The 56732-nt window shown below is 55.8% G+C and carries 55 protein-coding genes, 1 pseudogene and 1 riboswitch (2 of these 57 cut by a window edge); of the genes and pseudogenes, 24 read left to right on the plus strand and 32 right to left on the minus strand.

The annotated features are described in order from the left end of the window. The 5 genes from rnd to ACOTXI_RS04640 all read right to left on the minus strand — a co-directional run. Positions 1-407: the 5' end (the start) of a ribonuclease D gene (gene rnd / locus ACOTXI_RS04620; protein ID WP_123260982.1), read on the minus strand. 709 nt of this gene lie to the left of the window's left edge; only the first 407 of its 1116 coding nucleotides appear in the window; the start codon lies at positions 405-407; its stop codon lies off the left edge, out of view. 83 nt (positions 408-490) lie between these two features. Then, complete coding sequence (fadD, locus tag ACOTXI_RS04625; protein ID WP_014884268.1) at positions 491-2176, minus strand: long-chain-fatty-acid--CoA ligase FadD; 1686 nt, start codon at positions 2174-2176, stop codon at positions 491-493. A 203-nt stretch (positions 2177-2379) separates the two neighbouring features. Then, positions 2380-2961, minus strand: a complete 582-nt coding sequence (locus tag ACOTXI_RS04630; RefSeq protein ID WP_023344403.1) for a Slp family lipoprotein — start codon at positions 2959-2961, stop codon at positions 2380-2382. Between the two features lie 37 nt (positions 2962-2998). Continuing rightward, positions 2999-3694 (minus strand): tRNA (adenosine(37)-N6)-threonylcarbamoyltransferase complex dimerization subunit type 1 TsaB, encoded by a 696-nt coding sequence (tsaB, locus tag ACOTXI_RS04635; protein ID WP_008500500.1) that lies wholly within the window; start codon positions 3692-3694, stop codon positions 2999-3001. A 66-nt stretch (positions 3695-3760) separates the two neighbouring features. Continuing rightward, complete coding sequence (locus ACOTXI_RS04640) at positions 3761-5671, minus strand: ATP-dependent DNA helicase (RefSeq protein WP_008500499.1); 1911 nt, start codon at positions 5669-5671, stop codon at positions 3761-3763. A 133-nt stretch (positions 5672-5804) separates the two neighbouring features. Here ACOTXI_RS04640 and ACOTXI_RS04645 point away from each other — a divergent pair, with 133 nt between their 5' ends. Continuing rightward, positions 5805-6149, plus strand: coding sequence for a RidA family protein (locus ACOTXI_RS04645; protein ID WP_008500498.1), 345 nt, complete (start codon positions 5805-5807; stop codon positions 6147-6149). A 6-nt stretch (positions 6150-6155) separates the two neighbouring features. On the opposite strand, the gene ACOTXI_RS04650 is transcribed toward ACOTXI_RS04645, so the two are convergent. Further along, positions 6156-6338: a YoaH family protein gene (locus ACOTXI_RS04650; protein WP_008500497.1), complete on the minus strand. Its 183-nt coding sequence runs from the start codon at positions 6336-6338 to the stop codon at positions 6156-6158. A gap of 61 nt (positions 6339-6399) precedes the next feature. Between ACOTXI_RS04650 and pabB the strand changes: the two genes are divergently transcribed. The 4 genes from pabB to ACOTXI_RS04670 all read left to right on the plus strand — a co-directional run bounded on the left by pabB (position 6400) and on the right by ACOTXI_RS04670 (position 11589). Beyond that, entirely contained in the window at positions 6400-7725 is a 1326-nt protein-coding gene (gene pabB, locus ACOTXI_RS04655; protein WP_032622792.1) for an aminodeoxychorismate synthase component 1, read from the plus strand. Positions 7726-7731: 6 nt separating this feature from the next. Next, complete coding sequence (locus ACOTXI_RS04660; protein WP_008500495.1) at positions 7732-8310, plus strand: CoA pyrophosphatase; 579 nt, start codon at positions 7732-7734, stop codon at positions 8308-8310. 185 nt (positions 8311-8495) lie between these two features. Continuing rightward, positions 8496-9860, plus strand: coding sequence for an L-serine ammonia-lyase (gene sdaA / locus ACOTXI_RS04665; RefSeq protein WP_008500494.1), 1365 nt, complete (start codon positions 8496-8498; stop codon positions 9858-9860). A gap of 130 nt (positions 9861-9990) precedes the next feature. Continuing rightward, positions 9991-11589 (plus strand): EAL domain-containing protein, encoded by a 1599-nt coding sequence (locus tag ACOTXI_RS04670; protein ID WP_047748794.1) that lies wholly within the window; start codon positions 9991-9993, stop codon positions 11587-11589. Positions 11590-11595: 6 nt separating this feature from the next. Here ACOTXI_RS04670 and yoaE read toward each other — a convergent pair whose 3' ends face one another. Then, positions 11596-13155, minus strand: a complete 1560-nt coding sequence (gene yoaE, locus ACOTXI_RS04675) for a CNNM family cation transport protein YoaE (protein WP_008500492.1) — start codon at positions 13153-13155, stop codon at positions 11596-11598. Next, positions 13143-13352 (minus strand): protein YoaL, encoded by a 210-nt coding sequence (locus ACOTXI_RS04680; RefSeq protein ID WP_071530947.1) that lies wholly within the window; start codon positions 13350-13352, stop codon positions 13143-13145. Before ACOTXI_RS04680 ends, yoaE begins: the two co-directional genes overlap by 13 nt. 264 nt (positions 13353-13616) lie before the next feature. Between ACOTXI_RS04680 and manX the strand changes: the two genes are divergently transcribed. The 5 genes from manX (at position 13617) to mntP (ending at position 17778) form a co-directional block, all read left to right on the plus strand. Next, positions 13617-14582, plus strand: coding sequence for a PTS mannose transporter subunit IIAB (manX, locus tag ACOTXI_RS04685; RefSeq protein ID WP_058653380.1), 966 nt, complete (start codon positions 13617-13619; stop codon positions 14580-14582). A gap of 46 nt (positions 14583-14628) precedes the next feature. Next, entirely contained in the window at positions 14629-15429 is an 801-nt protein-coding gene (gene manY / locus ACOTXI_RS04690) for a PTS mannose transporter subunit IIC (protein WP_008500490.1), read from the plus strand. 12 nt (positions 15430-15441) lie between these two features. Further along, the gene (locus ACOTXI_RS04695) at positions 15442-16293 is read left to right on the plus strand and encodes a PTS mannose transporter subunit IID (protein ID WP_058653382.1); all 852 of its coding nucleotides are present in this window, start codon (positions 15442-15444) and stop codon (positions 16291-16293) included. Between the two features lie 61 nt (positions 16294-16354). Next, on the plus strand, positions 16355-16813 hold the full coding sequence (locus ACOTXI_RS04700) for a DUF986 family protein (protein ID WP_421633921.1): 459 nt from the start codon (positions 16355-16357) through the stop codon (positions 16811-16813). Between the two features lie 198 nt (positions 16814-17011). Then, a riboswitch (yybP-ykoY riboswitch) is annotated at positions 17012-17202 on the plus strand. 9 nt (positions 17203-17211) lie between these two features. Next, entirely contained in the window at positions 17212-17778 is a 567-nt protein-coding gene (gene mntP, locus ACOTXI_RS04705) for a manganese efflux pump MntP (RefSeq protein ID WP_008500488.1), read from the plus strand. On the opposite strand, the gene rlmA is transcribed toward mntP, so the two are convergent. The 7 genes and pseudogenes from rlmA to mgrB all read right to left on the minus strand — a co-directional run bounded on the left by rlmA (position 17775) and on the right by mgrB (position 23009). Continuing rightward, positions 17775-18590, minus strand: coding sequence for a 23S rRNA (guanine(745)-N(1))-methyltransferase (rlmA, locus tag ACOTXI_RS04710; RefSeq protein ID WP_008500487.1), 816 nt, complete (start codon positions 18588-18590; stop codon positions 17775-17777). The genes mntP and rlmA overlap by 4 nt on opposite strands. A gap of 65 nt (positions 18591-18655) precedes the next feature. After that, on the minus strand, positions 18656-20374 hold the full coding sequence (gene ftsI, locus ACOTXI_RS04715; protein WP_023293943.1) for a peptidoglycan glycosyltransferase FtsI: 1719 nt from the start codon (positions 20372-20374) through the stop codon (positions 18656-18658). A gap of 219 nt (positions 20375-20593) precedes the next feature. Beyond that, complete coding sequence (gene cspE / locus ACOTXI_RS04720) at positions 20594-20803, minus strand: transcription antiterminator/RNA stability regulator CspE (RefSeq protein WP_001062678.1); 210 nt, start codon at positions 20801-20803, stop codon at positions 20594-20596. A gap of 13 nt (positions 20804-20816) precedes the next feature. Further along, positions 20817-20961, minus strand: a pseudogene (locus ACOTXI_RS04725) (DUF2627 domain-containing protein). A gap of 525 nt (positions 20962-21486) precedes the next feature. After that, a complete protein-coding gene (locus ACOTXI_RS04730) occupies positions 21487-22476 on the minus strand; it encodes an MBL fold metallo-hydrolase (RefSeq protein ID WP_023325504.1) in 990 nt (329 codons plus the stop codon). 24 nt (positions 22477-22500) lie between these two features. Then, complete coding sequence (locus ACOTXI_RS04735; protein WP_008500484.1) at positions 22501-22791, minus strand: YebO family protein; 291 nt, start codon at positions 22789-22791, stop codon at positions 22501-22503. Positions 22792-22865: 74 nt separating this feature from the next. Further along, the gene (gene mgrB / locus ACOTXI_RS04740) at positions 22866-23009 is read right to left on the minus strand and encodes a PhoP/PhoQ regulator MgrB (RefSeq protein WP_006175995.1); all 144 of its coding nucleotides are present in this window, start codon (positions 23007-23009) and stop codon (positions 22866-22868) included. 159 nt (positions 23010-23168) lie between these two features. Between mgrB and ACOTXI_RS04745 the strand changes: the two genes are divergently transcribed. Then, positions 23169-23408 (plus strand): YobH family protein, encoded by a 240-nt coding sequence (locus ACOTXI_RS04745; protein ID WP_008500483.1) that lies wholly within the window; start codon positions 23169-23171, stop codon positions 23406-23408. Between the two features lie 66 nt (positions 23409-23474). Here the strand turns inward: ACOTXI_RS04745 and kdgR are convergent, their stop codons facing one another. Beyond that, positions 23475-24266: a DNA-binding transcriptional regulator KdgR gene (kdgR, locus tag ACOTXI_RS04750; protein WP_025910101.1), complete on the minus strand. Its 792-nt coding sequence runs from the start codon at positions 24264-24266 to the stop codon at positions 23475-23477. Positions 24267-24444: 178 nt separating this feature from the next. Between kdgR and ACOTXI_RS04755 the strand changes: the two genes are divergently transcribed. After that, positions 24445-25818: an MFS transporter gene (locus tag ACOTXI_RS04755; protein ID WP_058653383.1), complete on the plus strand. Its 1374-nt coding sequence runs from the start codon at positions 24445-24447 to the stop codon at positions 25816-25818. A 50-nt stretch (positions 25819-25868) separates the two neighbouring features. Here ACOTXI_RS04755 and htpX read toward each other — a convergent pair whose 3' ends face one another. The 4 genes from htpX to ACOTXI_RS04775 all read right to left on the minus strand — a co-directional run bounded on the left by htpX (position 25869) and on the right by ACOTXI_RS04775 (position 30292). Next, positions 25869-26750 (minus strand): protease HtpX, encoded by an 882-nt coding sequence (gene htpX / locus ACOTXI_RS04760; RefSeq protein WP_014884290.1) that lies wholly within the window; start codon positions 26748-26750, stop codon positions 25869-25871. Positions 26751-26943: 193 nt separating this feature from the next. Continuing rightward, the gene (gene prc / locus ACOTXI_RS04765; RefSeq protein ID WP_008500478.1) at positions 26944-28992 is read right to left on the minus strand and encodes a carboxy terminal-processing peptidase; all 2049 of its coding nucleotides are present in this window, start codon (positions 28990-28992) and stop codon (positions 26944-26946) included. 19 nt (positions 28993-29011) lie between these two features. Then, a complete protein-coding gene (gene proQ, locus ACOTXI_RS04770; protein WP_008500477.1) occupies positions 29012-29698 on the minus strand; it encodes an RNA chaperone ProQ in 687 nt (228 codons plus the stop codon). Between the two features lie 96 nt (positions 29699-29794). Beyond that, positions 29795-30292, minus strand: a complete 498-nt coding sequence (locus tag ACOTXI_RS04775) for a GAF domain-containing protein (protein WP_008500476.1) — start codon at positions 30290-30292, stop codon at positions 29795-29797. A 132-nt stretch (positions 30293-30424) separates the two neighbouring features. On the opposite strand from ACOTXI_RS04775, the gene yebS reads away from it, so the two are divergent. The 4 genes from yebS (at position 30425) to ACOTXI_RS04795 (ending at position 36176) form a co-directional block, all read left to right on the plus strand. Continuing rightward, on the plus strand, positions 30425-31708 hold the full coding sequence (yebS, locus tag ACOTXI_RS04780; protein ID WP_008500475.1) for a membrane integrity lipid transport subunit YebS: 1284 nt from the start codon (positions 30425-30427) through the stop codon (positions 31706-31708). Beyond that, the gene (locus ACOTXI_RS04785; RefSeq protein WP_008500474.1) at positions 31677-34310 is read left to right on the plus strand and encodes a PqiB family protein; all 2634 of its coding nucleotides are present in this window, start codon (positions 31677-31679) and stop codon (positions 34308-34310) included. The genes yebS and ACOTXI_RS04785 overlap by 32 nt, the downstream gene beginning before the upstream one ends. Positions 34311-34387: 77 nt before the next feature. After that, the gene (gene rsmF / locus ACOTXI_RS04790) at positions 34388-35830 is read left to right on the plus strand and encodes a 16S rRNA (cytosine(1407)-C(5))-methyltransferase RsmF (protein ID WP_046092768.1); all 1443 of its coding nucleotides are present in this window, start codon (positions 34388-34390) and stop codon (positions 35828-35830) included. A gap of 106 nt (positions 35831-35936) precedes the next feature. Continuing rightward, a complete protein-coding gene (locus ACOTXI_RS04795; RefSeq protein WP_008500472.1) occupies positions 35937-36176 on the plus strand; it encodes a YebV family protein in 240 nt (79 codons plus the stop codon). A gap of 34 nt (positions 36177-36210) precedes the next feature. Here ACOTXI_RS04795 and pphA read toward each other — a convergent pair whose 3' ends face one another. Next, positions 36211-36855 carry a protein-serine/threonine phosphatase gene (pphA, locus tag ACOTXI_RS04800; RefSeq protein WP_045372529.1) on the minus strand — a complete coding sequence of 215 codons (645 nt, stop codon included), beginning with the start codon at positions 36853-36855 and terminating at the stop codon, positions 36211-36213. Positions 36856-37021: 166 nt separating this feature from the next. Between pphA and ACOTXI_RS04805 the strand changes: the two genes are divergently transcribed. After that, positions 37022-37963 carry a VirK/YbjX family protein gene (locus tag ACOTXI_RS04805; RefSeq protein WP_058653385.1) on the plus strand — a complete coding sequence of 314 codons (942 nt, stop codon included), beginning with the start codon at positions 37022-37024 and terminating at the stop codon, positions 37961-37963. Positions 37964-38368: 405 nt separating this feature from the next. Here ACOTXI_RS04805 and ACOTXI_RS04810 read toward each other — a convergent pair whose 3' ends face one another. The 3 genes from ACOTXI_RS04810 to yobA are packed head-to-tail and all read right to left on the minus strand — an operon-like array spanning position 38369 to position 39966. Next, on the minus strand, positions 38369-38707 hold the full coding sequence (locus ACOTXI_RS04810) for a YebY family protein (RefSeq protein WP_008500468.1): 339 nt from the start codon (positions 38705-38707) through the stop codon (positions 38369-38371). Between the two features lie 16 nt (positions 38708-38723). Next, entirely contained in the window at positions 38724-39593 is an 870-nt protein-coding gene (gene copD / locus ACOTXI_RS04815; protein WP_058653387.1) for a copper homeostasis membrane protein CopD, read from the minus strand. Between the two features lies 1 nt (position 39594). Further along, positions 39595-39966: a CopC domain-containing protein YobA gene (yobA, locus tag ACOTXI_RS04820; RefSeq protein WP_058653388.1), complete on the minus strand. Its 372-nt coding sequence runs from the start codon at positions 39964-39966 to the stop codon at positions 39595-39597. Positions 39967-40103: 137 nt separating this feature from the next. Here yobA and ACOTXI_RS04825 point away from each other — a divergent pair, with 137 nt between their 5' ends. The 3 genes from ACOTXI_RS04825 to exoX all read left to right on the plus strand — a co-directional run bounded on the left by ACOTXI_RS04825 (position 40104) and on the right by exoX (position 41782). Further along, on the plus strand, positions 40104-40334 hold the full coding sequence (locus tag ACOTXI_RS04825; protein ID WP_008500465.1) for a DNA polymerase III subunit theta: 231 nt from the start codon (positions 40104-40106) through the stop codon (positions 40332-40334). A 110-nt stretch (positions 40335-40444) separates the two neighbouring features. Continuing rightward, complete coding sequence (locus ACOTXI_RS04830) at positions 40445-41095, plus strand: carbon-nitrogen hydrolase family protein (protein WP_008500464.1); 651 nt, start codon at positions 40445-40447, stop codon at positions 41093-41095. Between the two features lie 24 nt (positions 41096-41119). Continuing rightward, positions 41120-41782 (plus strand): exodeoxyribonuclease X, encoded by a 663-nt coding sequence (gene exoX / locus ACOTXI_RS04835; RefSeq protein WP_008500463.1) that lies wholly within the window; start codon positions 41120-41122, stop codon positions 41780-41782. Here the strand turns inward: exoX and ptrB are convergent. Continuing rightward, on the minus strand, positions 41779-43839 hold the full coding sequence (ptrB, locus tag ACOTXI_RS04840; protein WP_058653390.1) for an oligopeptidase B: 2061 nt from the start codon (positions 43837-43839) through the stop codon (positions 41779-41781). The genes exoX and ptrB overlap by 4 nt on opposite strands. An 85-nt stretch (positions 43840-43924) precedes the next feature. Beyond that, a complete protein-coding gene (locus ACOTXI_RS04845; protein WP_058653392.1) occupies positions 43925-44575 on the minus strand; it encodes a tellurite resistance TerB family protein in 651 nt (216 codons plus the stop codon). Between the two features lie 171 nt (positions 44576-44746). On the opposite strand from ACOTXI_RS04845, the gene purT reads away from it, so the two are divergent. Next, positions 44747-45925: a formate-dependent phosphoribosylglycinamide formyltransferase gene (gene purT, locus ACOTXI_RS04850; RefSeq protein ID WP_058653394.1), complete on the plus strand. Its 1179-nt coding sequence runs from the start codon at positions 44747-44749 to the stop codon at positions 45923-45925. Positions 45926-45966: 41 nt separating this feature from the next. Here the strand turns inward: purT and kdgA are convergent, their stop codons facing one another. From kdgA to zwf, 3 genes are all read right to left on the minus strand, one after another. Beyond that, the gene (gene kdgA / locus ACOTXI_RS04855) at positions 45967-46608 is read right to left on the minus strand and encodes a bifunctional 4-hydroxy-2-oxoglutarate aldolase/2-dehydro-3-deoxy-phosphogluconate aldolase (RefSeq protein WP_008500459.1); all 642 of its coding nucleotides are present in this window, start codon (positions 46606-46608) and stop codon (positions 45967-45969) included. A 39-nt stretch (positions 46609-46647) separates the two neighbouring features. Then, positions 46648-48459, minus strand: a complete 1812-nt coding sequence (gene edd, locus ACOTXI_RS04860; protein ID WP_023325516.1) for a phosphogluconate dehydratase — start codon at positions 48457-48459, stop codon at positions 46648-46650. Between the two features lie 233 nt (positions 48460-48692). Then, complete coding sequence (gene zwf, locus ACOTXI_RS04865; RefSeq protein ID WP_008500457.1) at positions 48693-50168, minus strand: glucose-6-phosphate dehydrogenase; 1476 nt, start codon at positions 50166-50168, stop codon at positions 48693-48695. Positions 50169-50524: 356 nt separating this feature from the next. Here zwf and ACOTXI_RS04870 point away from each other — a divergent pair, with 356 nt between their 5' ends. Together ACOTXI_RS04870 and pyk are read left to right on the plus strand one after the other, a co-directional pair. Further along, a complete protein-coding gene (locus ACOTXI_RS04870) occupies positions 50525-51394 on the plus strand; it encodes a MurR/RpiR family transcriptional regulator (protein WP_008500456.1) in 870 nt (289 codons plus the stop codon). A gap of 137 nt (positions 51395-51531) precedes the next feature. Further along, positions 51532-52974 (plus strand): pyruvate kinase, encoded by a 1443-nt coding sequence (pyk, locus tag ACOTXI_RS04875; RefSeq protein WP_008500455.1) that lies wholly within the window; start codon positions 51532-51534, stop codon positions 52972-52974. 46 nt (positions 52975-53020) lie between these two features. Here pyk and lpxM read toward each other — a convergent pair whose 3' ends face one another. The 3 genes from lpxM to znuA all read right to left on the minus strand — a co-directional run bounded on the left by lpxM (position 53021) and on the right by znuA (position 56392). Beyond that, positions 53021-53992, minus strand: a complete 972-nt coding sequence (lpxM, locus tag ACOTXI_RS04880; protein ID WP_008500454.1) for a lauroyl-Kdo(2)-lipid IV(A) myristoyltransferase — start codon at positions 53990-53992, stop codon at positions 53021-53023. Positions 53993-54112: 120 nt separating this feature from the next. Continuing rightward, the gene (gene mepM / locus ACOTXI_RS04885; protein WP_008500453.1) at positions 54113-55432 is read right to left on the minus strand and encodes a murein DD-endopeptidase MepM; all 1320 of its coding nucleotides are present in this window, start codon (positions 55430-55432) and stop codon (positions 54113-54115) included. Between the two features lie 15 nt (positions 55433-55447). Continuing rightward, a complete protein-coding gene (znuA, locus tag ACOTXI_RS04890) occupies positions 55448-56392 on the minus strand; it encodes a zinc ABC transporter substrate-binding protein ZnuA (RefSeq protein WP_058653437.1) in 945 nt (314 codons plus the stop codon). 77 nt (positions 56393-56469) lie between these two features. On the opposite strand from znuA, the gene znuC reads away from it, so the two are divergent. Continuing rightward, positions 56470-56732, plus strand: the 5' portion of a protein-coding gene (gene znuC, locus ACOTXI_RS04895; RefSeq protein WP_023293956.1) for a zinc ABC transporter ATP-binding protein ZnuC. The gene runs 493 nt beyond the window's last position; 263 of the gene's 756 nt are visible here — the first part of the coding sequence; the start codon lies at positions 56470-56472; its stop codon lies off the right edge, out of view.

Below are 56732 nucleotides of genomic sequence, written 5' to 3' on the forward strand. Positions count from 1 at the left end.
AGCCAGTCGGTACGGGATTCGCTTTTATCCAGCGTCAGGCCCGTATACTCCTCCACCATGGCGGCAAAGCCCCAGGAGAGCGGTCGCCCGCTGAACGCCGCAAGGATCTGCGTATCAATCAGCGGCTGAGGCATGATGCCAAAGGTGTTCAGAAAGACTTCCAGATCTTCACTGCCTGCGTGCAGGTATTTCGTGACGGCGGTATCGAGCAGCAGATCGCGCATCGGCGTCCAGTCGGTAATGCCGAGAGGGTCGATCAGCGACACGTGTTTACCGTCGTACATCTGAATCAACCCCAGCTGCGGATAGTACGTCCGGGTACGGACAAACTCGGTATCCAGGGCAATGGCAGGAAAGTCGCGCGTCACTTCGCACAGCGAAGCCAGCTCGTCGTTGGTCGTGATCATCTGGTAATTCAAATCGGATTCTCTTTTGTTTGCGCCCATAAAAAACGCCGGCTTAACCGGCGTCTGGACGATTAACGTGAAGCTCAGGCCTTATTGTCTACTTTGGCACGGGCTTCGTCACGTAATTCTCGTCGTAATATCTTCCCGACGTTGGATTTCGGCAGCTCGTCGCGGAATTCCACCAGCTTCGGCACTTTATAGCCCGTCAGCTGACGACGACAAAACGTTATCAGCGCTTCCTCGGTGAGAGAAGGATCCTTCTTGACCACAAATATCTTCACTGCTTCACCGCTGCTGCCGGAAGGCACGCCGACCGCTGCCACTTCGAGTACGCCGCTGTGCTGCATGACCACGTCTTCGATCTCATTCGGATAGACGTTGAAGCCGGAGACCAGGATCATATCTTTCTTGCGATCGACAATGCGCAGGAAGCCCTCGTCATCCATCACCGCGATGTCACCGGTATGCAGCCAGCCGTCTTTGATGATTTCGTCGGTCGCATCGGGACGCTGCCAGTAACCCAGCATGACCTGTGGACCTTTGACGCACAGCTCCCCCGGCTCACCCGGCGCAACTTCGTTATCGTTATCATCGACCAGTTTCGCTTCAGTGGAAGGAACGGGCAGTCCAATGCTTCCGCTGTGGTAGTCGATGTCATGCGGGTTAACGCTGACCAGCGGCGCGCACTCCGTCAGGCCATAGCCCTCCAGCAGATACTGGCCGGTAAGCTTCACCCACCGCTCGGCCACCGCCTGCTGAACCGGCATGCCGCCGCCCGCAGAGAGATGGAGCGTGGAGAAGTCCAGCTGCTGGAACTCTTTGTTATTAAGCAGCGCGTTAAACAGGGTATTTACCCCGGTCATAGCGGTGAACGGGTATTTTGCCAGCTCTTTCACCAGCCCCGGTATATCACGCGGGTTAGTAATCAGCACGTTTTGACCGCCGAGCTCAATAAACAGCAGGCAGTTCATGGTCAGTGCGAAAATGTGGTACAGCGGCAGCGCCGTAATGACCAGCTCTTTGCCGGGATGCAGCAGCGGCCCGTAGGTTGCATTGACCTGCTCAAGGTTCGCCAGCATGTTGCGGTGGGTCAGCATTGCGCCTTTCGCCACGCCGGTGGTACCGCCGGTATACTGCAGGAACGCGAGATCTTCTGAGACCACTTCCGGCTTAACATACTGCATACGATAGCCCGCATGCAGCGCGCGGCGGAAGGAGATAGCGTCCGGCAGATGGTATTTTGGCACCAGACGTTTGACGTATTTGACGACAAAGTTAACCAGCGTGCCTTTGGCGGTGGAGAGCTGGTCCCCCATGCGCGTCAGGATGACGTGTTTCACCTGGGTTTTGTCGACCACTTTTTCCAGCGTATGGGCAAAGTTGGACACAATGACAATCGCAACCGCGCCGCTGTCGTTAAGCTGATGCTCCAGCTCGCGCGGGGTGTACAGCGGGTTGACGTTAACGACGATCATCCCGGCACGCAGGATACCGAACAGCGCCACCGGGTATTGCAGCAGGTTCGGCATCATTAGCGCGACGCGATCCCCTTTTTGCAGCCCCAGCCCTTCCTGCAGGTACGCCGCAAACGCCCGGCTGCGCTCCTCCAGCTTACGGAACGTCATCACCTCGCCCATATTCACAAATGCGGGCTGGTCCGCGTAGCGCCTTACCGAGTGTTCAAATAATTCCACCAGGGATTGATAACGGTCAGGATTGATCTCAGCAGGAACGTCTGCGGGATAACGGTTAAGCCAAACCTTCTTCAATGCATCACCTCTGAAATGAGTGTTCGTCGTCATCACAACCCCGATAATAAACAGTTTGTTAACATTATATTAACTCAGCGTACCAGTTTATTAATTGTTCAGATTTAAGGTTGCGAAGCGCGTCACTCTTTTTTTTCGTTTTATCCGTAAAAAAACAGAGACAGCGGCTGAGCCGCTGTCTCTTTTCTAACAATAACAGTAAGTTACTCAGTTACGATCGTTTGCACCTGTGCAGGCCCCGGGTTATACCAGCCCCAGCCCGGGTAGCCGTAACGATAAGGATGTGGACCCCACATCCACGGATCGATCGGCTGAGGCGGCATGATCACCTGCTGTGCCAGCCGCCAGCGCTTATAGCCGTTGACCTGCATGGTCATAAATTTATACGGCGTGCTGCCGATTTTGCCCTGTACGGCGCCGGTAATCGGCCCGACAACGGTCACCAGCTGTCCGCGGAAATCGACCGGATCGAGGAAACCATTGACGTCCGCATAGATACGTCCCCGGGAGGCCTCGCCCAGTACAGGCCGCGCGCCGCTGTCCAGCGGAACGGTGGCGATCTCCAGGCGGGTTTTGCCCTGCTGGTTTTGTACGTCGATGACCTTACCGCCGAAGCGCGCTTCCTGGCCGACGTACAGCTCAGGTGCATTCATCACCCGAACCAGATCCTGCTGTGGCGTCGGGCTGCTGCCCTTAATCGCATCAGGAACGGAAACGCATCCGCTCAGTGCTATGGCAACCGCGCCTGCCATAATAAGGCGTACTACTTTAGTCTGAACCGCCATGATGCGACTCCTTTTTCTCAGTTCCTGTTACTGAGATTCACTCGCGGCCCGGAAGTTTCTTCCACGCGACGGTGTTTCGCAAATAAACCGGTTCCGCGTGTTCAACGGCCACGGTTTTGCCTGCTGCGAGCAGCTGGCTGGCAATCGGAAGCATATCTTCCGCAGCCGGCAGAAGCATGTTGCCGTCCACCAGCGTCAGCCCGGTGCCGTTCGCCATCTCAGGCCACGCCTGCCAGCCCGTACCGACGGTCGCCCACTCGCCGGACAGCTGCTTCAGCCGTTCCGTCACCGCTTCCGGCTTAAGCACGGCTTCCGTCTCTTCACCGTGCCACACGCCCTGCTCGTCGCGGGTGTATTCGGCCCAGTAGACTTCGCCCATGCGGGCATCAATCGCTGCCAGGACGCGCGTTGCCCCGGTCATGCGCCATGCGCCCTGTGCCATGGTGGCGAGGGTAGAGACGCCGATCATCGGCAGTTCGGCGCCCAGCGCCAGCCCCTGCGCAATGCCAATCCCGATGCGTACGCCCGTAAAGCTGCCGGGGCCGCGGCCAAAGGCCAGCGCGTCGAGGTCGGTTAAGGAGGTGTTGCCCTGGGTTAAAATGGCTTTTACCAGGGGCAGAATGCGTTGGGTGTGTTCCCGTGGGCACTCTTCGAAATGGGCAGAAACAGCACCGTCGTTCAACAGAGCAACAGAGCAAGCCTCTGTCGCGGTATCAATAGCCAGAATTCGCATCAGTCGTCGCGCTCTCGCAAGGGTCAGTCACAAAATGGCGCGCATCTTAGCACACTCCGGGGTAAATTACTCCGCCGTTGGGTTTGCCAGGAAACGCACCGCGCGTTTTATGTCCCGCGTCCGCGGTGCGGGCGGCAGGCTTGCAAGGAAGGTTGCCCCGTAAGGACGCATCACCAGCCGGTTATCGCAGATGACCAGCACGCCGCGATCGGTGACGTCACGGATTAAGCGCCCTACCCCTTGCTTAAGCGTAATGACCGCATCCGGCAGCTGAACCTCGTCAAACGGATCGCCGCCGCGCAGGCGGCAGTCTTCCATCCGCGCCTTCAGCAGCGGATCGTCCGGGGAGGTAAACGGCAGCTTATCAATGATCACCAGTGAAAGCGTGTCGCCGCGCACGTCCACCCCTTCCCAGAAGCTGCTGGTTGCGACCAGCAGGGCGTTACCGGCGCTAACGAACTGCTGCAGCAGCTGGCCTTTGCTGGTTTCGCCCTGCAGCAGCACCGGTAGCGTCATGGTGGCGCGAAACTGCTCGGCGAGGTCGCGCATCATGGCGTGGGAGGTGCAGAGCATAAAGCAGCGGCCGTTATTGGCCTCGATCATCGGCTTCAGCATCGCCGCGAGATGCCGCGCCGCCCCCGGCTGGTTCGGCAGCGGCAGATTGCGCGGCACGCAGAGCAGCGCCTGCTTTTCGTAATCGAACGGGCTGGGCAGAAGCAGCGATTCCGCCTGCTCGATGCCGAGGCGCTCGGTGAAGTGGTGCAGGTCGGCATTCACCGACAGGGTTGCCGACGTGAAGATCCAGCTTCCCGGCTTTTGCGCCATCACCTCTTTAAATTTATCCGCCACCGTCAGCGGCGTGAGCGCCAGGGTAAAGTGGCGCGAGGTGCATTCGTACCAGTAGCTGTAACCCGGCTGGTTAATCTCTTTCAGCCGTTTCAGCCGCCCGCGATAGAGCGTGGCGCGTTCGAAGGCCGCGTCGAGCAGCGCGGAACGGCCGAGCGACAGTTTCGCCACGTCGTAGCAGAGCTCAAGCGCATCATCGAGCAGCAGCAGCGCGCGCTGGATGTTTTTGTCCGCCAGCAGCTCGCGCAGGTTACCGCGATAGCCAGGCTCGCCAAGCTGTAAACGAAAATCCTGCGCGCTCTGCGCCAGACGATCGGCGCACTTCTGCAGCTGCTGGGTATCTTTGAGTTCGGTCCGGTACGCAATGGTGAAATCTTTCGCCAGATCCTGCAGCTGGCGGCTGGAGAGCGACTGGCCGAAATACTGGCTGGCGATATCCGGCAGCTGGTGGGCTTCGTCGAAGATCATCACGTCCGCCTCCGGGATCAGCTCACCAAAGCCGCTGTCCTTAACCACCATATCCGCGAGGAACAGATGGTGGTTCACCACCACCACATCCGCATCCATCGCCGTTTTGCGCGCTTTCACCACGAAGCAGTCTTTATACAGCGGGCAGTCGCTGCCGAGGCAGTTGTCGTTAGTGCTGGTCACCAGCGGCCAGGCGGGAGAGTCTTCCGGCACGCTCGCGCAGGTGCTGATATCGCCCTCTTCGGTCTGGTTCGCCCAGGCGCGAAGGATAATGACGTCGCTCAGGGTTTGCACCGGCAGGTCGCCGCCCGCCAGCGCCTGCTGCTCAAGGCGTTCCAGGCAGAGATAGTTGGAGCGCCCCTTCAGCAGGGCCAGACGGCCTTTGTATTTCAGCGCCTTTGCCACCGTGGGCAAATCGCGGCTGTAGAGCTGGTCCTGCAGCGCTTTCGAACCGGTCGAGATAATCACCTTTTTTTTCGCCCGCAGCGCTGGCGCAAGGTAAGCATAGGTTTTACCCGTGCCGGTACCCGCTTCGACCACCAGCGGCTGAGCCTTATCGATGGCGCGTGCAACGGCATGCGCCATCTGTCGCTGTGGCTCACGGGGTTTGAAGCCGGGGATAGCCTGCGCTAATTGACCTTCAGGGGAAAAATCGTCTGCCACGGTGCTCTCTCACTGTATTTTTGCACAGGGATTATGTCAGCCCATCCTCTCCTGTGCCACCCCAAATAGTGACGACACGAGAACAATATGGCAGTCTTGCCGCCTGACGACGAAAAATAACGAGGAAACGTTTATGACAATTGTGCGCATTGATGCCGAAGCCCGCTGGTCTGATGTGGTGATCCACAACCAGACGCTCTACTACACCGGCGTCCCGGCGAACCTTGACGCGGATGCGTTCGAGCAGACGGCCAATACCCTGGCGCAGATTGACGCGGTGCTGGAAAAACAGGGCAGCGACAAATCCCGCATTCTGGATGCGACGATTTTCCTGGCGAACAAAGATGACTTCGCGGCAATGAACAAAGCCTGGGATGCGTGGGTGGTGGCGGGTCACGCGCCTGTACGCTGCACCGTACAGGCCACGCTGATGAAGCCGGAATACAAGGTTGAGATTAAGATTATCGCGGCGGTTTAAGCCCGATCACTCTTCATCTTCATCCTCGAAACGCGCCACGATCCGCTCGCCGGTATGCGTGGCGCGCAGTTCTTCCGCCACCTGGGAAATCGCCTGTCCGCTGCTCATCCCCTGGGACATCAGTTCCTGAATTCGCTCAACCGCTTTCTGCTGCTGTTCATGGCTCAGAGAAGGTAAACCTGCAAACATCGTCAACTCCTGCTAAATTATTCGCGCTAATTATTTCACGCTGCCCGGTAGTATGCCACACATGAACATGCGCTTCCCCACTGTTATTACCCTGCCCTGGCGGACAGACGCCGCTGAATACTGGTTTGCCCGCCTGAGCCATCTTCCGTTTGCGATGCTGCTGCACTCCGGCCATGCGGACCATCCCTACAGCCGCTTTGATATTCTGGTCGCCGATCCGCTGAAGACGCTGACAACCGATGACCTGTCGCTGACGGACGATCCGCTGGCGCAGCTTCAGCACGATATTAACGCGCTGGGCTTATCCGCTACGCCAAACCCGGACCTTCCCTTTCAGGGAGGCGCGCTGGGCCTGTTTGGCTATGATTTGGGCCGCCGTTTTGAAACGCTGCCCGAGCGTGCGCAGGCTGATATTTCCCTGCCAGATATGGCCGTGGGGCTGTATGACTGGGCGTTAATCGTCGATCACCTCAAAAAAACGGTTTCCCTGCTGAGCCATCGTGACGTCCAGGCGCGTCTGGACTGGCTTGAGGCGCAACAGGCTGCACCCGCAGAGACGTTCACGCTGACCTCCGGCTGGCGCTCCAACATGAGCGCTGCGGAATATGCCGAAAAATTCGCGCGCGTTCAGGCGTATCTGCAAAGCGGCGACTGCTACCAGGTTAACCTCGCTCAGCGCTTCCAGGCGACCTATCGGGGAGATGAATGGCAGGCGTTTACCCGCCTAAATGCCAGCAACAAGGCACCGTTTAGCGCGTTTGTTCGTCTGGACCAGGGGGCGATCCTCAGCCTGTCGCCCGAACGCTTTATTCATCTGGCGGAGGGGACCATTCAAACCCGCCCGATTAAAGGCACCTTGCCGCGTCTTGCCGATCCCGACGCCGACCGTCAGCAGGCGGAAAAGCTGGCCGCCTCGCCAAAAGACCGCGCCGAAAACCTGATGATTGTCGATCTGATGCGTAACGACATTGGCCGGGTGGCCGTGCCGGGCAGCGTCCGCGTGCCGGAACTATTTGTCGTTGAGCCTTTCCCTGCGGTGCATCATCTGGTCAGCACCATTACCGCACAGTTGCCAGACTCGCGCACGGCCTGCGACCTGCTGCGCGCCGCGTTCCCGGGCGGCTCCATCACCGGTGCGCCGAAGGTGCGGGCAATGGAGATCATTGATGAACTGGAGCCCCACCGGCGCAATGCCTGGTGCGGCAGCATCGGCTATATCAGCCTGTGCGGCACGCTGGATACCAGCATTACCATCCGCACGCTGACCGCCTGCAACGGAAACCTTTACTGTTCGGCCGGGGGCGGGATTGTTGCCGATAGTGAGGTCGATGCGGAATATCAGGAAACCTTTGATAAAGTTAACCGTATCCTGAAACTACTGGAGTAATCACGGGTGGAAAAAGAGAACCTGACGCTGGATGACTTTTTATCGCGTTTTCAGCTACTAAGACCGCAGGTCAATCGCGAAGCGCTGAATCAGCGTCAGGCGGCCGTGCTGATCCCGGTCGTGCGTCGCGCGAAGCCGGGCCTGCTGCTCACCCAGCGTTCCGCCCATTTACGTAAGCATGCCGGTCAGGTCGCTTTTCCGGGGGGCGCTGTAGACAGCTCCGACGCCTCGCTGATTGCCGCCGCGCTGCGCGAAGCGCAGGAAGAGGTGGCCATTCCGCCGGAGGCCGTTGAGATCATCGGCGTGCTGCCGCCCGTCGACAGCGTTACCGGTTTCCAGGTCACGCCGGTGGTGGGCATTATCCCGCCGGGTCTGCAGTATCACGCCAGCGTTGATGAAGTCTCTGCGGTGTTTGAAATGCCGCTGGATGAAGCCCTTCGACTGAGTCGTTACCACCCGCTGGATATTCAGCGTCGTGGGCATGACCATCGGGTCTGGTTGTCCTGGTATCAGCATTATTTTGTCTGGGGCATGACGGCGGGCATCATTCGTGAACTGGCGCTGCAGATCGGCCTGAAACCTTGACTATACTTTACATTCCGCCCTCTTCTGCCAGGTTTGCGATCTGCGTCGCGCTATTAGCAAAACCCATCGTTAACCATTAGTTTAATTCATGTGAATAGTTAAGCCGAGGTCGGTGTTCCCTCTTACACTATGCGCAGTTATAACATCGTTACTGGAACCCCGGTAACCCTGTCAGGAGTGTGAAAGTGATTAGTATATTCGACATGTTCAAAGTGGGAATTGGCCCTTCGTCTTCCCATACTGTTGGCCCGATGAAGGCCGGTAAACAGTTCGTCGATGATCTGGTCGAAAAAGGATTACTGGAAAGCGTTACCCGTGTCGCCGTGGATGTTTACGGCTCGCTGTCATTAACGGGTAAAGGCCACCACACCGATATCGCCATTATTATGGGTCTGGCAGGCAATATGCCGGATACCGTTGATATTGATGCCATTCCGGCATTCATCCGCGACGTGGAAACACGCGGCCGCCTGCTGCTGGCAAACGGCCAGCAGGAAGTCGATTTCCCGCAGGATGACGGCATGCGTTTTCGCAGCGACAACCTGCCGCTGCATGAAAACGGCATGACCATTCACGCTTACAGCGGTGAAAAAGAGATCTACAGCAAAACGTACTACTCCATCGGCGGTGGTTTCATCGTGGATGAAGAGCATTTTGGCAAAGACAGCGTCGGCGACGTCAGCGTGCCGTACCCGTTCAAATCGGCGACCGAGATGCTGGGCTACTGCAAACAGACCGGTCTTTCCCTCTCCGGCATGGTGATGCAGAACGAACTGGCCCTGCACAGCAAACAAGAGATTGAAGACTATTTTGCCAACGTCTGGCAAACCATGCGCGCCTGTATCGATCGCGGGATGAACACCGAAGGCGTTCTGCCGGGTCCACTGCGCGTGCCGCGTCGTGCCTCTGCTCTGCGCCGTATGCTGGTAACCACGGACAAATTCTCCAACGACCCGATGAACGTGGTCGACTGGGTGAATATGTTTGCGCTTGCGGTTAACGAAGAGAACGCCGCCGGGGGCCGCGTCGTGACGGCGCCAACCAACGGCGCGTGCGGCATTGTTCCTGCGGTGCTGGCGTATTACGACCACTTTATTGAGCCCGTGACGCCGGACATCTATATCCGTTACTTCCTGGCGGCAGGTGCCATCGGCGCGCTGTACAAGATGAATGCCTCTATCTCCGGTGCGGAAGTGGGCTGTCAGGGTGAAGTCGGCGTGGCCTGCTCCATGGCGGCGGCGGGTCTGGCAGAGCTGTTGGGTGCAAGCCCTGAGCAGGTCTGCGTGGCGGCTGAAATCGGTATGGAACATAACCTCGGTCTGACCTGCGATCCGGTCGCGGGCCAGGTGCAGGTGCCGTGCATTGAGCGTAACGCGATTGCCTCGGTGAAAGCCATCAACGCCTCTCGTATGGCGATGCGCCGTACCAGCGAACCTCGCGTATCGCTGGATAAGGTGATTGAAACCATGTACGAAACGGGCAAAGACATGAACGCGAAATACCGCGAGACGTCCCGTGGTGGCCTGGCCATTAAGGTGCAGTGCGACTAATACTGCCTTTCGCCCATCTGCAACGGATGGGCGAATTTCCCTCTTCTTCCTCGTCTCCTTCTGCTTTCCCCACTACACTTTCACTGTTGCGTCCGGCTTTTGTGGCTGGTGGCTTACCAGGCGACCGTTCATGCAAACTGCACAAACGATCATTAAAAATTATCGCCGAAAACGCGTTATCGTCTGCGTGACGGTTGCGCTCCTCACGCTCATCCTGACGCTAGGCATTCGCTTTATCTCCCAGCGCAACGTTAACCAACAGCGGATCCTCGATTTTACCAGCCATACCGTTCGCGCCCTTGATAACGTTCTGCTTTCCCTGGAAAACCACCGCAACGTGCTGCAGCCGCTGGTGGGGCAGCCCTGCCTGCAGGTGCAACTGGCACTGCGGCAGCAGGCAGCCATTTTGCAGACGGTACGCTCCATTGCTCTGATCGAAGACGGTATCCTGTACTGTTCGAGTATTTTCGGTAGCCGCAGCGAGCCTGTGCGTGACGTCCTTCAGGAGCTCCCTGCCAGCACGGCGAAGCTGGTTTTATCGACCGACCAGTGGCTGCTTAAGGGCAGCCCTGTTTTGATCCAGTGGTATCCCGTCTCTCAGGACGGTGAAAATGGCGTCGTCGAGATTATCAATATCGACCTGATCGCCAGAATGATCCTTGAGCCCCAGCGTCCGCTCATCAATGACGTGGTGCTGACAGTCGGCAATCGCTTTTTACGCTACGGTCAACGCGTCACCGACAGCCTGACGTTTGATGAGGAGAGTACCCTTTTCCAGCAGTCTTCAACCCAAAATCCTTTCACGATTACGGTCGGCGGACCTGGCCCCGGAGAGTTAGCCTTAAAAAGCCTGCCCGCCCAGCTGCCGCTGGGACTGATGCTCAGCCTGCTGCTGGGCTATCTCGCCTGGCTGGCGACGGCAAACCGGATGAGCTTTACGTGGGAGATCGATATGGGCATTGCGGCGCGGGAATTTGAGCTTTTCTGCCAGCCGCTGGTGAATGCCCGCACCCAGGCGTGCACTGGCGTGGAGATCCTGCTGCGCTGGAATAACCCCCGTCAGGGTTGGATCACCCCGGAGGTGTTTATCCCTCTGGCAGAAGAACATAACCAGATTGTCCCCCTGACCCGCTACGTCATCGCCGAAACGGTGCGCCAGATAGGCTACTTCCCGTCCAGCCCCGGTTTTCACATCGGCATTAACGTCGCCGCCAGCCATTTCCGCCACGCAGTATTGATACAGGATCTGAACCGTCTCTGGTTCAGCGCCTGTCCGCGCCAACAGCTGGTAATTGAACTCACGGAACGGGATGCGCTGCTGGACGCGGATTATCGCATCGTGCGCGAACTGCATCGCAAAGGCGTGAAGCTTGCTATCGACGATTTCGGCACCGGGAACAGCTCCCTCTCCTGGCTTGAAAAGCTGCACCCGGACGTCCTGAAGATTGACCAGTCTTTTACGACCGCCATCGGCACCGATGCCGTGAATTCAACGGTGACGGACATGATCATTGCGCTGGGCCAGCGGCTGAATATCGAACTGGTGGCGGAAGGGGTTGAGACAGAGGAGCAGGCGCGCTATTTACGCCGTCACGGCGTACCTGTGCTGCAGGGATTTTTCTATGCGCGGCCGATGCCGCTGCGGGACTTTCCAGACTGGCTGGCGGGAAGTGCTCCCCCGCCAGCGCGTCATAACGGGCACATCGTGCCCTTAATGCCGCTGCGTTAAGCAGACTTACTCATCTTCATCGTGGGCAGATTGTTCTTTAACAATGCGGACCATATCAACGCGATAGTCGTTGGCTTCGACAATGGTAATGTGCAGCGGCGGCAGCTCAATCACATCGCCGACGCGCGGGATCTGCCCGTTCACGGCGATAACCAGACCGGCAACGGTCGCGATGTCTTCTTCATCGTTGACCACGTTTTCCAGCCCCAGCGTGTGCGAGAGCGCGTGCAGGTCGGTCGTACCTTTAACCAGCCAGCCTTCGCCGTCGGCAACAATTTCCGGCGTTTCGTCTTCATCCGGGAATTCACCGGCAATCGCTTCCAGCACGTCCAGCGGCGTCACCAGCCCCTGCACCACGCCAAACTCGTTGGTGACGATAACAAAGCTACCGCGCGCGCGGCGCAGCACACCGAGCAGGTTGATCGGATCCAGCGTTTCCGGCACCACAATCGCAGGCGATGCGGCAGCAACGGCTTCGACGTTAACGCCTTCTTCCAGAGCGACCAGCATCTCTTTTGCCCTGACCACGCCGATGATCTCATCCAGCTCGCCGCGACACACCGGGAACAGGCTGTGCGGTGAAGAGAGCAGCTGCTGGCGAATTTCATCCACGCTCAGGTTAGCATCGACCCAGCTGATCTCCCCGCGCGGCGTCATGATGCCGCGCAGCGAACGGGAGGCCAGAGAGAGCACGCCGTTAATCATGTAGCGTTCCTGTTCCACAAACGCCCCTTCCGGCACCGGAACCGGGTTGTGGTTTTCGGAATCAGACTGAACGTTCACCTGACGACGACCGCCCATCAAACGCAGAATGGCATCCGCGGTACGGGCGCGCAGCGGCTGATTTGACTGCTGCTTAATAAAGTTACGACGCGCAATCTGGTTGAACAGCTCGATCAGGATCGAGAAGCCAATCGCAGCGTACAGGTAGCCTTTCGGAATATGGAAGCCAAAGCCTTCCGCCACCAGGCTCAGACCAATCATCAGCAGGAAGCTCAGACACAGCACCACCACCGTCGGATGCTGGTTCACGAAACGCGTCAGCGGTTTCGACGCCAGCAGCATGACCGCCATCGCAATAACCACCGCCGCCATCATGACCGGCAGGTGGTTCACCATGCCGACCGCCGTGATCACCGCATCCAGCGAGAAGACCGCATCCAGCACCACGATCTGCAGCACCACCACCCAGAAGCTGGCATAGCCTTTACCGTGACCATCATCGTGCTGCCGGTTTTCCAGCCGCTCATGGAGCTCTGTCGTCGCTTTGAAGAGCAGGAATATCCCCCCGATCAGCATGATCAAATCACGGCCGGAAAAGGTGTAATCCATGACGGAGAATAACGGTTTGGTCAGCGTGACCATCCACGAGATAACGGAGAGCAGACCCAGTCGCATGACCAGCGCCAGCGAGAGACCAATCAGACGCGCTTTATCACGCTGTTTTGGCGGCAGCTTATCCGCAAGGATGGCGATAAACACCAGGTTATCGATGCCGAGAACAATCTCCAGCACCACCAGCGTGAGCAATCCTACCCAGATTGACGGGTCCATTAAGAATTCCATGACAAGCTCCTGCTAAAGGAATGACGAAACGGTGCCCCACTCAACGTGGGCAAAACAGAGGCAGACAGAGTCGATACGTGGCGAGGATCGCCGGTGAAAAAGGCGCGAAATGGCCTGAAAGATGACTGACGTCGGTGACGGTCCATATAGTGGGCTGTAGCCCTATACTCCTGAACAATTAAACGGAGGCTAAACATATCAGACACAATGCATTTTTAGCAAAGATTTACGTTCCTTTGCAAAGATCTGTAACACAGTGGCTGTACCCTTAAGATAAATCTGTCGCGCGTGGCTAAATTACGGATCTTCATCACATAAATTATTTTTTCACTATCTAAAATAATTCGCGGAAGTCTTAGTTTTTGAACTCTAACCCTTATCTGAATCGATTCGGTTCGCCAATACGATTCTCAGTACGACTGCCCGGCAGGCGTATTAATGATAATAAAAGGAGGTAGCAAGTGACCATTGCTATTGTCATAGGCACACATGGTTGGGCTGCTGAGCAGCTACTCAAAACGGCAGAGATGCTGTTGGGCGAGCAGGAAAACGTCGGCTGGATCGATTTCGTTCCCGGTGAAAACGCCGAGACGCTGATTGAGAAGTACAACGCTCAACTCGCGAAGCTGGATACCAGCAAGGGCGTGCTGTTTCTCGTTGATACATGGGGCGGCAGCCCGTTCAATGCTGCCAGCCGCATTGTCGTCGATAAAGAGCACTATGAAGTTGTCGCCGGGGTCAATATCCCCATGCTGGTGGAAGCCTTCATGGCGCGCGACGACAATCCGTCTTTCGACGAGCTGGTGGCCCTGGCCGTTGAAACGGGCCGTGAAGGGGTGAAAGCCCTGAAAGCACAGCCGGTGGAAAAACCTGCCCCTGCGCCCGCAGCGGCACCGAAAGCGGCAGCGCCTGCAAAACCGATGGGTCCGAATGATTACATGGTGATTGGCCTTGCGCGTATTGATGACCGCCTCATCCACGGTCAGGTTGCCACGCGCTGGACCAAAGAGACCAACGTTCAACGCATTATCGTGGTCAGCGACGAAGTGGCCGCCGACACCGTTCGTAAAACCCTTCTGACTCAGGTTGCTCCGCCTGGCGTTACCGCGCACGTCGTGGATGTCGCCAAGATGATCCGCGTTTACAACAACCCGAAATATGCGGGCGAACGCGTAATGCTCCTGTTCACTAACCCGACAGACGTTGAGCGCATTGTTGAAGGCGGCGTGAAAATCACCTCCGTTAACATTGGTGGTATGGCCTTCCGTCAGGGCAAAACGCAGGTCAACAACGCCATTTCAGTTGATGCGAAAGATATCGAGGCATTCAACAAGCTGAATGCGCGCGGTATTGAGCTGGAAGCCCGTAAGGTTTCCACGGATCAAAAACTGAAAATGATGGATTTGATCGGCAAAGTTGGGAAATAAGCCCGCGCCGGTTCTCACATAAAGTTTATGTAATAGGAGAAGTGCAATGGAGATTACCACTCTTCAGATTGTACTGGTGTTCGTCGTCGCATGTATTGCGGGTATGGAATCCGTACTTGATGAATTTCAGTTCCACCGCCCTCTGGTGGCCTGTACGCTGATTGGGGCCGTTCTGGGTGACATGAAAACCGGTATCATCATCGGTGGTACCCTGGAAATGATCGCCCTGGGCTGGATGAACATCGGTGCGGCAGTTGCGCCTGATGCCGCGCTGGCCTCTATCATTTCGACCGTTCTGGTTATTGCCGGTCACCAGAGTATTGGTGCAGGTATCGCCCTGGCGATCCCGCTGGCAGCCGCAGGCCAGGTTCTGACCATCATTGTTCGTACTATCACCGTAGCCTTCCAGCACGCAGCGGATAAGGCCGCCGAAAACGGCAACCTCACGGCACTGTCGTGGATCCACGTTTCTTCCCTGTTCCTGCAGGCGATGCGTATCGCGATCCCGGCGGTTATCGTTGCGATCTCCGTCGGTACCAGTGAAGTCCAGAGCATGCTGAACGCCATTCCTGAAGTGGTCACCGGCGGTCTGAACATCGCGGGCGGCATGATCGTGGTCGTTGGTTATGCGATGGTCATCAACATGATGCGCGCAGGCTACCTGATGCCGTTCTTCTACCTCGGCTTCGTGACCGCGGCATTCACCAACTTCAACCTGGTTGCGCTGGGTGTGATTGGTGCGGTAATGGCGATTCTCTACATCCAGCTCAGCCCGAAATATAACCGCGTCGCGGGTGCCCCAGCGCAGGCTGCTGGTAACAACGATCTCGATAACGAACTGGACTAACAGGTGAGCGACATGGTTGATATGACAAAAACTACCACCGAGAAAAAACTCACTCCGGGTGATATTCGTGGCGTGTTCATCCGTTCTAACCTGTTTCAGGGTTCATGGAACTTCGAACGTATGCAGGCGCTGGGTTTCTGCTTCTCCATGGTACCGGCGATCAAACGCCTGTATCCGGAAAATAACGAAGCGCGCCGTCAGGCCATCAAGCGTCACCTGGAATTCTTTAACACCCATCCTTACGTTGCGGCCCCCGTTCTGGGCGTAACGCTGGCGATGGAAGAGCAGCGTGCGAACGGTGCAGAGATTGACGGCGGTGCCATCAACGGTATCAAAGTCGGCCTGATGGGCCCGTTGGCCGGCGTCGGTGACCCGATCTTCTGGGGTACCGTTCGTCCGGTCTTCGCGGCGCTGGGTGCCGGTATCGCGATGAGCGGCAGCCTGCTTGGCCCTCTGCTGTTCTTCATCCTGTTCAACGCCGTGCGTCTGCTGACCCGTTACTACGGTGTGGCCTACGGCTACCGTAAAGGGGTGGACATCGTTAAGGACATGGGAGGCGGCTTCCTGCAGAAGCTGACTGAGGGGGCGTCAATCCTCGGCCTGTTTGTCATGGGGGCACTGGTTAACAAGTGGACGCACGTGAACATCCCGCTGGTGGTATCGACCATCACCGGACAGGATGGTCAGACTCGCGTCACCACCGTGCAGACGATTCTGGACCAGCTGATGCCGGGCCTGGTCCCGCTGCTGTTGACCTTCGCCTGTATGTGGCTGCTGCGTAAGAAAGTGAACCCGCTGTGGATTATCGTTGGCTTCTTCGTCATCGGTATCGCGGGTTACGCCGTCGGCCTGCTGGGTCTGTAATGCAATAACGTTAGACGCCGGGGGCTTGCCCCCGGTTTTTTATTGGTTATCTGGAGGAAGAATGACTGTCACGGACATCGTACTGGTTTTATTTATTATTGCCCTTCTGGCTTATGCGATCTATGACGAGTTAATCATGCCGCGCCGTCACGGCGAGACGCTGCTCTCCCTTCCCCTGCTACGACGCGGGCGCGTGGATGCCTTTATCTTCGTGGGCCTTATCGCCATTCTTATTTACAATAACGTCACCAGCCATGGTGCATTATTAACCACATGGTTATTATGTGCGCTGGCATTAATGGCGATTTATCTGTTCTGGATTCGCACGCCGAAAATCATTTTTAAATCCCACGGATTCTTCTTCGCCAATGTATGGATAGAATATAACCGTATTAAAGAAATGAATTTATCCGAGGACGGCGTACTGGTGATGCAATTAGAACAACGCCGCCTGCTTATTCGGGTGAAGAATATTGATGACCTGGAAAAGACATACAAGTTACTTGTTAAAACTCAATGAGTTAGCAATATAGCAATGGCTATAACTTGTCTTTATTTTGCGCAAGCAACATAGCCAAAGCTATATCCCCACCGCTAATTTGAATGCTATTTGTTAACGATATTTTCACGCTTAAAGACAAATGAAAATCGTTATCAACAAACGATTTAAATAATGCCTCTTCATTGTTGTTTTATATTCTCAAAATATGTTAAGGTTGCGCCCGTCGTTGGGGAGTAGCCGATTTCCTGTTCGCAGGAAATGTACGTGTCAACATACTCGTTGAAAAACGTGGCACGTACGGATCGCTTACCGCATGTCTTATGTGCGTTGCGATCAGGCGAGACCATAGATACATCAACTGCTTTTTACTGGGGGCAGTGATGTGTCATATGGATATCCCCGGTCTGGACGCTGTTATGAATATCTCCGCTACGATCCTTCTCGCTTTTGGCATGTCCATGGACGCATTCGCTGCTTCCATCGGAAAAGGCGCCACGCTCCACAAACCTAAATTCTCAGAAGCTCTGCGTACCGGCCTGATTTTTGGCGCTATCGAAACGCTGACCCCGCTTCTCGGCTGGGGACTTGGCATGCTCGCCAGCCAGTTCGTGCTGGAGTGGAACCACTGGATTGCCTTCGTCCTGCTGGTGTTTCTCGGTGGCCGAATGGTCATTGAAGGTTTTCGCGGCGGCGATGATGAAGACGAGGAGCCGCAGCACCGCCACGGCTTCTGGCTGCTGGTCACCACGGCCATTGCCACCAGCCTTGATGCGATGGCCGTCGGCGTCGGTCTGGCATTTTTGCAGGTCAATATTATCGCCACCGCGCTGGCTATTGGCTGTGCAACCCTGATTATGTCCACGCTGGGCATAATGGTCGGACGGTTTATCGGCCCGCTGCTGGGTAAACGCGCCGAGATCCTCGGGGGGATTGTGCTGATTGGCATTGGTGCCCAGATCCTCTGGGCACACTTTGCCGGTTAATCTTCGCGCTGCCAGACGTGGATGCTAAAGTCCGTCTGGCAGCGAAATGTTGAGTGTGCCGCTAACGTTTCCCATACCTCAGGTTTTGCCCGCCACGCGAACGGCGTCATCTGCAATAACGCGACGGCCTCTTCCCCTTTCAGCTTCATTTCGTACGCCACCGATTCCGCCTGCTTCAGGGTAAAACCGGCCAGCTGTTCAGAATGAGGGGCATGGAGACGCACTTCGTCGTAGATCAGCCCTTTCAGCTCCATCAGATGACGCGGGCCAGGCGTTACGGTGACCACCCATCCGCCCGGTTTCACGACGCGCGCCAGCTCCTCCGCCTTACACGGCGCGTAGATGCGGATAACCGCGTCCATGCTGGCATCGTCAAACGGCAGCCGGTGGCTGGACGCCACGCAGAACGTCACGTCGGTATAACGTTTTGCCGCCGCGCGAATGGCCACTTTCGACACGTCCAGACCGAATGTCTGTGCGCCCTTCTCACGAGCAACCTCCGCAAACCGTGCGGTGTAGTACCCTTCCCCACAGCCGATATCGAGCATGGCGGTGGCGGAAGCAGGCAGAATGTCATTCAGCCTCTGCGCGACGGTCTCCCGCAGCGGCAGATAGTGCCCGGCATCGAGAAACGCGCGGCGCGCCCGCATCATCTCTGCACTGTCGCCAGGATCGCGCGAGCGCTTATGCTGCACCGGCAGAAGATTCACGTAGCCTTCTTTTGCCCGGTCAAACTGATGCCCCTGCGGACAGGTATAACGTTTATCTGAGTGCGTCAGGGGGGCGTGGCAAAGGGGACAGCTGAAGGACATGGCAACTCCGGAGCATAATCAAAGGGCGAAGTGTACCGCTATTCGCCCCTGTTATAAACGCCCGGTTAGCGCATGACGATAAGGTGATCGGACCCCGCTGGTAATCCGTCAGGTTTGATATTCTCCAGACGCAGCACGTTACCCATAATCTCGCTGAAGACAGGCGCAGAGACGGCACCGCCGTAGTAGGCCCCGTTTTGCGGATCGTTAATCACCACCACCAGAGCAAAACGCGGATTGCTGGCAGGCGCAACGCCCGCGGTGTAGGCGACGTATTTATCGACATACTTCCCGCTATCGTCAATTTTCTTCGCCGTGCCGGTTTTCACCGCCACCCGGTAATCACGCACGGCAGCCTTAACGCCACCGCCGCCCGGCAGCGCAACGCTCTCCATCATGTGCTCCACTTCGTGCGCAATCTCTTCCGGCATGACGCGGTGCCCGATAACGGGGGGATCGATGCGGGTGATGGAGAGAGGACGCTCAAGCCCGAACCCACCAATCGTGGCGTAGACGTGGGCCAGCTGGAGCGGCGTGACCATCAGCCCGTAGCCGAAGGCAAAGGTCGCGCGATCGAGCTGGCTCCAGTATTTACGCTGTGGCAACAGCCCTGAACTTTCCCCCGTTAAGCCAAGCCCCGTATTGGTGCCAAAACCAAAGTTTCGATAGGTGTCAATAAGGTGCTGAACGGGCATCGCCAGAGAAAGCCGGGAAACGCCGGTGTCGCTCGATTTTTGCAGGATCCCGGTCATCGTCAGCTCAGGGTAATAGCCCACGTCGCGAATGCGATGCCCGTCAAGGGTATACGGATGGGTGTCAATCACGCTATCCGGCTGGACCAGGCCCTGCTGCAGGGCCGTCATCAGCACCAGCGGCTTGACGGTCGAACCGGGTTCGAACGTATCGCTGATCGCGCGGTTGCGGAAATCGTTTATCGTCGCGCCTTCCCGATTATTGGGATTGAAATCCGGATAGCTCGCCATCGCGAGTATTTCCCCGGTTGGGATATTAATTAATACCGATGCCCCCGACTCGGCCTTGTTCCAGGCCACGGCATTGTCGAGCGCATCTTCGGTGATGGTTTGCAGCCGCTCGTCAATACTTAACTGAATGTTATGCGCCGGTGAGGGCGCGATTTCAGTCAGGTTTTCAACCACGCGCCCGTAGCGATCTTCCCTCACCTGACGTACGCCCGGTTTGCCGGTGAGTTGGGCGTTGAAGCTCTTTTCCACACCTTCAATGCCCTGCCCGTCAATATTGGTGAAGCCAATCAGGTTCGCTGCCACATGGCCAGCAGGATAAAAACGGCGGGACTCGTCGCGTAAATTGATGCCGGGCAGATTCAGTTTATCGATCCACTTTGCCTGTGCCGGATCAACCTGGCGGGCAAGGTAAATAAAACGACCCTGCGGGTTGGCGTTGATGCGTGCCGAGAGCGTGCCGAGGGAGAGATGCAGCGCGCTGGCCAGCGCCTGCCAGCGCTCATCAAGGCTGACGCCCCCTTTTGCCAGCACCGTCTTAGGATCGGCCCAGACGGCCTGGACAGGCACGCTCACCGCCAGAGGGCGGCCCTCGCGATCCATTATCATGCCGCGCGGCGCATCAATCGCCAGCTGGCGGAGGGATCGCATATCTTCCTGCTTCACCAGATTGTCAGGCTTAATGATTTGCAGCCAGGCAACGCGGCCCAGCAGAAAAGCCAGACTACAAAAAATAGCTAAACAGAGCAGCACAAAACGCGCCGGCGTGAAATTTCCGACGGTCGCTATCGATTTCTTCTTCACCTGAACCCCAGGGCTGTAAAACAACGCACTGATTTAACGGGAAAAGATGGGTTTAGGGTGGCAAAACAGTGCTACTAACCTCGCAGCTTTGCAACAAGTTACTAACAAGACCGTGGATGGTAATATTTTGAAAGATAAGGGACATAAAAAAGCCCCGCGACAGGCGAGGCTTTATGTCTGAGAGTGAAGTGCAGGGCACTTCAGTCAGCAGCGGTTCGATCAGATAGCAGTTACGTTAACTGCAGCTGGGCCTTTCTGGCCGTCCTGAATTTCGAACTCAACGTTCTGGCCTTCAGCCAGAGTTTTGAAGCCGTTACCCTGGATTGCAGAGAAGTGTACGAACACGTCTTTGCTGCCGTCAGCAGGAGTAATGAAACCAAAACCTTTAGACTCGTTGAACCACTTAACTTGACCTTTAATCTTTGCCATTTTGCAAAATTCCTTAGAGTGTTTTCTTAGCCCGCAGGCATTAACTGAGATAAAACTGAGACATTACTGCATGAGGCACTAATATAAGGTTCGGCAGAGAAGCGGTATTCAACGACAACGTGTTTACTCAGGACTTCTTTACTGAAAATGCCACACATAAACAGAACTGTACCTCGTTTGACCCAAAACGTGTTATCACACACTATGTTTAATATGGCAAGCCATTTTTAAACATGTCTCGATCCGCCGCACAAATTCGAACAGTGCCTGTCAGGTTTTGCACAATTATGCGCATCGCGTACAGACAGCCCTGCTGCGTAACAAAGACCCAGCATTGCTTGCACAACCGCTGTAATCTAAGACTTTTTTAACATAGCTCATTCATTACGAACCGTCCAGCAACCAGGAAAAGAAATCTTTCGTCCTGATTGAGTTAGAACAATTTGTGAAAAGTTATGCTTAAATCATTGTAACGCGACCAAATTGTTTCAGAGAAAAAACACTGTTAAAAACCCGCTTCCATCTGTATTAAAATGCACCAGCGAATAAACAGCGTTATGCACCAAAATAATGAAATTTTTATGACTCTGCATCAAAAGAAGGCAAGCAAAACGTTTCGATAAAAATAAAACATTCCCAGGCGCGTTTACATCAAGAATATATGCAATAATTTATCGCTTCGTTTAGAAGGATAAATATTCACCAATTTTCAGTATCCTGAAAGAATGATTAACTGGTGCTAAATTATCGAGCGCGTCAGTTAACTCCTGCACAGGTTCATCTAAAGCTTCATCTGCCAGTTCAAACACGCCCCAGTGAATTGGAAACGCCAGAGGGCAACCCAACTGCTGCCACAATGCCACCGCTGATTGCGGATCCATATGATGAACAGCCATGAACCATCGTGGGGCATAGGCACCAATCGGCAACGCGGCGGCATCTATCTGGCCCAGGCGTTCAGGAATCAACAACAGCTCAGGCGAATAGCCGGTATCACCGCTGAACCAGAAACGGTGATGCCGTCCTTCCATCACCCAGCCGCACCATAAGGAACGATTGCGGTTCCATGGCGTGCGCATGCTCCAGTGCTGTGCCGGCACGGCGGTCAGCGTCATCCCCTGCCAGGTGAAACTCTGCCACCAGTCGAGTTCGACCACGCGTTTTGCTCCCCGGCGACGAAACCAGTCGGCCAGGCCCAACGGAACGAAACAACAGACGTCGGGAAAGCGCTTGAGGATTCTGCGAATGGTTGCGTCATCAAGATGATCGTAATGATTATGGGAGATGACAACCGCATCAAGCTGATGAAGTTGCTCGACAGACAGTACGGGAGGCGTTTTGCGCTGGGGTCCCAGGAAAGGCAGCGGAGAAGCACGTCGTGAAAACACCGGATCGGTAAGGATGATATTGCCGTCCAGCTGCAGCAACACGCTCGCGTGTCCGAGCCACCACACCCCATCTTCATGAGATTGCGCCAGCTCAACGGGTTGCCACCACTGGCGGATGAAATCGTCATAACCCAGCGCGGGCGGCTTCGGTAAACCGGCCTCTTTGCGCGCTTTACGCCAACGGTCAAGGTCACCGGGTTGATGTCCGACAGGAAGGGTATTACGAAAACCGTTCGGGGTATGATGTTTCAGGGAGGGGTCATACCAGGGATTTTTCCAGACCACAGCCACCTCCCAGGACAAAAAAGATTAACGCTCAGCCACCAGGCGGATAAAGTCGTCTTCGTCTTTGTTATCTTCAGCGACCGCGTCTTTCGGCGCGTCTTTCTCTTCCGGTTCGTTAGCCTCGCAAAGACGGCGTAGCAATGCATTCTGGCGTTTTTGCTGATCGAGCAGCGCTTCCAGCAGTTCGATCTGCTCATTTGTACGCGAACTGGCCCGATTCACGAAAAACCAGATGACCAGCCCCACAAGCAGAACCACCAAAGAAATCATCAGGGATGCCATATTCAGCAACCCTGAATTCAGTAACTCACCCATTTCACCACCTCAATAAAAACGTCTATTTTACCACTGGCGTGAAGGAAGGAAATCACGTTGAGAAAAAATGTGTATTACCACGGAATAAATTTGTTGATTGCGCAAACGCCGCTAAAAAACTGTACATCCTGATCGCACATCACATTGATCGTCTGCGTCCATAACACCACGCACGCTATCAGTACGATAATCAGAATTACCCAGCGTATTTTTTTCACTCCACACTCCGTCTAAGGACCTGATGTAACGAGATTATCACGCTTATCTTAAACAAGGGCTAACTGCGCCTCCATCGCGGTTTTTAAGAATGCTGCACTTGTTTCATTGCGTAAACACGTTACGCTAGCATTACGATAACAACGATAAAAGAGGTAATAATGCGATTCATCATTCGAACAATTATTGCACTGGCCCTTGTCTGGATTGGCCTTCTGTTAACGGGCTATGGTGTGCTTGTGGGGAGCACAGAAAACGCAGCCGGGTTAGGCATTCAGTGTAAATACCTAACCGCACAAGGAATGAGCACCGCCCAGTATCTGCATACTGACAGCGGGATCATTGGCTTAACCCAATGTCCTGTACTGCGTAAAACCTCCGTCGTGATTGATAACGGCTAATCAGCCAGGTTCATGAGGCATAAAAAACGCCGCATCAGATGCGGCGTTTTTTCATTTCAGCAGGGATTAAAACGGGTAGTCGTGATAGCCCATCTGTTCAGAAATTTTACGTGCGGCAGTGTGCAGAATAGACACATACTCATGAAGACGCTCTTCGGAGAAACGTAAGGTTGGGAAAGAGATACTTAAGCCCGCAATCACCACCCCAAAGCGGTCAAATACCGGGACGCCGATACAGCGCAGCCCCTCTTCCTGCTCTTCGTTATCTTCGCCATACCCTTGCTCGCGCACGCGGTCGAGCACCGTCAGCAGCGCTTCCGTACTGGTAATGGTTCGTTCCGTGCTGCGTTTGTATTCCACGCCGTCGAGGATCTGCTCCACTTCCTCGCGATCGCGCCACGCCAGCAGAACTTTACCAATCGCGGTACTGTAGAGCGGGTTGCGGCGCCCAATGCGCGAATACATGCGCAGATTGTACATGGAGTCGATTTTATGGATGTAAACGATGCTGTCTTCATCCAGCGCACCGAGATGAATGGTCTCTTTGGTCAGGCGAGAGATTTCACGCATCTGAATGTCCGCGCTGCGGATCAGGTCAACATTTTGTAGCGCACGCGCACCTAATTCAAACAGCTTCAGCGTCAGAGAATATTTTTCAGATTCGCCTTCCTGCGCAACGTAACCCAATGATTTCATGGTTTGCAAAAAGCGATAAACGGTGCTTTTTGACATCATCACGCGCTGTGACAGCTCTGTAATACCTATCTCACGCTCTTCTCCAAGCGCCTGTAAGATGCCAAACACCTTCAGCACGGAAGAAACAGAATCTGGTTGTTTATCCAAATCCGCAATAGCCATTTACCACCTCATAGCGAGTGTTTTATAAAAATCAGAACTGGTTTTTATTATAAGTTCCCGTCATGTCAGCTGCAATCAATCCGCGTTTACTTCGTTACAAATCTGCGACATATCGCGGCTGTAACAATGCTAAAATAGTTACCCTGAGAATAATTTCACGCTGAGCTTTTTACTCCTGATGGAAAAGAATCTTTCCGATGGTCTGCCATTACCCCAGCGGTATGGCGCAATAGCGACCATCATTATCGGTATCTCCATGGCCGTCCTTGACGGCGCGATTGCCAACGTTGCCCTGCCAACCATCGCCAGCGACCTGCATGCCTCACCCGCCAGTTCGATTTGGATTGTTAACGCCTACCAGATTGCGATTGTGGTTTCACTGCTCTCGTTCTCTTTCCTGGGCGATATGTTCGGCTATCGCCGGGTGTATCAGTGTGGCCTGGTGGTTTTCACGTTTACCTCCCTGTTCTGCGCCCTTTCAGATTCACTGCATACCCTGACGCTTGCGCGCATCGCCCAGGGTTTTGGCGGCGCGGCGTTGATGAGCGTAAACACGGCGCTGATCCGCTTGATTTATCCCCAGCGCCATCTGGGGCGCGGGATGGGGATAAACTCGTTTATTGTGGCCGTCTCTTCAGCCGCCGGGCCAACCATTGCGGCGGCGATCCTTTCCGTCGCGTCATGGCAATGGCTGTTCGCCATTAACGTGCCGCTGGGTATCCTCGCGATCTTCTTTGCCCTGCGCTTTCTTCCCGCTAACGGCCCCAAAATCAGCATGCCGCGCTTCGACGTGGCGAGCGCGGTGATGAATGCCCTGACCTTCGGCCTGCTGATTACGGCGCTCAGCGGCTTTGCGCAAGGACAATCGCTGATGCTTACCGGCGCGGAGCTCATCGCCCTGCTGGCGATCGGCTTCTTCTTTGTTCGCCGCCAGCTCACCCTCCCCGCGCCTTTGCTGCCCGTTGATCTGCTGCGAATTCCTCTCTTTTCACTCTCCATTTGCACGTCCGTCTGCTCGTTTTGCGCCCAGATGCTGGCTCTGGTTTCTCTGCCCTTCTTTCTGCAGAGCGTGGTAGGCCGGTCAGAAGTGGAGACCGGACTGCTGCTCACCCCCTGGCCGCTGGCGACCATGGTGATGGCCCCGCTGGCAGGTTACTTAATTGAACGCGTTCATGCCGGTTTACTCGGGGCTCTGGGGCTGGCGGTGATGGCGACAGGCCTTTTCGCACTGGCATTGCTGCCCTCGTCGCCTTCCGATCTGGACATTATCTGGCGCATGATCCTCTGCGGCGCGGGGTTTGGGCTGTTCCAGTCCCCCAATAACCACACCATTATCACCTCAGCACCGCGACATCGTAGCGGAGGGGCCAGCGGCATGTTGGGAACCGCGCGTCTGCTTGGGCAAAGCACCGGTGCGGCGCTGGTCGCCCTGATGTTTAACCTCGCAGGCCAGAACGGCAACCATGTTGCCCTCCTCACCGCCGGTGTACTTGCCACCCTCGCGGCTATCGTCAGCGGCCTGCGGGTGACCCAGCCCAGGGTTCAGGCATAAAAAAAGCCGGGCGGAGTGTTCTCCTGCCCGGCTTATTGTGTTTTGTTGCGTTACTTCAGGTATTCCCCACTGCGCAGCGCTTCAATACGTTTATCCAGCGGCGGGTGAGACATAAACAGCTCGCTCAGCGATTTGGATTTACCGTTAATGCAGAAGGCCATCATGCTGTTCGCTTCCTGCGGCTCGTAGGAGGTTTTCAGACGCTGCAGCGCGGCAATCATCTTCTCGCGACCAACCAGCTTCGCAGAACCGGCATCCGCGTGGAATTCACGGTGGCGGGAGAACCACATCGTGATGATGCTCGCCAGAATACCGAATACCAGTTCCAGCACCATCGACACGGCAAAATAGATCAGCGGGTTGCCGTTGCTCTCTTCGCCTTCGTCACGGTTGCCGCCCATGAAGCCAGCGGCAATCTGCGCCAGAATACGGGAGATAAAGATCACGAAGGTGTTTACCACGCCCTGAATCAGGGTCATGGTCACCATGTCACCGTTTGCGATATGGCTGATTTCGTGGGCGATAACCGCTTCGGCTTCGTCACGGCTCATGTTCTGCAGCAGTCCGGTGCTAACAGCGACCAGTGACGCATCGCGACGGGCACCCGTGGCGAACGCGTTGATGTCCGGAGCATGGTAAATGGCCACCTGCGGCATGGCGATCCCGGCCTGACGGGACTGCTGAGCCACCGTATTCATCAGCCACTGTTCCATATCGTTACGCGGCTGTTCAATAACCTCACCCCCTACCGATTTCAATGCCATCCACTTCGACATCAGCAGGGAGATGAACGAGCCACCAAAACCAAACAGCAGCGCCATAATCAACAGACCCTGAACGCTGCTCGACTGAATTCCTGTCAGGCTTAGCACGAGCCCGAAAACCACCATCACCGCCAGGTTGGTGAGCAGGAAGAGCGCGATTCGCATCATAATTTTCTTTTTACCTCAGTTTAACAAAACGCACTATGCGATTACCCACATCGTATGGGTATTGCGGCTATTTTCAAGCATCCTGAGGGCGTAAGTCACCAGAAAGACACAACTTTACACAATTGAAAATCTGGCTGACGGAAGGATGAAGAACAAAAAGAAACAGGCACAATCTCTTGTGCCTGTTGGGAGGTTATTTTGCCGGAGCGGGCTGTACGGCAGGTTTCTCTTTTTCCTGATTCGCCAGGTCGAGCGCGATATGCACCGTCTCGTCGAGATACGGATCCGGCTCCTGGTAATCTTTTGGCAGATCGTCCAGTTTCTTGAGCAGAGGTTTACCTTCACGCTTGAAGCGATCGTTGATACGCGCCAGGCGGGTTGCATCGTCTTCGTTGTTCTCTTTTTCACGCTGCGCGTAGTTCAGAGAAACGATATTCCGCTTATCTTTCAGGGCATTGAATCGGGCAATATCCTTCAGGATGTACTGGAACTCCGGATCTTTCGCGATGCGGTCGTTATGCGCCTTCAGCAGCTCAGGGCCAAATTGCGTCATATCACCCGCTTTCACGTAGGTCGCGGCATTGATGCTGTCCCACGGCAACGCGTTATCTTCAAACTTCTCGCCAGTTTCCGTCTCCTGGGTGCCTGTCGGCATGATGATGTCCGGCGTGACACCCTTACGCTGCGTACTGCCGCCGTTTACGCGGTAGAATTTCTGAATGGTGTACTGAACCGAGCCCAGTGCAGGCCATTCCGGACGCAGCATTTGATCGTAAATCCGATTCAGAGAGCGGTACTGCTGAACGGTGCCTTTACCGAAGGTTGGCTCACCGACGATCAGCGCGCGGCCGTAGTCCTGCATGGCAGCGGCGAAGATCTCAGATGCAGATGCACTGAAGCGGTCAACCAGAACCACCAGCGGGCCTTTGTAGTAGACCACACCGTCATTGTCCGCATCTTCACGCACTTTACCGTTGTTATCGCGCACCTGAACCACCGGGCCAGATGGGATGAACAGGCCAGAGAGTGAAACCGCTTCCGTCAGCGCCCCGCCGCCGTTACTGCGCAGGTCGATGATGATGCTGCTGACGTTCTGCTTTTCAAGTTTCTGCAGCTGAACTTTCACATCGTCAGTCAACCCGACGTAGAAGCCAGGAATATCCAGGACACCCACCTTCTCTTTACCCACGGTTTTCACCGACATTTTCACCGCGCGATCTTCCAGACGGATACGCTCACGGGTCAGGGTAACGATACGGGTTTTGGTGCCTTTTCCGGCTGGCAGAATTTCCAGACGAACCTTACTGCCCTTCGGACCTTTGATCAGCGCAACCACGTCATCAAGACGCCAGCCGATCACATCGACCATGTTCTGGCCGGTTTGTCCCACACCCACAATGCGATCGCCTACGCTAATGGCTTTGCTTTTGGATGCCGGACCACCCGCGACCATCGAATTGATCACCGTATAATCATCGTCCATCTGCAGCACCGCGCCGATACCTTCCAGAGACAGGCTCATTTCGGTATTAAACTGCTCGGTGTTGCGAGGTGAGAGATAGTTGGTGTGCGGATCGATTTCGTGCGCAAAGGCCGTCATGGCCAGTGAGAAAACATCCTCACTGTTGGTCTGTGCCAGGCGACGAATGGCAAATTTGTAACGACGCGTCAGCGTGTCACGGATCTCTTTTTCGTCTTTGCCGGTGAGCTTAAGGCTCAGCTCGTCGTATTTCACTTTGCCGTCCCACAGCGCATTCAGCTCGGCTTCATCTTTTGGCCAGGGCGCTTTGCTGCGGTCCAGATTGAAGGTGTCGTTGCCGGTGAAGTCCATCGGACGTTCCAGCACTTTCAGCGCGTACTGATAGCGTTCGAAGCGGCGCTTTTGCGACAGGTTGTAGAGATCGTAGAAGAGATCCAGCTTACCTGACCGCAACTCGTCACCCACCTCGGATTTCCGCTTAGCGAACTGCTCGACATCGCTGGCGAGCAAAACGTTATGGCTGTAATCCAGCAAGTTCAGATAGCGGTCAAAGATTTTGGCCGAAAAGGCCTGATCGAGATCGAACTGACGATAGTGCGAACGGGTGAAACGTGAGGTCACGCGCTCGCTCACCGTCGCGTGCTGCGTCTCTTCCTTGAGTACCGGAATTTGATCAACACGCGTGATATCGTCCACTGCAAAGGCGTGACCTGTTATAGCAAACAGGCCCGCCAGCGCGGTGAGCTTAAAAAAAGTGTTCATGCCAGGCTTGGCCTCCGTTTCAGAACAACAAGTGTTCTGCGCGTACAATCATTGACATACCAGAAGTCAGCTGTACACGAACGCCATCTTTGGTGATTTCCAGTACGGTGGCGTCCATAGCATTGTTACCCGCTTTTACCTTCAGCGCCTGACCCACGCTCAGGGCGTTAATGTCAGAAACCGGCGTATGGCGCGGCTCTTCACGAGGCGCACGCGGGGCTTTTGCTGCTGGTTTGTCTGCACGCGGTTTGCGATCGTTATTATCGTGACGACGCGGCGCAGAGCGTGGTTTACGCTCACGACGAGGCGCTTCTTCCTGGCCGTTTGCCGCGGCGGCTTCGCGTTTTTTCGCTTGCTGTTCCGCACGTTGTGCCTGAACGCGTGCTTTGGCTTCTTCCAGCTGCTTGCGCGCGTGCTCAACGTGCTGCTCGTCCAGCTCACCGCAAGGGTTGCCGTCGAGATCCACGCGGGTCGCGCCAGGTTTGATACCGTACAGGTAACGCCAGCTCGAAGTATAAAGACGTAAGGCGGAACGCAGCTGAGTTTTGCTGAGGTTCATTTCCCCTTCAACACGCGCCACCAGATCCTGAAAAATACCGACTTTCAGGGGACGAGCTTCGCCTTCCGCGCTGAAGCACTGCGGGAAACGCTCGGCCAGAAATGCGATAACTTCTTTACTGCTATTCAACTTAGGTTGATTTTCCATGAAATTTCCTGATTACAACGGACGTTGCCAACAAGCGCAGGCATGAACAGGCGTCATTATAATGACGCTATCAGTAAATGCTACGTTATCCGTTGATTATCCTGCGACGCTCGCAAAGAATTTTTGATAATCGGTTGCTGCGAGTACGTTTTCCAGATTCGCCACCAACTCGCGCAGCCCCTGTTCGTCCTCGGTTGTAAAGCGACTGAAGACCGTACTGTCGATGTCCAGAACGCCAATAATCTGATTTTTGACCACCAGCGGCAGAACGATTTCAGAATTACTGGCGGCATCACAGGCGATGTGCCCGTCAAACGCATGAACGTCTTCCACACGCTGGACCTGATTCTCGGCCACCGCCGTGCCGCATACGCCACGCCCAACCGGGATACGCACGCAGGCCAGTTTGCCCTGGAACGGACCGAGCACCAGCGTTTCACCTTCCAGAAGGTAAAAGCCCGCCCAGTTCACGTCAGAGAGACGTTCAAACAGCAATGCGCTAGTATTTGCCAGAGTGGCTAAGAAGCTGGTCTCACCCGCCATCAATGCCTTAAAATCGCGGTTCAGATCCGCGTAGAATTCTGTTTTGTTCATTATTCAATCACTTAGTTGTCTTACAAAATTACCGCATAGCCTATTAAAATAAGCATTAAATGCGCTCATGCTCAAGATGAATCCGTTCATGAGTTATTATAACTTTCAACAATACTTATTTGTGCGCAGCTGATGGCCTTAAAAACAACCAAAATTACGCCGACAAGAAAGATAACTGTCCATACGGTAAGCGAAGCTTTGCCTCGTGCACATTATCAGCGTTGCCCCCAGTGCGATACGCTTTTTATGTTGCCGAAGATGAAATCGCACCAAAGTGCCTTCTGTCCCCGCTGTGACGCCAAAATTCGCGATGGCCGCGACTGGTCGTTGACCCGCCTCGCCGCCATGGCCGTTACCATGCTGCTGCTGATGCCCTTCGCCTGGAGTGAGCCGCTGCTAAAACTCTACCTGCTCGGCGTGCGCATTGACGCCAACGTGCTGCAGGGCATCTGGCAGATGACCCGTCAGGGCGATCCCATCACCGCCGCGATGGTGCTGTTCTGCACCGTCGGCGCACCGCTGGTGCTGGTTGCCGCCATTGCCTATCTCTGGTTTGGCAATATTCTTGGCATGAACCTTCGCCCGGTGCTGCTGATGCTGGATAAGCTCAAAGAGTGGGTCATGCTGGATATTTATCTGGTGGGCGTGGGGGTTGCGTCAATAAAGGTGCAGGACTACGCCTTTTTGCAGCCCGGCGTCGGACTCTTTGCCTTCATCTGTCTGGTATTGCTGAGCATCCTGACGCTGATCCACCTGAACGTTGAGCAGCTCTGGGAGCGATTCTACCCTCAGCGCCCCGCCACGCGTCCCGATGAAAATCTGCGCGTCTGTCTGGGTTGCCACTATACCGGGTTACCCGACACGCGCGGACGCTGCCCGCGGTGCCACATTCCGTTGAGACTGCGGCGCAATAACAGCCTGCAAAAATGCTGGGCGGCGCTGATCGCCTCCCTGGTGTTCCTGATCCCCGCCAATATGCTGCCGATTTCCATCATTTACGTGAATGGTGGACGTCAGGAGGATACTATCCTATCCGGGATTATCTCCCTTGGGCACAGCAATGTCGGGGTGGCGGCAATCGTCTTTATTGCCAGTATCCTGGTTCCCTTTACCAAAGTGGTGGTGATGATTACCCTGCTCATCAGCATTCACTTAAAGTGTGAACAAGGTTTACGGACCCGCATTTTGCTTCTGCGATTCGTCACCTGGATTGGCCGCTGGTCAATGTTAGATCTGTTCGTGATTTCGCTGATGATGTCGCTCATCAATCGCGATCAGTTACTTGCTTTTACAATGGGACCCGCGGCTTTTTATTTCGGCTCTGCGGTGATATTGACTATTCTTGCTGTGGAATGGCTGGATAGCCGCTTACTTTGGGATGCACATGAGTCAGGAAACCCCCGCTTCGCCGACTGAAGCGAGAATTAAAACAAAACGCCGCATTTCGCCATTCTGGTTGCTGCCCGTCATCGCCCTGATGATTGCAGGCTGGCTTATCTGGACAAGCTATGAGGATCGCGGCAGTACCGTCACCATTGATTTCCAGACCGCCGACGGCATCGTCGCCGGGCGAACCCCCGTTCGCTTCCAGGGGGTTGAAGTGGGTACGGTTCAGGATATCTCCCTTGGAAAAGGGCTGAACAAGATTCAGGTGCGGGTCAGCATTAAATCTGACATGCAGGATGCCCTGCGCAGCGAAACGCAGTTCTGGCTGGTGACGCCAAAAGCCTCGCTGGCCGGTGTTTCCGGTCTGGATGCGCTCGTCGGCGGTAACTATATCGGCATGATGCCCGGCAAAGGCGAACCGCAGGATCACTTTGTGGCTCTGGATACGCAGCCCAAATACCGCCTCAATAACGGCGATTTGATGATTCATCTCCAGGCGCCGGACCTCGGTTCCCTGAACAGCGGCTCCCTGGTCTATTTTCGTAAGATCCCGGTTGGCCGCGTGTACGATTATGCGATTAACCCGAATAAACAGGGCGTCACCATTGATGTGCTGATCGAGCGCCGCTTCACCAATCTGGTGAAAAAGGGCAGCCGCTTCTGGAACGTGTCCGGCGTGGATGCCGACCTCAGCCTGAGCGGTGCAAAAGTGAAGCTGGAGAGTCTGGCCGCACTGGTGAACGGCGCCATCGCCTTTGACTCCCCGGAAAACTCAAGCCCTGCCACGGCTGATGACACGTTCGGATTGTACGCCGATCTGGCGCACAGCCAGCGCGGCGTGATCGTCAAACTCGCCCTTCCCGATGCTAAAGGACTAAAAGCGGGTTCAACGCCGCTGATGTATCAGGGTCTGCAGGTCGGCCAGCTCACCAAAATGACGCTCAACCCGGGCGGATCGGTCACTGGCGAAATGACGGTCGATCCGAGCGTGGTCGATCTCCTGCGCGAGAAAACGCGCATCGAAATGCGCAGTCCAAAGATCTCCCTGAACGATACCAGCCTCAGCACGCTGCTGACCGGCAATACCTTTGAGCTGATCCCCGGGGAAGGTCAGCCCAGCAATAGCTTCGTGATTGCCCCGGCGGATAAAGCCCTGCTGCAAAAGCCGGGCGTCGTGACGGTTACGCTCAATGCGCCAGAAAGCTATGGCATTGAAGCTGGTCAGCCGTTGATTTTACACGGCGTGCAGGTGGGACAGGTGCTGGAGCGCAAGCTCTCCGCGGATGGGGTGCAATTCTCCGTTGCCATCGACCCGCAATACAGAGACCTGGTACATGGCGACAGTAAATTCGTGGTGAACAGTCGCGTCGACGTGAAGGTAGGACTGGACGGCGTGGAGTTTCTCGGCGCCAGCGCCAGCGAATGGGTGAACGGCGGCATCCGTATTTTGCCGGGGGATAAAGGTCCCGTGCGCGACAGCTACCCGCTGTATGCCAACCTTGAGAAAGCGATTGAAAACAGCCTGAGCGATCTTCCTACCACCACGCTGACGTTAAGCGCCGAGACCCTGCCGGACGTTCAGGCGGGCTCCGTGGTGCTGTATCGCAAGTTTGAAGTCGGGGAAGTGATCGCCGTTCGCCCGCGTGCCGACGCCTTTGATATCGAACTGCACATCAAGCCGGAGTACCGTAAGCTGCTGACGCCGAACAGCGTCTTCTGGGCCGAAGGCGGTGCGAAAGTGCAGCTGAACGGTAACGGACTGACCGTACAGGCCTCTCCGCTGTCACGCGCGCTGCGCGGGGCGATTAGCTTCGATAACCTCAGCGGAGCGGGCGCGAACCTGCGTAAAGGCGATAAGCGAATTCTCTTCCCGTCCGAGACCGCCGCACGCGCCGTGGGCGGGCAGATTACCCTGCACGCGTTTGATGCCGGTAAGCTGGCGGAAGGCATGCCGATCCGCTACCTGGGCATTGATATCGGGCAGATCCAGAAGCTGACGCTGATCACCTCGCGCAACGAGGTGCAGGCTACCGCCGTGCTCTACCCGGAATATGTGCAGACCTTTGCGCGCGCGGGTTCGCGCTTCTCGGTGGTGACACCGCAGATCTCGGCCGCAGGCGTTGAGCATCTCGACACCATTTTGCAGCCGTACATCAACGTTGAGCCCGGCCAGGGCAATGCCCGTCGTGATTTCGAGCTGCAGGAAGCCACGATCACCGACTCGCGCTACCTTGGCGGCCTGAGCATCGTGGTGGAAGTGCCGGAAGCCGGCTCGCTGAGCATCGGCACCCCTGTGCTGTTCCGCGGCATTGAGGTCGGTACGGTCACGGGCCTGACGCTCGGGACGCTCTCCGACCGCGTGATGGTGGCGCTACGCATCAGCGAACGCTACCAGCACCTGGTGCGTAATAACTCGGTGTTCTGGCTGGCATCCGGCTACTCGCTGGACTTCGGCCTGACGGGAGGCGTGGTGAAAACCGGGACCTTCAACCAGTTCATTCGCGGCGGTATTGCGTTTGCCACACCGCCGGGGACGCCGCTGGCGCCGAAAGCGCAGCCGGGTAAACATTTCCTGCTGCTCGAAAGCGAACCGAAAGAGTGGCGCGAATGGGGAACCGCCCTGCCGCGTTAATCTGCAAGGCTCCGGTGTCAACGCACCGGAGCCTTTATGTTACACTGCGCACCTGAACTTTTCCCTGTGGTGTGCCCGTGGCTCAAAACTCCGTATTTCTTCCTGAACAATTCCTGGCGCAGATGCGCGAGGCGCTTCCTTCTCACCTGTCGTTAGACGATTTTATCGCCGCCTGCCAGCGTCCGTTACGCCGCAGTATTCGCGTCAACACGCTGAAAATCAGCGTCGAGGATTTTCTGGCGCTGGTCGCGCCCTACAGCTGGCAGCTTACGCCGGTACCGTGGTGCGCTGAGGGGTTCTGGATCGAGCGCGATGACGAAAACGCCGTGCCGTTGGGAAGCACCGCTGAACATCTGAGCGGCCTGTTCTATATCCAGGAAGCCAGCTCGATGCTGCCGGTGGCTGCTCTGTTTGCAGAGGGCAATGCGCCCGAGCGCGTGATGGATGTGGCCGCGGCGCCCGGCTCAAAAACCACGCAGATTGCCGCCCGTATGGGTAACCGCGGCGCGATCCTCGCCAACGAGTTTTCCGCCAGCCGCGTGAAGGTATTGCATGCCAACATCAGCCGCTGCGGTATTCATAACGTTGCCCTGACGCACTTCGACGGCCGCGTGTTTGGCGCTGCCCTGCCGGAAGCCTTCGACGCCATTCTGCTGGACGCTCCCTGCTCCGGCGAAGGGGTGGTGCGTAAAGATCCCGATGCGTTAAAGAACTGGTCCGTGGAAAGCAACCTTGAGATCGCCGCCACGCAGCGGGAGTTGATCGAGAGCGCATTCCATGCCCTTCGCCCTGGCGGCACGCTGGTCTATTCAACGTGCACCTTAAACCGCGATGAAAACGAAGACGTCTGCCTGTGGCTGAAAGCGCAATACCCGGATGCGGTCGAATTCCTGCCGCTTAACGATCTGTTCGCCTCGGCACAGGAGGCGATTACGCCGGAGGGTTTCCTCCACGTATTCCCGCAGATTTACGACTGCGAAGGCTTCTTTGTGGCACGTCTGCGTAAAACGCAGGCGGTTGCTCCCCTGCCCGCCCCCAAATTCAAGGTCGGCAACTTCCCGTTTGCCCCCCTCAAAGGTCGCGATGCAGCACAGCTTGTCGCCGCCGCCGAAAAAATTGGCCTGGTCTGGGATGAGAGCCTGCACCTCTGGATGCGTGATAAAGAGGTATGGCTGTTCCCGGCTGAGATCGAGCCGCTCATCGGAAAGGTCCGTTTTTCCCGAATCGGGATCCGCCTGGCGGAAGTGCATAATAAAGGCTATCGCTGGCAGCATGAGGCCGTCATCGCCCTTGCCGGGCACGAGAATACCTTTGCCCTGACGCATCAGGAAGCCGAAGAGTGGTACCGTGGTCGCGATGTCTATCCTGACAGCACGCCATCAGGCGATGAAGTGATCGTGACGTATCAGGGATACCCGCTCGGGCTGGCAAAAAAAGTCGGTTCACGACTGAAAAACAGCTATCCGCGCGAGCTGGTCCGGGATGGACGACTGTTTACCGGTAACGATCGCACGGCCTGAAAAAAAGCGCATTTTTTTACTGGCGATTTTGCTCTCCTTGTCTACGATCAAAAATGGGTGGCCGTACTGGTCATACCAGATTTTGACAACCGACCCGGAGAGCACTATGACGAAAACCAGCGTGCGTATTGGCGCTTTTGAGATCGACGACGCAGAACTGCGCGGCGAAGCGCAAGGCGATCGAACGTTAAGTATTCCCTGCAAATCCGACCCTGATTTGTGCATGCAGCTCGATGCATGGGATGCAGACACCAGCGTCCCGGCAATACTTGATGGCGAACATTCTGTTCTTTACCGTGAGCATTACGATAGTAAAACCGATGCCTGGGTCATGCGTCTTGCCTGACCTAAAGAGAACCCGCCCGAAGGCGGGTTATTTATTACTGCAGCTGCGCCAGCGTAAAGTAACCGTCAAATACGGCGCCCGTATCAATGTAGTGGAGATTGTCAAAATCATACCTTCTGTCGACGGGCGTATGTCCGAACCAGAAATGATCCGCACCGCTAATGCCCTGCCCTTTACCCACCATGAACCCCATCAACCGATCGCGATCCCATAAAACGCGCTGGGCGCTCACCGGTTTTTGCCAGCGGTATTCCGCTCCCGGATAATCCGCATGGGCGATCACGTTCAGACCGTTCGCACAGGTTATCTCGATGATATGCGGTAAATCGTGACAGGCCTCGAGCAACGATAGCGCAAGCTGTTGCTGGTCCCGTTCAAGTTGCCTGAACCATATTCCGCCATTCATTGTCCAGAGTGAAAAATCGTTATTATCCAGACTGTCGAGCGCCATTTGCTCATGGTTGCCCCGGACGGCACGAAACCATTTTTCATTGATAAGCTGTAATGATTTAACGCTGTCCGGACCGCGATCGATCATATCCCCAACGGAAATGAGCAAATCCTCATACGGATTAAAATGACGGCGTTTAAGCTCATCCATAAGCCGCTGATAACAGCCATGTATATCGCTGACCACCCAGACGTGACGCCACATTCCACCTTCAATTCGCTGATACATAGCCCCTCCTTTTAACAGTATAGCCGCCACAGAAAGGGCAACAGCCGGGCGTGGTCCTCACGAAGTGAAACAAACGGTAAACCAAACAGAAATAAAGATCCTCGCGCTATTAATCCCTTTTTCCTGGCTCTTTAGAATAAGGGTATAAAAAAAGAGGGGTCTTCACGTGTCTAATACGCACCTGCATAACGATGTTTTCTATCCGCATCGCACAAATATTATTTCTGAGCTGGTGAACGGCAAACGCGTCCCGGGGCCGATTTGGCGCAAGCGCGAATATCGCCTGAAGTTCCTGTTACGTTCGCTGGTGTTCTGGTCTTCTACCCATCGCATGCTGGAGGCGCTTTCTGGTCGCGACGATTTCGACAGACTTCTGGCCTCTCAAATTACATTGCCGAGCAAAACCCACCGGCAGTACCTGATGCGCGGTTTGACGGCTAACGATCGCGCCGACGCGATCGTTAGCCATTATTACTGGATTGATAGCCTGAAAGAGAGCGGCCTCGCCCTGGCACTGACCAGCCCACAGGAGAAGCCCGTTGCGCAGTTCCATGCAAAAGACGGAGTTATCTATACGGTTAATGCGTCCTCTGCGGGGAAAGCCGAGCGTGAAGGCGAAAGCACGCTTTGGCTTCGCGACAACAAGGATACGCTGCTGGCCAGCCTGACCTTTAGCGTCGCGCGCAGCAATGGGCAACAGGTCATGGTCATCGGTGGGCTTCAGGGCCCCCGCCGCAGCGTAACGCGTGACGTGATTAAACAGGCCACCCGCGCCTGCCACGGTTTGTTCCCTAAGCGCGTGTTGATGGAAGTGCTTTTCCAGCTGGCTGCACAGTCCTCCGTCCGGGCGATTTTTGCCGTCAGCGATGAGGGCCACGTATTCCGCGCGCTGCGCTATCGCCTCAGCAAAGGACGCCATTTCCACGCCAGCTATGATGAATTTTGGGCCTCTCTGGACGGTAAAAAGCTCTCAGCCTTCTGCTGGCAGCTGCCGCTACAGATGGCGCGTAAATCGCTTGAAGAGATTGCCAGTAAAAAACGCGCTGAATACCGCCGTCGTTTTGAGCTGCTTGATGAAATTGAGGCGTCGGTTAAGTCGCACTTTTAGACCCCGCACGCGCTTTCTTGAATTGCACACGAAAATTTAACAAAACAGGCAAAAAGGGCTGGACTACAGCATGCCGTAGTGTGTTATGTTTTAACCAGACGTACAGGACGTGCGCTGCAGAAGTGAGACAACGAAAGGATTAGTCTTTTACTTTCATGCAGATAAAAAGAGACCGAATACGATTCCTGTATTCGGTCCAGGGAAATGGCTCTTGGGAGAGAGCCGTGCGCTAAAAGTTGGCATTAATGCAGGCTAAGTCGCCTTGCCTTTTAAGAATAGATGACGACGCCAGGTTTTCCAGTCCACAGCTAAAGCGGTCGGAAAAAAAGCGCCAGAGCATCATAAAATGTGAAAAACCGCAGTGCTTTCGCAAGCATCTGCGGTTTTTTATTGGAAACCTGAACGTTAGCAGAGCTTGTCGGCGCGCTCGATAAACGGGGCCAGACTCATTTTCTGTCCCGGATTCGCCGGGTCATCGATCTGAATGATGCTAATCGGCTGGCCGCTGCTCTTGCCGCTGGCCACCTGCTGCTCGGCGGTTTCATTTAACGGGTATTGCACCAGCGTGCTCGGGTTGATGGCATACAGCGCATGGCCCGGACGGCAGGTCAGCATCACCTCTTCGCGGTTGAACGCCCATTTATCCTTACCCACTTCAAAACGGCTGACGGTGATAACCTGCGGTGCGGCAAACGCGCTCCCCGTGCAGGCCAGCAATATGAGAGAAAGTACTGTCTTTTTCATATGATATTTAACCTTGTCAGAAGGGTTCCCAGGTGGCGAACAGACTGACCGTTGCCAGTACCAGCGCCCCCAGCACCACTTCTGCCTGTGTCATCCTGATAAAAATCTGTTGTGCTCGCCCGGTCTCCGGACGAAACCGTGGCACCAGAAAATACCGATTTGCCAACGCAATTACCACCATCAACGCCACCAGCGCACATTTGAACAACAAAAACTGCACGTAGTCAGCCTGCCAGGGAATATGGACGCCCAGTATCATGAGCGCATTGATCGCTCCGCTGAGCAGCACGCCCGCGACCGCATAATGGCCCACGCGCGAGAAGCGCATCATGGTATAGATGGAGGCATTCTGCCAGCGCCCTTTCGCCAGACGCATGCAGAACAGCAGGGGCAGTAATCCGCCAAGCCAGGTAGCAGCACAGATCAGGTGAAAAGCGTGATTAAGGCGCTGCAACGCCCCCATCGGACCGTCGTTCATCGCCGCGTGCCCTACCCCCGCCAGCAGGATAAGCTGCCCCATGGCGAGCAGCAGCAGCCGCGAACCTTTCAGCGGCGCGAGCCATGCTGCAGCGACCGTCATCGCAGCGAGAATCATTTGCCACAGCCAAACGCCGCCAAACTGTGTCCTCATTACGCCGGACCAGACCTGTGGGGCAAATACATCGCCCCAGCCGTTACCCATCTGCCCGCCCTGAAGCATAAACATCAGGAGTGCAGCCGCCAGGCTCACAAAAGCCGCCACTTTCTGCTGCAGCTGGAAACGTCGGGACATCAGCCGCTGGAGAGAGGAAGGCGTAAACCAGACGCTGTAAAGCGCGTTGCCAAAAATCAGCATCAGCGCCCCGAAATGGATAAAGCGCAACCCGATATAACACAGCGCCAGCATGCTATTTCACGCTAAAGTGGTAGCTACCTTTGGTTTTATGACCGTCTACCGAGACGACATGCCAGTCTACCTGGTACGTCCCTGGCGTCAGCGTTTGATCCAGCGGAACGGTGAGCTGCTCCTTGTTCTTTTCGTCGCGCGTGGCGGTTCCCGTTTTGATGACCTGCTTTTGCGCATCCGTCACCACCACACCGCTAAATCCCGGTTCGATGCCTTCTGAAAAATTCAGCGTAAGTGCCTGCGGAGCGCTCACCACGCTGTCCGCTGCCGGGATCGGCTGCTTAAGGTGCGCATGCGCCAGCACGGAGGGGGTCATCATTGTAGAGGCCAGAAAAACCAGTGCGCTTACCGCGCGGGAAGCGGAGAAACCCATCGCAATCATTCCTTTTTGTTATGTCTGTATGCTAAAGAATAACGCTGTATAATAAACGAGTCGAGGATCATCCTGCCTCCGCTTGTCATCGTCGTGCAATCGCGGTAACGTTGCCGCCGCATAAAAAGGAGAAGGTAATGAAGATCAATCTGGCCGCCCTTCCACAGGACGAGATGGATAAAGTGAATGTCGATCTCGCTGCCGCTGGCGTCGCGTTTAAAGAGCGTTACAACATGCCTGTCGTGGCTGAAGTCGTTGAACGGGAACAGCCCGCCCATCTGCGCGACTGGTTTCGCGAAAGACTCATCGCCCACCGTCTCGCCTCGGTCAACCTCTCCCGTTTACCGTACGAACCTAAAGTTAAATAAGCTTAACGAGCCGTTACACTTCCTTACGCTGAATCTGGCAGGATAAGAAAACCCTGATAAATTTAGGTGTATTCTTAAATCCCTGCGACTCAGTGTATAAGGAAGTCACGATGTCACATTGGAATATAGCGGCGGCCCAGTATAGCGGGCAGCATCAGAGTGTCGATGACCATATCACGCACCACCTGCGCTTCATCGCCGAAGCAGCACGGCAAGGGTGCGATCTGCTGGTGTTTCCTGAACTGTCATTAACAGGCTCGGGAACGACGACGTTACCTCTCCCACCCGGCGACGCCCAGCTGGAACCGCTGCTCGACGCGGCGCATCGTTACCGAATAACCGTGATTGCCGGGCTCCCCGTGGAGCGGGATGGTCAGCGCCAGAAAGGTCTCGCGCTCTTCACCCCCGCTCGTCAACGCATCCTTCGCTACCCGCAAGGTGGCGGAGCCAGCCTGGTGCCGGGAGAGAAACAGCTTAGCATTATTGATGCGCATGCCGATTCCCCCAATCTCGATCCCAGAGCGTCGCTGTTTACCAGCTGTCAGTCAGTGGAGGATAACCGCTGGCGGCAGTCCATCAGTACCCTGCAGCGCTTCGCGCATAAATATGCCATAGCGGTGCTGATGGCGAACGCCTGCGGCGGTAGCGCGCTGTGGGATGAAAAAGGCCAGCTGATCGTTCGCGCGGATAAGGGCGAGCTGCTGTTGACCGGCACGCTCGGCGGAGAGGGTTGGCAAGGCGATATCATTCCTTTAGGCTAGGCGTTTTAAGCTCAGGAGAGTTCAATGCTGCGCGTCATCGATACCGAAACTTGCGATCTTCAGGGCGGAATTGTGGAAGTGGCCTCTGTCGACGTGGTTGATGGTAAAATCGTCAACCCAATGAGCCATCTGGTGCGTCCTGACCGCCCCATCAGCCCTCAGGCGATGGCTATCCATCGCATTACCGAATCGATGGTGGCGGACAAGCCGTGGATCGAAGAGATCATTCCCCACTATTACGGTAGCCCGTGGTACGTCGCGCATAACGCCAGTTTTGACCGCCGGGTGCTCCCTGAGATGCCGGGGGAATGGATTTGTACTATGAAGCTGGCGCGTCGCCTCTGGCCGGGCATTAAATACAGCAACATGGCGCTGTACAAGTCCCGCAAGCTCAGCGTCCGCACGCCTGAGGGGCTTCATCATCACCGCGCCCTGTACGACTGCTATATCACCGCCGCGCTACTCATCGATATTATGAACACCTCAGGCTGGACGCCGGATGATATGGCGACCATCACCGGCCGTCCCGCACTGCTGACCACGTTTACCTTTGGTAAATACCGGGGCAGAGCGGTGTCGGATATTGCGGATAAAGACCCGGGCTATTTACGCTGGCTGTATAACAACCTCGACAAAATGAGCCCGGAACTGCGCCTGACGCTGAAACATTATCTGGGCGAAGCTTAACGCTCTGCACGGCCTGGCAGCGTCTCCTGCGCCAGGCCAATCAGGAAGGCATACTCCAGCGCCACCCCTTCATACGATTTAAATCGTCCCGATTTCCCGCCGTGTCCGGAATCCATGTCGGTACACAGCAGCAGCAGGTTGTCGTCGGTTTTCAGCTCCCGCAGTTTCGCCACCCATTTTGCCGGCTCCCAGTACTGCACCTGAGAGTCATGCAGACCGGTGGTGACCAGCATGTGGGGATAGGCTTTCGCCTCGACGTTATCGTAAGGGCTGTACGTTTTCATATAGCGATAGTAAATCTCATCCTGCGGATTCCCCCACTCTTCAAACTCCCCGGTCGTCAGCGGAATGGATTCATCGAGCATGGTCGTCACCACATCGACAAACGGCACCTGCGCGACAATCCCCTTAAAGCGTTCGGGACGCTGGTTGATCACCGCCCCCATCAGCATGCCTCCCGCGCTGCCGCCCATGCCAAAGCAGAGTTTCGGATCGCCATAGCCCTGATCAATCAGCGCATCGCAGACGTCGAGGTAGTCATTGAAGGTGTTTTTCTTTTTCAGGAATTTCCCGTCCTCATACCAGTGCTGCCCCAGCTCACCGCCGCCGCGAATATGGGCGATGGCGAAAACAAAGCCGCGGTCGAGCAGGCTTAAACGGCTGCTGCTGAAATCAGCATCCATGCTGGAGCCGTAGGAGCCGTAGCCGTACACCAGGATCGGTTTTTTGCCTTTCTGGAAATGGGCTTTGTGATAGACGAGCGAGACGGGGACCTCGACGCCATCCCGGGCGGTGACCCACAGGTGCTCGCTGCGGTAGTTTTCGGACTCAAACCCTTTAACCTCGGTCTGCTTTATCACCTGACGCTGCCCGGTATCCATGTCCAGCTCAAACAGGGTGTCCGGTGTGGTCATGGAAGAATAGCCGTAGCGCAGCCGCGAGGATTCAGGTTCCGGGTTGAAACCAATCCACGTCACATAGGCTGGGTCGTCGAACGCGATCCCCACCACTTCCCGCGTTTTACGGTTGATTTGCCGGATGCTGGTCAGCCCGCGCTGGCGCTCCTCCACCACCAGCCAGTCGGTGAACAGGGTAAACCCTTCCAGCATCACCTGATCCCGCGCGGGGATAAGCACCTCCCACTTGCGCTCATCGCGCACTTTGGTTTTATAGAGGCCAAAGTTTTTACCCTCGCGATTCGAGCGCAGATAAAAGCTGTGCTGGAAGTGATCCAGGCTGTACTCATGATCCTTTCGGCGCGGCAGGAAACAGAGCGGCTGGGCGTCCGGCAGTTCGGCATCCAGCAGCAGGACTTCCGACGTCGTGGCGCTGGCCAGGAAGATAATGACATAGTGGCGCGAAGAGGTTTTATGCAGGCTGACATAAAACGTTTCGTCTTTCTCTTCGTAGACCAGCTCGTCGTCTGCGGAGTCCGTTCCGATGGTATGCCGCCATACCTGATAGGGCAGCAGCGTACAGGCGTGCTTTTTGACGTAGTACACCGTCTCGGAATCATTCGCCCAGACAAAATCCGGGGAGACGTTTTCCAGCATTTCCGGATACCAGTTGCCGGTGTCCAGATTGCGAAAACGCAGGCCGTACTGGCGACGGGAGAGATAATCCTCCGCCAGCGCCATTACCGCGTTATCCGGCGAAATGGACATGCCGCCCAGAGTATAAAACTCGCTGTGGGCCGCGCGTTGGTTGGCATCCAGCAGAATATCCCACGCATCCCATTCGGCGCTCAGGACGGACTGACGCTGGTAGATGGGATACTCGTTGCCGGGCTCATAAATATGGCGATAGCGATAGCCATTTTTGGTCCAGGGCGCGGAGATATCGCGCTGAGGAATACGCTGCACCATTTCATTCAGCAGCTGGTCCTGAAGCGTCTGTTGGCTGGACATGACCTTGCGGCCATAGTCGTTTTCCTCGTGCAGGTAGTCGAGCACCTCTGGCCGGGAGCGCGAATCGTCCCGTAGCCAGTAATAGTTGTCTACACGCGTATCGCCATGCGTGGTGATCGCATAAGGTATACGTCGGGCTTTCGGTGGCATGTCGTCATTCTTTTTCGTTTTACACCCTATAAGGTTGGCAAAACCCACGCATGATGCAAGCGAAACAGGGTTGCAACGGCGAGAACTATCCCTGTAACGCCTGTTTTTGTTCCCGAATATCCCGCTCAATGCCCTCACGCACGTCCTGCGGGATCTTCAGCGCGTCGCCAAGCGCATTCAGGTAGCTGCGCTCCATAAAGTGATCGATATCGATGGCGGCACAGCTGAGGAAATAGAGTTCAAGCGCCTCTTCCTCATTTTTCACGCTTTGCGCCAGACGCTGCGGATCAAGGGGCTGTTCGATGGCCTGCGCCACCAGCGCTCTGCCCTTCTCTTCGACGCCGGCTTCGCGCAGCTGCTGTTCGATCGCCAGTCGTTCCTTATCGTCGATATGTCCGTCACTTTTCGCGGCAAAAACCAGCGCAAGAATGAGCCTCTCGGTACGCAGATCCAGCGGCGAGGTGTGCTCGCCGTAGTGCGGTTCATCACTGTGCGCGTTCCGGACCCTGTCCTTGTATTTATTCCACAGGACGGTGCCCGCAATGGCGCCCCCACCGGCCAGCAGCGCGCCTGTCCCGTACTTTGCCAGCAGCTTGCGCGAGGATTTATTCGCGACCAGCAGGCCTGCCAGCCCGCCGAGCGCCCCGGGCACCAGCAGTTTGCTGAGATCCCGCGCGCCGGAAGACGACGTTTTCTGCCCTAACAGTGATTGCAATTGATTTAGCCAGCCAGACATGGTTTCCCTCACTTAACGGTGAACATGTTCCACAGCGTAAGCGAGCAGGCGTCAGGAAATGTCTGGACGGGCTAAAGAAGCGCAAATTTCTTCTCCCCTCACCTGGCCGTGCACAAGACAGACGCAAACGTTTTCGTTTATACTGCCCGCAACTTTTTCAGGGGGATTGTTATGATTCGTTTAGGAACCGCGCTGCGACCTGCGGCGACGCGAGTGATGCTGTTGGGATCGGGCGAGCTGGGAAAAGAGGTCGCCATTGAGTGCCAGCGTTTAGGCGTGGAAGTCATTGCCGTAGACCGCTACGCTGATGCACCTGCCATGCACGTCGCCCATCGTTCTTATGTGATTAACATGCTGGACGGCGATGCCCTTCGTGAGCTGATTTCACGCGAGAAGCCTGATTTCGTTGTACCGGAAATTGAAGCCATCGCAACCGACACGCTGATTGCGCTTGAGCAGGAAGGCCAGCGCGTGGTGCCCTGTGCGAAAGCCGCAAAGCTGACCATGAACCGCGAAGGCATTCGTCGTCTGGCGGCAGAAGAGCTCGGGTTGCCCACGTCGAGCTATCGTTTTGCTGGCGATAAAGCCGCATTCCTGCAGGCCGTTGAGGAGATTGGTTACCCGTGCATCGTTAAGCCGGTGATGAGCTCCTCCGGTAAAGGACAGAGCTTTATCCGCGACAGCAGCACGCTGGACAAGGCGTGGGAGTACGCCCAGCAGGGTGGCCGCGCCGGTGCCGGTCGCGTGATCGTTGAAGGGGTGGTGAAGTTTGATTTCGAGATCACCCTGCTGACCGTCAGCGCCGTTGACGGCGTCCATTTCTGCGACCCGATTGGCCACCGCCAGGAAGATGGCGATTACCGCGAATCCTGGCAGCCGCAGCAGATGAGCGCCCTGGCGCTGGAGCGTGCGCAGGCGATCGCCCGTAAAACCGTCCTGGCGCTGGGCGGCTATGGCCTGTTTGGCGTGGAGCTGTTTGTGTGCGGCGATGAGGTGATCTTCAGCGAAGTCTCCCCTCGCCCGCATGACACCGGCATGGTCACGCTGATTTCGCAGGATCTCTCCGAGTTCGCCCTGCACGTGCGCGCCTTCCTCGGCCTGCCCGTCGGCGGTATCCGTCAGTACGGCCCGGCCGCCTCGGCGGTGATCCTGCCGCAGTTAACCAGCCAGAACGTTACGTTTGATAACGTCGAAGCGGCGGTGGGTGCCGGGTTGCAGGTCCGTTTGTTCGGTAAGCCGGAGATCGACGGTACCCGTCGTCTTGGCGTGGCGTTAGCCACCGGAGATAACGTTGACGACGCCGTGGCGAGAGCGAAAGCGGCCGCAGCAAGCGTTAAGGTAACGGGATAAAAAAACGGGCCGAAAGGCCCGTTTTTCATGCGGCGAATGACTTACTGCTTCGCGCCTTCTACCGCTTCGCGAGCCAGTTTGGTGATGCGATCCCAGTCGCCCGCTTCCAGCGCATCCGCCGGAACCAGCCATGAGCCACCGATGCACAGCACGCTTTTCAGCGCCAGGTAGTCACGGTAGTTGGCAGGAGAGATACCGCCCGTCGGGCAGAAGCGTACCTGAGAGAATGGACCGGCAATCGCCTGCAGCGCTTTGGTGCCGCCGTTCGCTTCCGCCGGGAAGAATTTGAACTCTTTCAGACCGTAGTCCATGCCCAGCATCAGTTCAGAGACGGTGCTGATGCCCGGGATCAGCGGAATAGTGCCTTCGGTCGCGGCTTTCAGCAGCGACTCGGTCAGGCCCGGGCTGATGGCAAACTGTGCGCCCGCTTCGGTCACTTCAGCCAGCTGTTTTGCGTTCGTTACGGTACCCGCACCGATAATGGCGTCCGGCACTTCTTTGGCAATCGCGCGAATGGCATCCATCGCGCAGGCGGTACGCAGGGTCACTTCCAGAACGCGAACGCCGCCCGCAACCAGCGCTTTCGCCATCGGTACAGCGTGCTCCAGCTTGTTTACCACGATAACCGGCACGACAGGGCCAGTGGTCAGGATTGCTTCTGCACTTGTTTTCCAGTTTTTCATCAGAGTCTTCTCTCGCCAGATCGTTAAAATCAAGTCGTCTTAAAACGTAATACAGGTTGCGCCCTGCTCAGCACCGGAGAGGTTCTCACGCAGTGCGCCAAACATTTCGCGTCCTGTTCCCACGCGCGACGCGCTCAGGTCAGGAATATGGGGCTGACGTGCCGCCAGCTCGGCGTCATCCACCAGCAGGGTTAACTCGCCTGTCTGACCGTTAACGCGGATCATGTCACCGTCACGCACTTTCGCCAGCAGGCCGCCGTCGTACGCTTCCGGCGTCACGTGGATAGCTGATGGCACTTTACCTGAGGCGCCAGAGAGGCGTCCATCGGTCACCAGTGCAATTTTGAAACGGCGGTCCAATAATACACCAAGTGGTGGCATAAGTTTATGTAATTCTGGCATCCCGTTGGCTTTAGGCCCCTGATGACGCACCACTACCACGCAGTCTTTGTCGAGCAGACCGGCGTCAAAGGCAGGTAATACGTCGTGCTGGCTTTCAAATACCACCGCTGGCGCTTCGATAATCTGGTTCTCTTCCGGTACGGCAGAGGTCTTCATTACCGCGCGACCGAGGTTACCGCTCAGCACCTTTGTGCCGCCGTGAGGTGAGAACGGTTTGTCGATGGTGGCGATAACCTGCGCATCAAGAGATGCGGTCGCCCCTTCGCGCCAGTCCAGCTCGCCGTTGTTCAGCCATGGCTCCTGGGTGTAGCGCTGCAGGCCAAAGCCCGCTACGGTGTTAACATCTTCATGCAGCAGACCGCCCTTCAGCAGCTCGCGCATGAGCAGCGGTACGCCGCCTGCGGCCTGGAAGTGGTTGATGTCCGCCGGACCGTTTGGATACAGGCGCGCCATCAACGGCACCACGGAAGAGATCTCGGAGAAGTCATCCCAGTTAATCAGAATGCCCGCGGCACGCGCCATGGCCACCAGGTGCATGGTGTGGTTGGTCGAACCGCCGGTGGCCAGCAGCGCGACAATCCCGTTGACGATAACTTTTTCGTCGACCATTTTGCCCATCGGCATCCATTCGTTGCCGTTTCCGGTCAGACGCGTGACCTGACGGGCCGCAGCCTCGGTCAGCGCCTTGCGCAGCGGTGCATCCGGCTGGATAAAGGACGAGCCCGGAAGCTGCATCCCCATAAACTCCACCACCATCTGATTGGTGTTGGCCGTACCGTAGAAGGTACAGGTGCCCGGCGCGTGGTAGGATGCAGCTTCCGCTTCCAGCAACGCCTGACGATCTGCTTTTCCTTCCGCGTACAGCTGGCGAATGCGCACTTTTTCTTTGTTCGGCAGGCCGCTTGCCATTGGGCCCGACGGCACGAAGATCGCAGGCAGATGACCAAACGACAGCGCGGCCATCACCAGGCCCGGAACAATCTTGTCGCATACGCCGAGATAGAGCGCACCATCAAACATGTTGTGTGACAGGCCCACCGCCGCGGACATGGCAATGACTTCACGGCTCAGCAGGGAGAGCTCCATACCGTCCTGACCCTGCGTCACGCCGTCGCACATGGCGGGTACCCCCCCCGCCACCTGGCCGACCGCATTCACGCTGTGCAGCGCTTTACGGATGATGTCCGGGTAAACCTCATAGGGCTGATGCGCGGAGAGCATATCGTTATAGGCGGTAATGATGGCGATATTGTTACGCAACATGCTTTTCAGCGACGCTTTATCGTCAGGCTGGCAGGCGGCGAAGCCGTGCGCCAGGTTACCGCAGGCCAGCTGGGAGCGGTGAACGGTGTTGCTCTTCGCCTGTTCAATCCGGGCGAGGTAGGCCGAACGGGTCTCTTTCGAGCGCTCAATAATGCGCTGTGTTACGCGTAACAATGTCGGATTCATAAAAGCTCCTCTCATTTATCTGTCCGGGCTCGGGAGTTTACAAAGTCGCTGGCAGTTGTTAACAACGCTGAAACGCTTGCTGTCCGGAGCTCAGGGGCAAAATCACTTCCGGCAGTGTAATAAAAAAAGCTCCGCGGGTGAATCCACGCGGAGCTTAAAAGTTGAAAATTGTGCCACGAGCTGTGTTAGATCATGTTACCGGTAAAATAACACTTTCGGGCTAGCGGATTATCTTACTCAAACTCGTTCCAGGAGCGGCCATCACGGGTGATCATTGCCACCGACGCGACAGGTCCCCATGTGCCCGCCTGATACGGTTTTGGCGCATCCTGATCGGCAGCCCAGGCTTCGGTGATGGAGTCGACCCATTTCCACGCCTCTTCCACCTCATCGCGACGCACGAACAGCGCCTGGATACCGCGCATGGTTTCCAGCAGCAGACGCTCGTAAGCATCGGCCAGGTGTGTCTGGTTGAAGGTTTCGGAGTAGCTCAGATCCAGCTTGGTGGTCTGCAGGTTGTGTTTATGATCCAGGCCCGGCACTTTGTTCAGGATCTGGATATCCACGCCCTCGTCCGGCTGCAGACGAATGGTCAGCTTGTTCTGCGGCAGCTCCTGCCAGGACTCTTTGAACAGGTTCAGTTCCGGGTTCTTAAAGTAGACTACCACTTCGGAACATTTCGCAGGCAGACGCTTACCGGTGCGCAGGTAGAACGGAACCCCCGCCCAGCGCCAGTCGTCGATGTCCACGCGGATGGCCACGAACGTCTCGGTGTTACTGGACTTGTTCGCGCCCTCTTCTTCCAGGTAGCCAGGCACCTTTTTGCCTTGCGCAAACCCGGCGGTGTACTGGCCGCGAACGGTTTTCTCGCGCACGTTGGAGCGGTCGATGCGGCGCAGCGACTTCAGCACTTTCACTTTGGCGTCACGGATGCTGTCCGCCGTCAGGTCAGACGGTGGAGACATGGCAATCATGCACAGAATCTGCAGCAGGTGGTTCTGAATCATGTCGCGCATCTGACCGGCCTGGTCAAAGTAACCCCAGCGGCCTTCAATCCCCACCTCTTCCGCCACGGTGATTTCCACGTGGTCGATGGTGCGGTTGTCCCAGTTGTTCACAAACAGGGAGTTAGCAAAACGCAGCGCCAGCAGGTTCAGCACCGTCTCTTTACCGAGATAATGGTCAATACGGTAGACCTGGCACTCTTCAAAGAACTCGCCCACCTGGTCGTTGATTTCACGCGAGGTTGCCAGGGACGTGCCCAGCGGCTTCTCCATCACGACGCGCGCCGGTTTGGCGTTCAGTTTGGCTTCGCCCAGGCCCTTGCAGATGGCGCCGAAGGTGCTTGGCGGCATGGCGAAATAGTTAATGGTGACACGGTTTTTCTGATCCAGCATCGCGCCCAAGCGAGCGAATGCGCTGACGTCATTCACGTCAAGGTTGCAGAAATCGAGACGACCGCTCAGGGTATCCCACAAACTTTCATCAATTTTTTCCTTCATGAAAGTTTCGAGCGCCTCGCGGACGACTTTGGTATAAGCGTCCTTGTCCCAGTCGGCGCGCCCAACACCCAGGATACGGGTATCCGGATGAATTTGGCCCGCTTTCTCCAGTTGATACAGGGAAGGCAGCAATTTTCGGCGTGCAAGATCGCCTTTCGCGCCGAAAATGACCAGGTCACATGCCTGGGCTGTTTGCGTTACCGCCATGTCATTCTCCTCAGTTGGATCACCTGGTACTTCTGCCAGGTATCGTTGTAATTTTATTACAATGCACTGTACTGCTTTTACGTCATTCCCGAAACCATTAGCGCTTATCGTCGCGTGCGATACCGCGATTTTTCACCCTTCGGATGATTTAGACGGCTTAATGACGCAACAACCGTCGTTTCTTTGCGCAACAGGGTCATAGCAAAACCCGACATCGATCAAGTAATGAAAAAAAACAACAACATTATCTCGTCGATTGTTACCCTTAATGGAAGCCACAGGGGTAATATCGGCTAAATCGAATCACGATTTCATCAATTAATGAAATCGTTTACACCCATGAGCGTCCTGTTAACATGAACATGCTGGAAAAAATCCAGTTTCAACTGGAACACCTTAGCAAATCCGAGCGAAAAGTGGCCGAGGTCATTCTCGCCTCTCCCGCTCAGGCGATTCATTCAAGCATCGCCGCTCTGGCACAGGAAGCGGGTGTTAGCGAACCCACGGTCAATCGCTTCTGCCGCAGCCTGGAAACGCGCGGCTTTCCTGATTTTAAACTGCATCTGGCACAAAGTCTGGCTAACGGCACCCCTTATGTTAATCGTAATGTGGATGAAGACGACAGCGTTGATGCCTATACCGCGAAAATTTTTGAGTCGGCCATGGCTTCGCTTGACCACGTCCGTCAGTCTCTGGACATGAGTTCCGTGAATCGCGCAGTGGATTTACTCACCCAGGCCAAGCGAATTGCCTTCTTTGGGCTCGGGTCGTCGGCGGCCGTCGCGCATGACGCCATGAACAAATTTTTCCGCTTTAACGTCCCGGTGATTTATTCCGATGACATTGTCCTGCAACGCATGAGCTGTATGAATTGCAGTGAAGATGACGTCGTGGTACTGATTTCGCATACTGGCCGCACTAAGAGTCAGGTAGAACTGGCGCAGCTGGCCCGTGAAAACGATGCCATGGTGATTGCGCTGACCACGGCGGGCACACCGCTGGCCCGTGAGGCGACGCTGGCGATCACTCTCGACGTGCCGGAAGACACCGACATTTATATGCCAATGGTCTCCCGACTGGCCCAGCTCACCGTGATTGACGTGCTGGCGACCGGTTTTACCTTACGCCGGGGGGCAAAATTCCGGGATAACTTGAAGCGGGTCAAGGAAGCGCTGAAGGAATCGCGTTTTGATAAAGAATTGCTTATAAAGAGCGATGTTCGATAGTTGATAACGAAGACGTCACGAATAATGACGAAGTAACGATTTACGGCATTCGGTCCCCTCTCCACTGCCTTGCAGCAGATGAAGGCCGATTCAATGTTCACGCAACACCAAAGTTGTTTCAGTCAACGGAGTATTACATGTCCAGAAGGCTTCGCAGAACCAAGATCGTAACCACCTTAGGCCCGGCCACCGATCGCGATAATAATCTCGAGAAAATTATCGCCGCTGGCGCCAACGTGGTGCGTATGAACTTCTCTCACGGTACGCCAGAAGACCATAAATTACGTGCCGATAAAGTGCGTGAAATCGCAGCTAAACTGGGCCGTCACGTTGCGATCCTCGGCGATTTGCAGGGTCCTAAAATCCGTGTTTCGACCTTTAAAGAGGGTAAAGTTTTCCTCAATATCGGCGACAAATTCCTGCTGGATGCCAACCTGGGCAAAGGCGAAGGCGATAAAGAGAAAGTCGGTATCGACTATAAAGGCCTCCCGGCTGACGTCGTACCTGGCGATATCCTGCTGCTTGACGACGGTCGCGTGCAGCTGAAAGTGCTAGAAGTTCAGGGCATGAAAGTGTTCACCGAAGTCACCGTCGGCGGCCCACTCTCCAACAATAAAGGCATCAACAAGCTGGGCGGCGGCCTCTCTGCGGAAGCGCTTACTGATAAAGATAAAGCGGATATTGTGACTGCTGCACTGATCGGTGTTGACTACCTGGCTGTCTCCTTCCCGCGCTGCGGCGAAGATCTGAACTATGCGCGTCGTCTGGCGCGTGATGCAGGCTGCGATGCCAAAATCGTCGCCAAAGTTGAGCGTGCGGAAGCCGTTTGCGATCAGGATGCTATGGACGACGTGATCCTTGCCTCTGACGTGGTGATGGTTGCGCGTGGCGACCTGGGTGTGGAAATCGGCGACCCTGAGCTGGTGGGTATTCAGAAAGCCCTGATTCGTCGCGCACGTCAGCTGAACCGCGCGGTGATCACCGCCACTCAGATGATGGAATCGATGATCACCAACCCGATGCCAACCCGTGCAGAAGTGATGGACGTGGCCAACGCCGTGCTGGACGGTACCGATGCGGTAATGCTCTCTGCGGAAACCGCTGCGGGCCAGTATCCGGCAGAAACCGTGGCCGCCATGGCACGTGTTTGCCTGGGTGCTGAAAAGATCCCAAGCATCAACGTCTCTAAACACCGTCTGGACGTGCAGTTCGACAATGTTGAAGAAGCGATTGCGATGTCTGCAATGTATGCTGCAAACCATCTGAAGGGCGTTACCGCGATCATCACTATGACCGAATCTGGCCGCACCGCGCTAATGACCTCTCGTATCAGCTCGGGTCTGCCGATCTTCGCCATGTCCCGTCACGAACGTACGCTGAACCTGACGGCGCTGTACCGCGGCGTGACGCCGGTACACTTCGACAGCACCAATGACGGCGTGGCCGCGGCGCACGATGCCGTAAACCTGCTGCGCGACAAAGGCTATCTGGTCTCTGGTGATATCGTCATTGTGACCCAGGGCGATGTGATGAGCACCATCGGCTCAACCAACACCACGCGCGTTATGACCGTCGAGTAATAACGTCTCTGTTAAAAAGCCCTCTCCAGATGGAGAGGGCTTTTTTTTATTTCGTTGGATAAAGCTCTTTGCGTTTATACGGCTCTTTTTCGCCCGGCTTACGCGTTTTAAGCAGCTTCAGGATCCACGTGTACTGCTCGGCATGCGGCCCTACCAGGATCTCCACCTCTTCGTTCATCCGACGGGCAATGGTGTGGTCGTCAGCGGTCAGCAGATCGTCCATCGGCGGACGAACCTCAATGCTCAGGCGATGCGTTTTACCATCATAGACCGGGAACAGCGGGATCACGCGGGCACGACACACTTTCATCAGGCGGCCAATCGCAGGGAGCGTCGCTTTATAGGTCGCAAAGAAATCGACAAACTCGCTGTGCTCGGGGCCGTGGTCCTGATCCGGCAAATAGTAGCCCCAGTACCCCTGGCGTACCGACTGAATGAACGGCTTAATGCCATCGTTGCGCGCATGCAGGCGTCCGCCAAAACGACGACGCACCGTATTCCAGACAAAGTCGAAGATTTTATTGCCCTGGTTATGGAACATTGCCGCCATCTTCTGGCCCTGAGAGGCCATCAGCATCGCCGGAATATCAACGCCCCAGCCGTGTGGGACGAGGAAAATGACTTTTTCGTCATTGCGGCGCATCTCCTCAATGATATCCAGCCCTTTCCAGTCTACGCGATCGACAATTTTCTCCGGCCCTTTCAGCGCCAGCTCCGCCATCATCGCCATGGCCTGCGGTGCGGTGGTATACATCTCATCAATGATTGCCTCGCGCTCGGCGTCGCTCTTTTCAGGAAAACAGTAATAGAGATTGATCTGCGCGCGACGGCGGGCACTCTTGCCTAAGCGCCCGGCAAGACGGCCAATTTTACCCAGGACAGGATCGCGGACGGAAGCCGGCAGCAACGCTATCCCCGCAAAGGCGTAGACACCGAGCCAGGCGCCCCAGTTGCGCGGATGGCGGAAGGATTTTTCAAACTCAGGAATGTATTCAATATTGTTTTTTTGGGTTTCCATGCTGGATCCAGGGTCTGATGACGCAAAATTAATTCAGATAGTGTAGCGAGGCAGTCGTCCGCGCACAAAAGAAAAAGCCGGCGTCAGGGTGCGCCGGCTTTTTTAACAAAAACAGAGGGCTTAGTCTAAGCTCAGCTGCGGCAACACCTCTTTCACCTGCGCCAGGTAATCCGTACGATCTTTACCCGTCAGGCCTTCGGTGCGCGGCAGTTTCGCCGTCAGCGGGTTCACGGCTTGCTGGTTGATCCACACTTCGTAGTGCAGGTGCGGGCCGGTAGAGCGACCGGTATTACCTGAGATCGCAATGCGGTCACCACGCTTCACCTTCTGTCCTGGTTTAACCAGCAGCTTACGCAGGTGCATATAGCGGGTCGTATACGTGCGACCATGACGTACCGCAACATAATATCCGGCTGCGCCGCTACGTTTGGCCACCACCACTTCGCCATCCCCAACCGCGAGTACCGGTGTACCCTGCGGCATAGCAAAGTCAACGCCACGGTGCGGTGCGACGCGTCCGGTGACCGGGTTCAGACGACGCGGGTTAAAGTTGGAGGAGACGCGGAACTGTTTCGCCGTCGGGAAGCGCAGGAAGCCCTTTGCAAGGCCCGTACCGGTGCGGTCGTAGAACTTGCCGTCTTCGGCACGGATCGCGTAGTAATCTTTGCCTTCGGAGCGCAGACGCACGCCCAGCAGCTGGCTTTGCTCGCGCTTGCCGTCCAGCATTTCGCGGGACATCAGGACGGAAAACTCATCGCCTTTTTTCAGCTTGCGGAAATCCATCTGCCACTGCATGGCTTTGATCACCGAACTGATTTCAGCGCTGGTCAACCCTGCGTCGCGCGCGCTGGAGACAAAGCTTGCGCCCACGGTGCCTTTGAGAACGCTGTTGACCCAGTCGCCCTTCTGCATTTCGCTGGTCATTTTGAAACCGGTTGCCGTGCGATCGTAGGTGCGGGTTTCACGGCGGGACATTTCCCAGGTCAGACGCTGGAGATCGCCATCGGCCGTTAACGTCCAGGAGAGCTGTTGCCCAATTTTCAGGTTGCGAAGATCTTTATCTGCCGCCGCCAGCTGGCTGATATTGCCCATGTCGATGCCGTACTGGTTCAGCACGCTGCTCAGCGTGTCCCCGGTAGAAACTACATATTCGTGGATACCCGCTTCATTCTCGGTTTTATCGTCCAGTTCATCCTGTGGAATGGCTTCATCTTCCTGAGCCGACTGGTCGATAGGCTCACTGGCTTCAGGCAGCAAAGAGCGGATTTCGCTCTTTTCAAGCTCGATGGTTTTGATGATAGGGGCAGAACTCGGGTGGTAAACATAGGGCCGCCAGACGGCGACCGCTAAGGTGAGTACTGTAAGCGACCCCAGCATGACGCGGTGGGGTCGAGGCAGATTGTTAAATGCCAGGGCGACAGAGCGGGCTATCTGTTGCACGTATTCACTTCCTCGTTAATCTCCTTTCAGGCAGCTCGCATACTGGTTCGCCAGTTGGCTGAGGAACTGCGAATAGCTCGCTTTGCTCAACTGGATATTCGTTCCTAGCGGGTCAAGGGTCCCCATGCGCACGGATGTCCCCCTGGCCACGGCTTCTACGACCGCTGGCCTGAACTGTGGCTCAGCAAAAACGCATGTCGCTTTTTGCTCAACCAGCTGTGTTCTGATTTCATGTAAACGCTGCGCACCAGGTTGAATTTCAGGGTTGACGGTAAAGTGCCCCAGCGGGGTCAAACCGTAGTGTTTTTCGTAATAGCCGTAGGCGTCATGAAAAACGAAATACCCTTTTCCTTTCAACGGTGCGAGCTCATTACCTACCTGCTTATCGGTTGCGGCTAATTGTGCCTCAAAATCTTTCAGGTTGGCGTCTAGTTTGGCTCGACTTTGCGGCATAAGTTCCACTAATTTGTCATGGATTGCAACCGCTGAAAGCCGCGCTATCTCTGGGGATAACCAAAGATGCATGTTGTACTCGCCGTGATGGTGATTTCCATCACCTTTTTCACCGTCGGCAGCATGATGGTCATGTTCATCGCCGTCGTCATCCGTCCCTTTCATGAGTAACGGTTTCACGCCTGGGAGGGCGGCAATCGCGACCTGTTTTTCGCCCGCCACCTGTTTTGCTGACTTCTGCATAAACGCTTCCATTTCCGGACCAATCCAGACAACTAAGTCCGCGTTTTGTAAGCGTTTTACGTCTGAAGGGCGCAGGGAGTAGTCATGCTCGGATGCACCATCCGGGAGCAGAACCTGGGTTTCTGTTACCCCGTCAGAAATGGCTGACGCGATAAACCCGAGTGGTTTAAGCGAAGCGACAACCGCAGCGTTAACATCTTGTGCGGTTGTGCCCCAAAGGGCAGCGGATAATGCTGCGAAAAGAAGCGTATTTTTATGTAACATAATGCGACTAATCATCGTAGTGAATGCGTGGAATGTGATATTATAACATTCGTTGACTTCTTCAAGCTTAAAATGACATGACGACATTGGTTTCTCTTGAAAATATTTCGGTCTCATTTGGCCAGCGCCGCGTCCTCTCTGACGTGTCGCTCGATCTGAAGCCCGGCAAAATTCTGACGCTGCTCGGCCCCAATGGCGCAGGCAAATCCACCCTGGTTCGCGTGGTGCTGGGTCTGGTCGCACCCGATGAAGGCGTGATCAAGCGTGAGGAAAAATTGCGTATCGGCTATGTGCCGCAAAAGCTTCACCTTGACGCCACCCTGCCGCTGACGGTGAGCCG

This window comes from Enterobacter cloacae complex sp. BZL2005 (assembly GCF_049238885.1).
Taxonomy (GTDB): Bacteria; Pseudomonadota; Gammaproteobacteria; order Enterobacterales; family Enterobacteriaceae; genus Enterobacter; species Enterobacter roggenkampii.

Excerpts from the sequence above, each read along its gene's own strand:
- pphA (WP_045372529.1), bottom strand. The coding sequence starts at position 36,855 with ATGTATCAGCGAATTGAAGGTGGAATGTGGCGTCACGTCTGGGTGGTC.
- ACOTXI_RS04825 (WP_008500465.1), top strand. The coding sequence starts at position 40,104 with ATGAAGATCAATCTGGCCGCCCTTCCACAGGACGAGATGGATAAAGTG.
- ACOTXI_RS04670 (WP_047748794.1), top strand. The coding sequence starts at position 9,991 with ATGCAAACTGCACAAACGATCATTAAAAATTATCGCCGAAAACGCGTT.
- kdgA (WP_008500459.1), bottom strand. The coding sequence starts at position 46,608 with ATGAAAAACTGGAAAACAAGTGCAGAAGCAATCCTGACCACTGGCCCT.
- ACOTXI_RS04680 (WP_071530947.1), bottom strand. The coding sequence starts at position 13,352 with ATGTTTAGCCTCCGTTTAATTGTTCAGGAGTATAGGGCTACAGCCCAC.
- kdgR (WP_025910101.1), bottom strand. The coding sequence starts at position 24,266 with ATGGCTATTGCGGATTTGGATAAACAACCAGATTCTGTTTCTTCCGTG.
- manY (WP_008500490.1), top strand. The coding sequence starts at position 14,629 with ATGGAGATTACCACTCTTCAGATTGTACTGGTGTTCGTCGTCGCATGT.
- edd (WP_023325516.1), bottom strand. The coding sequence starts at position 48,459 with ATGAATCCGACATTGTTACGCGTAACACAGCGCATTATTGAGCGCTCG.
- tsaB (WP_008500500.1), bottom strand. The coding sequence starts at position 3,694 with ATGCGAATTCTGGCTATTGATACCGCGACAGAGGCTTGCTCTGTTGCT.
- ACOTXI_RS04810 (WP_008500468.1), bottom strand. The coding sequence starts at position 38,707 with ATGAAAAAGACAGTACTTTCTCTCATATTGCTGGCCTGCACGGGGAGC.
- ACOTXI_RS04630 (WP_023344403.1), bottom strand. The coding sequence starts at position 2,961 with ATGGCGGTTCAGACTAAAGTAGTACGCCTTATTATGGCAGGCGCGGTT.
- ACOTXI_RS04870 (WP_008500456.1), top strand. The coding sequence starts at position 50,525 with ATGAACATGCTGGAAAAAATCCAGTTTCAACTGGAACACCTTAGCAAA.
- prc (WP_008500478.1), bottom strand. The coding sequence starts at position 28,992 with ATGAACACTTTTTTTAAGCTCACCGCGCTGGCGGGCCTGTTTGCTATA.
- exoX (WP_008500463.1), top strand. The coding sequence starts at position 41,120 with ATGCTGCGCGTCATCGATACCGAAACTTGCGATCTTCAGGGCGGAATT.
- mntP (WP_008500488.1), top strand. The coding sequence starts at position 17,212 with ATGAATATCTCCGCTACGATCCTTCTCGCTTTTGGCATGTCCATGGAC.
- ACOTXI_RS04830 (WP_008500464.1), top strand. The coding sequence starts at position 40,445 with ATGTCACATTGGAATATAGCGGCGGCCCAGTATAGCGGGCAGCATCAG.
- ACOTXI_RS04745 (WP_008500483.1), top strand. The coding sequence starts at position 23,169 with ATGCGATTCATCATTCGAACAATTATTGCACTGGCCCTTGTCTGGATT.
- rlmA (WP_008500487.1), bottom strand. The coding sequence starts at position 18,590 with ATGTCCTTCAGCTGTCCCCTTTGCCACGCCCCCCTGACGCACTCAGAT.
- ACOTXI_RS04650 (WP_008500497.1), bottom strand. The coding sequence starts at position 6,338 with ATGTTTGCAGGTTTACCTTCTCTGAGCCATGAACAGCAGCAGAAAGCG.
- yoaE (WP_008500492.1), bottom strand. The coding sequence starts at position 13,155 with ATGGAATTCTTAATGGACCCGTCAATCTGGGTAGGATTGCTCACGCTG.
- znuA (WP_058653437.1), bottom strand. The coding sequence starts at position 56,392 with ATGTTACATAAAAATACGCTTCTTTTCGCAGCATTATCCGCTGCCCTT.
- yebS (WP_008500475.1), top strand. The coding sequence starts at position 30,425 with ATGGCCTTAAAAACAACCAAAATTACGCCGACAAGAAAGATAACTGTC.
- cspE (WP_001062678.1), bottom strand. The coding sequence starts at position 20,803 with ATGGCAAAGATTAAAGGTCAAGTTAAGTGGTTCAACGAGTCTAAAGGT.
- pabB (WP_032622792.1), top strand. The coding sequence starts at position 6,400 with ATGAACATGCGCTTCCCCACTGTTATTACCCTGCCCTGGCGGACAGAC.
- purT (WP_058653394.1), top strand. The coding sequence starts at position 44,747 with ATGATTCGTTTAGGAACCGCGCTGCGACCTGCGGCGACGCGAGTGATG.
- ACOTXI_RS04735 (WP_008500484.1), bottom strand. The coding sequence starts at position 22,791 with ATGGGTGAGTTACTGAATTCAGGGTTGCTGAATATGGCATCCCTGATG.
- ACOTXI_RS04695 (WP_058653382.1), top strand. The coding sequence starts at position 15,442 with ATGGTTGATATGACAAAAACTACCACCGAGAAAAAACTCACTCCGGGT.
- ACOTXI_RS04775 (WP_008500476.1), bottom strand. The coding sequence starts at position 30,292 with ATGAACAAAACAGAATTCTACGCGGATCTGAACCGCGATTTTAAGGCA.
- htpX (WP_014884290.1), bottom strand. The coding sequence starts at position 26,750 with ATGATGCGAATCGCGCTCTTCCTGCTCACCAACCTGGCGGTGATGGTG.
- copD (WP_058653387.1), bottom strand. The coding sequence starts at position 39,593 with ATGCTGGCGCTGTGTTATATCGGGTTGCGCTTTATCCATTTCGGGGCG.
- yobA (WP_058653388.1), bottom strand. The coding sequence starts at position 39,966 with ATGGGTTTCTCCGCTTCCCGCGCGGTAAGCGCACTGGTTTTTCTGGCC.
- ACOTXI_RS04645 (WP_008500498.1), top strand. The coding sequence starts at position 5,805 with ATGACAATTGTGCGCATTGATGCCGAAGCCCGCTGGTCTGATGTGGTG.
- pyk (WP_008500455.1), top strand. The coding sequence starts at position 51,532 with ATGTCCAGAAGGCTTCGCAGAACCAAGATCGTAACCACCTTAGGCCCG.
- proQ (WP_008500477.1), bottom strand. The coding sequence starts at position 29,698 with ATGGAAAATCAACCTAAGTTGAATAGCAGTAAAGAAGTTATCGCATTT.
- ACOTXI_RS04785 (WP_008500474.1), top strand. The coding sequence starts at position 31,677 with ATGAGTCAGGAAACCCCCGCTTCGCCGACTGAAGCGAGAATTAAAACA.
- lpxM (WP_008500454.1), bottom strand. The coding sequence starts at position 53,992 with ATGGAAACCCAAAAAAACAATATTGAATACATTCCTGAGTTTGAAAAA.
- zwf (WP_008500457.1), bottom strand. The coding sequence starts at position 50,168 with ATGGCGGTAACGCAAACAGCCCAGGCATGTGACCTGGTCATTTTCGGC.
- ACOTXI_RS04845 (WP_058653392.1), bottom strand. The coding sequence starts at position 44,575 with ATGTCTGGCTGGCTAAATCAATTGCAATCACTGTTAGGGCAGAAAACG.
- ptrB (WP_058653390.1), bottom strand. The coding sequence starts at position 43,839 with ATGCCACCGAAAGCCCGACGTATACCTTATGCGATCACCACGCATGGC.
- ACOTXI_RS04755 (WP_058653383.1), top strand. The coding sequence starts at position 24,445 with ATGGAAAAGAATCTTTCCGATGGTCTGCCATTACCCCAGCGGTATGGC.
- ACOTXI_RS04700 (WP_421633921.1), top strand. The coding sequence starts at position 16,355 with ATGACTGTCACGGACATCGTACTGGTTTTATTTATTATTGCCCTTCTG.
- ACOTXI_RS04795 (WP_008500472.1), top strand. The coding sequence starts at position 35,937 with ATGACGAAAACCAGCGTGCGTATTGGCGCTTTTGAGATCGACGACGCA.